We start from the raw sequence: 55,004 nt of genomic DNA, 5'->3' as shown, positions 1-55,004 counted from the left end.
ATGTTCGACGGCTCCTCCATCGCAGGTTGGAAAAGCATCGAAGCCTCCGACATGAAGCTGATGCCCGACGTCAGCACCGCCTATGTCGACCCCTTCTATGCCGAAACCACGATCTGCCTGCACTGCTCCATCGTTGAGCCCGACACCGGCGAAAGCTATGAACGTGACCCCCGCGGCACTGCTGAGAAGGCCGAAGCCTATCTGCGTTCCTCGGGCATTGGCGACAACGCCTACTTTGGTCCCGAGGCTGAGTTCTTCCTCTTTGACAACGTCAAATTCTCGAACGAAGTCAACAAGGTATCCTACGAAGTTGACGCATCCGACGGCTCGTGGAACACCGACACCGACTATGAGATGGGCAACATGGGCCACCGCCCGGGCCTCAAAGGCGGCTACTTCCCGGTCAACCCGGTGGACGAAGCGCAAGACCTGCGCGCCGAGATGCTCTCGACCATGAAGCGCCTTGGCATGAAGGTCGACAAGCACCACCACGAGGTTGCCTCCTGCCAGCACGAGCTGGGTCTGATCTTTGGTGAGCTGACCAAACAGGCGGATGAAATCCAGAAGTACAAATATGTGATCCACAACGTGGCCCACGCCTATGGCAAGTCGGCGACTTTCATGCCCAAGCCGGTCTTTGGCGACAACGGGTCGGGCATGCATGTGAACATGTCGATCTGGAAAGACGGCAAGCCGCTGTTTGCAGGCGACAAATACGCCGACCTCAGCCAAGAAGCACTGTGGTTCATCGGCGGCATTCTGGCCCACGCCAAATCGCTCAACGCCTTCACCAACCCGACGACCAACAGCTACAAGCGTCTGATCCCGGGTTTCGAAGCGCCCGTTCTGCGCGCCTACTCCGCGCGTAACCGTTCGGGCTGCGTGCGTATCCCGTGGACCGAAAGCCCCAAAGCCAAGCGCGTTGAGGCCCGCTTCCCCGATCCGGCGGCGAACCCCTATCTGGCATTCTCCGCCCTACTGATGGCCGGCCTTGACGGCATCAAGAACAAGATCGACCCGGGCGAGGCGATGGACAAGAACCTCTATGACCTGCCCGCGGAAGAGCTGGCGGACATCCCGACAGTGGCCGGTTCGCTGCGCGAGGCGCTGGACGAGCTGTCCAACGACATGGACTATCTGCTGGCCGGTGACGTGTTCACCCGCGACCAGATCGAAGGCTATATCGGGTTGAAGATGGAAGAGGTTCTGAAGTTCGAACAGACCCCGCACCCCGTTGAATTCGGCATGTACTACAGCTGCTGACGCGACGTTCGTCCCCACGGGACGGTGAGAGAAATTCGAAAGGGCGCGGTTCATTCCGCGCCCTTTTGCATGGCACCCCGCGGAACAGAGCCTGCCCTACCGCGTTGGCTTGGCAGAGCAGCAAGAAAAGGGGTGCGCATCATGGCCGAGGATTCAACGGCGCTGACGGATGTTGTCGATGAGTTGAAAGACGCGTCCAAGGGGAAAGACACCGTTGAAGTTGGCCAGTTGATCAACGCGCTTGACCAACGCGGCTATGGCCCCGCCCTTGCCGTGCTGCCGCTGATGGAGCTTACCCCCCTTGGCGGCATCCCCGGCTTTCCCACTGCGCTGGCCATTCTGGTGGGGCTCCTCGCCCTGCGGATGCTGCTGGGGTATGAGCATTTCTGGGCCCCCAACTGGCTGCGCAAGCGCACATTGGATACCGACAAGGTGCTGAAATCCGTCGAATGGCTGCGGCCCGTCTCGCAATGGATCGACGACAAGCTACAGGCCCGGCTGTCGCGCATCGCAGGCGCCACCGGTCAAAAGGTTGCCTGTGTCGTCATCCTTTGCCTGTGCTTTGCCGTTCCCCCGCTTGAGGTTGTACCCTTCGCCACCTCCGCGCCGATGATCGTGATTTCCATCTTCGGGCTGGCGCTGCTCTATCGCGACGGTCTGCTGATGCTGCTGGGCTTTGTCGGCGCCGGGATCGCGGCTTTTGCAGGTGCCTCCTATTTTCTGGGCGGCTGACCGCCCCGCGCCGCATCATTGCCACAAAAGGGCCATAGCGCCCAAGCAATCTTAACCACGACCCTGCAGAGGAAACGGATAAGATGGCGATTTCCACGACGACATTTAATGAACGGCTGCTGCGCATCGAACAGCGCGCCAAACGCGCCGACAACAAACACCGCCGCGCCAAGCGTAGCCGCAAAGGGCTGATGTTTATGGTTACAGTCGGCTTGCTATTCGGCGGGGCGAGCTTTGCTCAGGACAGCGCACCACAGGTCAACGTCTGGGCGGGCACCGCCATGGAATATATCCGCGCCCTTCTGCCACGCTGACGGCCAAAGATTTCTCTTTCCTTTGCCAACCTAGTTGAACCGTTGCTTATATGGGCTAACCTTTGCTCGGCACACAGACGCAGAGGGTCAATCTCATGTTCAAAACACTTTTCATCACCACCGCGGCCATCTGCACCTTCATGGCCGCGCCGACTTTGGCCGCGCAATGCGGCAATACGGCCAATGGCTTTGAGGCATGGAAAGGCGCTTTCGCCCAGGAGGCCCGCGCCGCAGGCGTCGGCCAGCGTGGCTTGGACGCATTGGCAAGCGCGCGCTACGCCAATGGCACCATCGCCGCCGACCGGAACCAGAAATCCTTCAAATACTCCCTGTCCAAATTCATGCAGGTGCGCGGCGCGGATACGATCGTAGCCCAAGGCCGCAAACGCAAAGCGCGCAACGCCGGGCTCTATAACGCGCTTGAGCAGCGCTATGGCGTGCCTGCCGGTGTCTTGCTGGCGATCCACGGGATGGAGACGGGCTTTGGCGGTTTCATGGGCAATAGCGCTGTCGTCTCGGCCATCACCACGCTGGCCTATGACTGCCGCCGCTCCGACTTTTTCGTGCCCCATGCCATTGGCGCGCTGAAACTGGTCGACCGAGGGGCCATCACCTCTAACACCCAAGGCGCGAAACATGGTGAGTTAGGTCACACGCAATTCCTGCCCGGCAACGCGCTGCGCTATGGCGTTGACGGCAATGGCGACGGGCGGGTCGACTTCTACAATCAGGTCGACGCGCTGGCCTCCACCGCCAATTTCCTGCGCCAGAAAGGCTGGCAGCCGGGGGCGGGCTATCAAGAGGGTCAGCCGAACTTCCGCGTCATTCAGGCGTGGAACGCGGCAGGGGTCTATCAAAAGGCTATCGCCATCATGGCCAGCCGCATCGACGGCTAATAACCCACTTAAACTATGTTAAACGGCGGCGCGTCCCAATCGGGGCGCGCCGCTTGCGTTTGTGGCCTCGGCGGGCTTCTGAGTCCGTTTAATTCCTACAGGCCAAAGGGTTCCCAGCATTCTTTTGCCCCGGCGGGGGAACCGCCCGCGGCGTCAGTCGTTGGACTGTAGATAAGATAATTGCTGCAGACGAATGGAGGGACCCATGCACGGAATTTTCTACCTCATCGGCCTGATCGTGGTCGTTCTCGCGATCCTGAATCTCGTATTTTAAAGGAGGTCACCATGCCCGACAACAACACCACACAGACCCAAAGCGCTGCCGCTAAAGAGCAGGCGACCGCTGCAAAAGACAAAGCTGCCGCCGCCGCGAGCAACGCCGCTGAATCCGCCAAGGCGCAGGCCCGCGACGTGGCCGACACCGTATCCGCCGAAGCAACCAACTATGCCTACCAAGCGCGCGACACCGCCGCTGACGAGGTCAAAGGCGTGGCCTCTGCCCTCCGCACCGCGGCTGATGAGCTGCGCAGCGGCTCCCCGCAGGAGCGCAGCTTTAGCCAGCTGGCCGATGGTCTCGCCGATGTCTCTGACAGCATGCGCGACAAGGACTTGGGCGAAATGATGGGCGACCTGAACGGTTTCGCCAAGCGCAACCCGCTGGTCTTCCTCGGTGGCGCTGCCCTTTTGGGCTTCGTGGCAACCCGTTTCGCCAAAGCCTCCAGCGATCGGCCTCAGGGCGGCTACGGCGGCACCGGCGTCGAATATGACGACGACGACCGCATCGACCGTCCGATGACCGGCACGCCTCCCACCGGTGCTGCCAGCACCGTGCCCGGCCGCACCGCCGCTCAGCCGACAACTCAGCCTGCCGCGCCCAATGTCGTTACAGGAGATAAAGTATGACCACCGAAAGCAACAAATCCGCCGGGAGCCTGCTGACCGAAGCCCTCTCCCACGTCAGTTCGCTGATGCGCAAAGAGGTCGATCTGGCCCGCGCCGAAGTGAATGAGAACCTGAAACATGCGGGCGTGGCCATTGGCCTGATCGTCGGCGCCGTGGTTGTGGCCCTCACCGCCCTGAACGTGCTGAGCGCCGCCCTCGTGGCTGCCCTGACCGAAGCTGGCATCGCCGCTGGTTGGTCCGCCGTGATCGTCGGCGTTCTTCTGGCCATCGTCGCCTATGTGATGATCCAGAAGGGCACCAATGATCTGAAACTCAGCAGCCTTGCGCCCACCCGCACCGCCAAAAACGTCAAGCGTGACGCAGAGACCATGAAGGAGGTCTACGATGACAAATGACTCCAGAAACCCCGAAGAAATTGAACGCGAAATCGAGCGGGAGCGTGCTGGTCTGGCCGATACGCTGGACGATCTGCAAGACCGCTTTTCGGTCGAAGGTATCGCGCGTCAGTTTTCTGACCAGTTCCGCGAGCATGGCGGCGACTGGGGTCGCTCCATCTCTGACGCGGCCAAGCGCAACCCGGTCGCATTGGCGCTGACAGGTGCGGGCCTTGCGTGGATGATGTTCGGCAGCGGCAACAGCCGTAACCGCCGGGGCTACGAAGGTCTGGACCGCGACCGCGCACATCCCGTGCCGGTGCCGGTGACCAATACCGAAAACCGCCCCGCCGTGCGCGACGCGCGCCGTTCCTCTGCCCCCGCGAGCGCCTATGCCACCAGCTATGGCTCCGAACGTGGCGCGGCTGATGATGTGCCCGCATGGGCCCGTGACGTGCATCACGACGACGATGATAGCCGTGGTTTGGGTGATCGTGCCCGCTCTGCCGCAGGCAGCGTGAAGGGGGCCGCAGGCTCCGCTGCGAGCGGTGTCTCCGGTGCCGCAGGCTCTGCCGCTGGCAGCGTCAAGGGCGCTGCAAGCTCGGCTGCCGGGCGTGCCCGCTCCGCCGGTTCCTCGGTCGCCAGTGGCGCCCGCTATGCCCGTGACCGCGCGTCCTATGGCACGCGTTCCGCCGTGGACAGCATCCGCAGTACCGCCAGCGGCGCGGCCCATAGCGTACGCGACAGCGCCAATGCCGCCAATGAGCGTGCCCATGCCCTGCGCGACCGTCTGTCGGAAGGCACCGAAAACATGACCGCCGAAGCGCGTGAGCGTATCGTGATGGCCCGTGCCCGCGCCGTGGATGCGTGGAACGCCAGCGGCCGCTATGCCCGTCAGGGCGGTGAGCGTGCCTCGGACATGTTCGAAGAGCATCCGATGGTCGCCGGTGCGCTGGCCCTCGCCGTGGGTGCCGCAATCGGCGCCGCCCTGCCCCGCAGCCGCACCGAAGACGCCTATATGGGCGAGCACAGCGATGCGCTCTTTAACGAAGCCGAGCGTATTTACGCGGAAGAGCGTGACAAGCTGGGCAAGGTCGCCAAAGCCGCGACGGATGAGGCAGGCAAGGTCTTGAAAGAGACCAAAGACAATGCCGATGCCGCCGCCGACGAAGAGACCGCCGCCGATGCCGCCGTGAAAAAGGCAAAGGAAAGCGGTCAGCGCGTTGCAGATGCCGCCAAAAGCGAAGCCGATAAGCAAAAGCTCGGCGACGTGAAGAGCTAAACCAAGCCACGCCCGCTCCCGACCTCGGGGGCGGGCATATTTTACGATACGAATTAAACGTCAAAGGACCAGATATGGCGCGCGGACGGAAAGCGGAAACGCCGATGGAGATACCGGCCCCCGGATGGAAAGACATCCTGTTGCGGGTCAAGGATGAGATCGCCGCCGATCATGTGTCGCTTGTCGCCGCTGGTGTCGCCTTTTACGCGCTGCTGGCGATTTTCCCTGCCGTGACCGCCTTGATGGCCCTCGCCGGATTGGTGATGGAGCCCGCTCAGGTCACCGCGCAGCTTGAATCCCTGACCAACCTCATTCCCGAAGAAGCCGCCAATATCATCCTCGGCCAAGCCGTCGCCGTGACCGGGTCGGAAGAGACTGGTCTGGGCTGGGCCTTCTTGATCGGTCTGGCCCTCGCGCTCTACTCCGCGTCCAAAGGCGTGGGCAGTCTGATGGAAGGTCTGAACGTCGCCTATGACGAGGATGAGACCCGCGGTTTCGTCTCCAAACTGATCTGGACGCTTGGCCTCACCCTCATGTTGATCGGCGTGCTGCTTTTGGGTCTTGCAGCCACGCTGGCCGTGCCTGCTGTGGTCGCCTTTCTCGCCCTGCCCGATTGGGTCGAGACGCTGCTCACCTATGGCAGCTGGGTGCTGCTGGCCGCACTTACTGCACTCGCATTGGCCGTGCTCTACCGCTACGGCCCCGCCCGCGACGATGCGGAGTGGAAATGGCTCACCCCCGGCTCCGTCATCGCCTGCATCTTGTGGATCGTCGCCTCCATCGGGTTTTCGATCTACGTCAGCAACTTCGGCAGCTACAATGAAAGTTTCGGCAGCATGGCCGGGGCGATCATCCTGCTGATGTGGCTTTGGATCTCAGCCTTCATCGTGCTTCTGGGGGCTGAGTTCAATTCCGAGATGGAGGCCCAGACCCGTAAGGACAGCACCACCGGCCCCGATGAGCCAATGGGCCAACGCGACGCGGTCAAGGCTGATAAGCTGGGCCGCGCGAAGGGCAAATAGGAGAGTTCTCATGGCACCGCGCGCACTTTGGAAAGGTCAACTTCGCCTCTCGCTGGTGTCGATCCCGGTCGAGATATTCTCGGCCACCAAGACCAGTTCCAAGGTCTCCTTCCGGCAAATTCACAAACCCTCGGGCAAGCGGGTCCGCTATGAGAAATCCGTGCCCGGCATCGGCCCGGTCAAGGCCGAGGATATCGTCAAAGGCTATGAGGTCGGCAGCGACGAATATATCCTGCTCGACCCCGATGAAGTGGATGAGATCAAGCTAGAGACGAAAAAGACCTTTGAGTTGGTGCACTTCGTCGATGCCTGCGAAATCTCTCCGCTCTATTTCGACAAACCCTATTACATCACCGCTTCCGACGATCTGGCGCAGGATGCCTACCGCGTGGTGCGCGACGCGCTGCGCCAATCCGGCAAGGTTGGTCTGGGTCAAGTCACCATGCGCGGCAAGGAATATCTGGCCTGCGTCAAACCCTGCGGCGACGGGCTGTTGATGGAAACGCTGCACTACGCTGATGAACTGCGCGAGGCGGATCAGATTTTCACCGATATCGAGGACGACAAGACCGATAAGGAATTGCTCGATGTCGCGACTTCGCTCATCGACAAGAAAACTGCGCCCTTCGACGCCTCCGCCTATACCGACAAATACGCCGAAGCGATGCAAAAGCTGTTGGATGCGAAGGTGAAAAATAAGAAGACCCCGCGCGTGCAGACCGGGGATGACAGCGCCGCCGAGGGCGAGAATGTGATCGACCTGATGGGCGCGCTGAAAGAGAGCCTGAAAGAAGCAGGCGGCGGGAAATCCAGCGCCAAGAAGAAGGCGCCGCGTAAGAAAGCCTCGTGATGGCCAAATCCCCCGACAGGCTCGCCAGCTACAACGCCAAACGCGATTTCGAGGCAACCGCCGAACCCCGTGGTCAGATCGGCAGCGGTGCGGGGCAAAGCTTTGTCGTTCAGAAACACGATGCCACCCGCCTGCACTATGATTTTCGCCTTGAATGGGAGGGGGTGCTGCTGAGTTGGGCCGTCACCAAAGGCCCCTCCCCCGACCCGTCGGAAAAACGCCTTGCCGTACGGACCGAGGACCATCCGCTCGACTACGGCGGCTTTGAGGGGACGATCCCCAAGGGGCAATATGGCGGCGGTACGGTCATGCTTTGGGACCGGGGCACATGGATGCCGCAGGGCGATGTGGCCAAGGGGCTGGAAGACGGCAAGCTCAAGTTCACGTTGCAAGGCCAGCACATGCAGGGCGGCTGGACGCTGGTGCGGATGCGGGGCCGGGAAAAGCGTGAAAACTGGCTGCTGATCAAAGAGCGTGACGATTATGCCCGTGATCTCCCCGATGGGCTGACCAAAGGCACCGCCCGGTCGATCACCACGGGCCGCACCATGGCCGAGATCGCCAAAGACGCCCCCGCCAAAAAGGTCGCTGACCCACGCCCCAAGCGCAAAGGCAAGAACCCCGCTTTCGTCAAACCCCAGCTTGCCACCCTCGTCGCCGACGCGCCCGAGGGGGACGGCTGGATGCATGAGACGAAGTTCGACGGCTATCGCTGTCTGGTGTCCCTGGGCAAGAACGGCACGCGGCTTTTCACCCGCTCCGGCAAGGATTGGACCGATAAGTTCGGCGCGCTTGGGGCCGCCTTCGATCCGCTACCTTGCGACCGGGCGCTCTTGGACGGAGAGGTCATGGCGGCCAAGATCAACGGCTCGGCCTTCTCTTCGCTGCAAAACGCGCTGAAAGAGGGGCATCCGCTGGTCTTTTACGCCTTCGATCTGCTGTCGCTCGACGGTGAGGATTTTCGCGACGCGCCGCAGATGGACCGCCGTGCGCGTCTGGCGCAGTTGCTATCCGGCGTGCCCGCAGGCGGGCCGCTGCGGCTGAGCGAGCATGTCATCGGCCATGGTCCCGAAGTCTTCGACCGCGCCTGCAAAGCCGGAGCTGAGGGGATCATCTCCAAACGCGTTGACGCGCCCTATACTGGCAGGCGCAGCAAAAGCTGGCTCAAGGTCAAATGCACCCGGCGGCAGGAATTCATCATCATCGGCTATTCCCCCTCCGACAAAAAGGGCCGGGCCTTTGCCTCGCTCCTGCTGGGCAGCCATGAGGGCGGCGAAATACGCTACAAGGGCCGCGTCGGCACGGGGTTCTCTGAGGAGGGCATGGCCGACCTCGCCCGCGCCATGACCGCCCGCAAGACCCCGCCCGCGAGCGATGTGCCAACGGAGGTGGGGCGCGATGCCAAATGGGTCCGCGCCGATCTGGTGGCCGAGGTCGATTTTGCCGAGTTTACCGCCGATGGCGTGATCCGGCACGGCAGTTTTCTGGGCCTGCGCGAGGATAAGGACGCGGGCAGCGTGACCTTGGAGGAACCGCAAGAGGAGCCTAAAATGGATAGCGACAGCAAGATCGGCGGCGTGCAGATCAGCAACGCCGACCGCAGAGTCTTCCCCGATGCGGGCTGCACCAAAGGTGATGTGGCACGGCATTACGAACGTGTCGGGGCGCGGATGATCGACCTCATGGGCCACCGCCCGCTGTCACTCTTTCGCTGCCCTTCGGGGATTGACGGGCAATGTTTCTTTCAAAAACACGACAGCGGCGGGATGCCCGACGCGCTGTCGCGCGTCTCGATCGAGGAAAGCGATGGCGACGCGGCGGATTACCTCTATGCCACGCGCCCCGAAAGCCTGATCGCGGCAGCGCAGATGGGCAGTTTGGAATATCACATCTGGGGCGCGCGGGTGGATCGGCTGAACCGCCCCGACCGGCTGGTCTTTGACCTCGACCCCGATGAAGGGTTGGACTGGGCCGATGTTCGCGCGGCAGCGTTTGAGCTGCGCGATGCGCTGGCGGCCCTCGGCCTGCAATCGGGGGCCATTGTCACCGGCGGCGAGGGCGTGCATGTCTGGCTGGCCCTGCGCCGCACGCGCGGTTGGGAGACGGTCAAACTTTTCGCCAAGACCTTTGCGCATGTCATGGCCGCGCAAGACCCCGACCGCTATGTCGCGACCATGTCCAAGGCCAAGCGCAAGGGCCGGATTTTCATCGACTGGCTGCGCAATGAACGCGGTGCCACGGCCATCGCGCCCTACTCCCTTCGCGCGCGTCCCGGTGCGCCGGTTGCCGTGCCGGTGACTTGGGAGGAATTAGAGGCGCTCGACAGCGCGAATGGCTTCCACATAGGCGATATGGCCGCGCGGCTGGATCAGCCCTGCCCGGCGCTGGCGGTGCAGGAGGATCTGCAATCGCTGACCGATGGGGTGATCGATAAGTTGCAGGAATGGTCTGAAACGTGAGGCAAGATTGGCCGCGAGGGTGCGCGGCCAATTTCGTTTCACTGCCCGAGCGCTTGGCCCAGATCGGCACCAAGGTCTTCGACATCCTCGATCCCGACCGACAGGCGCAACAGCCCTTCGGGGATCCCGGTATGCGGCTCGATCGTGTGGCGATGCTCGACAAGGCTTTCCACCCCGCCGAGCGAGGTCGCGCGGTGGAACAGCTGCAACCGCCCCGCCGCTTTCAACGCCGCCTCGGCCCCGCCTTTGACGACAAAGGACAAGAGCCCGCCATAGCCCCCGCGCATCTGCTGCGCGGCCAGCGCATGGCCGGGGTGGTCCGGCAGGCCGGGGTACATAACCTGTTCCACCTGCGGATGATCCGACAGGAACTCGGCTAAGGCCATGGCATTGCGTGACATTTCGCGCATCCTGAGCGGCAGGGTCCGCATCCCACGCGCAAGCAGCCACGCCTCCATCGGGCCGATCACCGCGCCCGCCTCGTTCCGGTCATCGCGGATCATCTGCCAGCGCGGTGCTTCTGCGTCCTTGGTGGCCAGCGAACCTGCCAGAACGTCGGAATGGCCGTTGATCCCCTTGGTCGCCGAATGCATCACGATATCCGCGCCATGCTCCAACGGGTGGCTCAGCACCGGCGAGGCTGCTGTGCTGTCGACCACCAGCGTCGCGCCCACTTCATGCGCGGCGGCGGCGGCCCCTGCAATATCGGTGATCCGCAGCCATGGGTTCGAGGGCGTCTCGATCAGGCAGAGGTCAGGCTTTTCGGCGCGGCACAGGGCGGCAAAGGCATCAAGGTCGCTTGCCTCCACCTCATGCAGCGCGATCTGCCGCCGGGCGCAGAAATCGCGGATCCATTTCGTCGTGCCCCAGTAAATCTGGCTCTGCACCACCACGCTCGCCCCATTGGGCACGGTGCGAAAGACCGCCGCGATGGCCGCCATGCCCGAGGGGAAGATCAGCGTCTCGTCGGCCCCTTCGAGCGCGTTGAGCAGACGCTCCGCCACGCGGGTGTTTTCGTTATGCGAGCGCAGATAGACGTTGTCAGGATTGACCAGATCGTAATTCTCGTCCCGCAGATAGGTGGTGGCGAATTGCACCGGCGGCACCACCCCGCCTGACGCGGGATCGACGGCGCCCGCGGCTTGGGCCGCGATGGTGGCAGGGTGCAGGTTCGGTTTGGGGGGCTGGGCCAAGATATGTCTCCGACAGGGGTTTTGCACAAGTCGTATACAAAGCAACAACCGGGGGCAAATGCGATCACGCGCAGTGCTTTCGCGTCACGCTTGGGTGAGCGCGCGGCCCCGGCCCTTGATCCGCCCGCTAGAGATGTCACCTTTAGGCCAAGCAAATTGGAGAGCCTCATGGCAATCGAACGCATCACTTTTCCCGGCCCGGGCGGCACGGAACTCTCCGCACGGTTGGACATGCCGGAGGGGCCGCATTTAGCGACCGCGCTTTTCGCGCATTGTTTCACCTGCGGCAAAGACATCCCCGCCGCGCGGCGCATCGCGGGTCGTTTGGCGGCGATGGGGATTGCGGTGCTGCGCCTTGACTTCACCGGGCTGGGGCATTCAGAGGGCGATTTCGAAGAGACGTCGTTCTCGTCCAACGTCGATGATCTGCTCGCCGCTTGCCGCTATCTGTCGGGCCGTGACATGGCCCCCGCCCTTTTGATCGGCCATTCACTGGGCGGCGCGGCGGTTCTAAAAGCCGCCGCACAACTGCCCCATGTCAGCGCCGTCGCCACGCTCGGCGCGCCTTTCGATCCGGCCCATGTGACCCATAACTTTGCCGAGAGCCTGCCCGAGATTTCGGAAAATGGGAGCGCCGAGGTCAATCTCGGCGGGCGGCCCTTTACCATCAGTCAGGGGTTCATCGACGATCTGCAGGGGGCCACGCTCGCCCCCGATATCGCTGGGCTGAAAGCCGCGCTGCTGGTGATGCACGCGCCGCGCGATGAGATCGTCAGCATCGACAACGCCGGACAGATTTTCATGGCCGCGAAACACCCCAAAAGCTTCGTGACCCTCGACGACGCCGACCACCTGATCACCCGCCCACGCGATGCCGAATATGCGGCAGAGATCATCGCCACATGGGCGGATCGCTACATGTCGTTGAAATCCCCCGCCCCGCCCCCCGGCGCGCCCGAAGGCATCGTGCGCGTTACCGAAGCGGATGCCGATGGGTTCTTGCAAGATGTGAACGCAGGCCCGCATCACCACGCGCTGGCGGATGAGCCGCGGGCCTATGGCGGCACCAACCGCGGCATGTCGCCCTATGGGTTTTTGTCTGCCGGATTGGGGGCTTGCACCTCGATGACCATCCGCATGTATGCCCGGCGCAAGGGCTGGCCGCTCGACGGCGTGAGCGTGGATGTCTGCCACGACAAAGTGCACGCGCAGGACGCATGCACCGGCGCGGCAGAGAAGATCGACATTTGGCGGCGGCGTATCCGGCTGGAGGGGAAATTGAGCGAGGAGCAGCGGCAGCGGTTGTTGGAGATCGCGGATAAATGCCCGGTGCATCGGACGCTGGAGCGGAGTTCGACGGTGGTGACCGAACTGCTTTAGCTACAACAGGTTTACCATCCCGTCCCAGAATCAAGCCGCAGGCGCCGAGCCATCGTCACCCTCCCCCCTCAGACTTGTCCTTAACCCCAAGTCAGTCTATGCCGCCCTTGACCCATCCCCTGTCCTAAAAAGGTGCGCGCATGATCCCCCGCTACTCCCGTCCCGATATGGTTGCCGTCTGGTCGCCGGAAACGAAATTCCGCATCTGGTTCGAGATCGAGGCCCATGCCTGCGACGCCATGGCCGATCTGGGCACCATCCCGCGCGAAAACGCCGACGCCGTGTGGAAAGCCAAAGACGTCGAGTTCGACGTGGCCCGCATCGACGAGATCGAAGCCGTGACCAAACATGACGTCATCGCCTTCCTCACCCATCTGGCCGAACATGTCGGCAGCGATGAGGCGCGTTTCGTGCATCAGGGGATGACCTCCTCCGACGTGCTCGACACTTGTTTCAACGTGCAACTGACCCGTGCCGCCGACCTGCTGCTCGACGGTATGGACAAGCTGCTCGCCGCGCTGAAGAAACGCGCGCTTGAGCATAAAGACACCGTGCGCGTGGGCCGCAGCCACGGCATCCACGCAGAACCCACCACCATGGGCCTCACCTTTGCCCGTTTCTATGCCGAGATGGACCGCAACCGCGCCCGCCTCGTCGCCGCGCGTGAGGAGATTGCCACCGGTGCGATCTCGGGCGCTGTCGGCACTTTCGCCAATATCGACCCGCGCGTCGAAGAGCATGTCTGTGAGAAATTGGGCCTCAACCCCGAGCCGATCTCGACCCAAGTCATCCCGCGCGACCGTCATGCGATGTTCTTTGCCACGCTCGGCGTCATCGCCAGCAGCATCGAAAACGTCGCGATCGAGATTCGCCATATGCAGCGTACCGAGGTGCTGGAAGGGGCGGAATTCTTCTCCATGGGGCAAAAAGGCTCCTCGGCCATGCCGCATAAGAAGAACCCGGTGTTGACCGAGAACCTGACTGGGCTTGCCCGCCTCGTGCGCATGTCGGTGATCCCGGCGATGGAAAACGTGGCGCTTTGGCACGAGCGCGACATCTCGCATTCCTCTGTCGAGCGCGGTATCGGGCCCGATGCCACCGTGACGCTGGACTTCGCCCTGCACCGTCTGGCGGGCGTCGTCGACAAGATGCTAATCTTCCCTGACAACATGCTGGAGAACATGAACAAATTCCCCGGCCTTGTGATGAGCCAGCGGGTGCTTCTGGCCCTGACCCAAGCGGGGGTGAGCCGTGAGGATGCCTATTCCATGGTGCAGCGCAACGCGCTGAAGGTCTGGGAAGAACGTCTCGATTTCCGCGAATTGCTGCTGGCCGATGAAGAGGTCGTCGCAGCCTTGGGCGAAGACGGCATCAATGAGAAGTTCGACATGGGCTACCACACCAAACATGTCGACACGATCTTCAAACGCGTCTTCGGCGCGTAAGGCGTTCCTCCTATTGCTTTGAGATTGGCGCGGGTGGGTGTACCCTATCCGCGCCTGTCAAAGGAGCAAACGACATGAAACTCGCACTGACACTCGGCGCCCTCATGGCGCTCACGGCCCCCTCCCTCGCCCTCGCCTCGGGCTGCGTCCATGACAAACAGGTCATGACCTGCGCGGAGGGTATGAAACTCGACATCAGCAGCGGCACCTGCGTGCCGGACGCCACCGCCTGAGTTTTCCACCGGCGGCAAAGTACAATGCCCCCTGCCCGGGCCTCTGACGGCTGACCCCGGCCTATGCCGCCCGGCATGGCTTGTTGCGCGCGTCGGCGCAGGCTATGTCAGGAAAAGTTTAACAGCCTGTCAGAGCCCATGTCGGACCCAGCCACCAAAGCCAAAAAGCCCTATCCCTTCGGTCGCCGGGCCCGGCATTACCTAAGCAACCTGCTGATCGTCGGCATCATCCGCACGGCTTTGGCCCTGCCCTATAAGACGCGGGTCGGCTTTGTCGGCGGATTGGTGCAGCATATTCTGGCCCCGCTCGCGGGCTACCGCCGCCGTGCGCTGGACAATCTTGAGCATGTCTGGCCCGAGATGCCGCTTGCCCGGCGTGAGGAAATCGCGACCCGCTGCCTCAACAATCTCGGGCGGTCTTTCATCGAAAATTACTCCGCCGAGGACTTTCCCAAACGCATGGCCGAGATCGCCCCACAGGGGCCGGGCATGGCGGCGCTGGAAGAGGCCAACCGCACGGGCCAGCCGGTGATCCTCGTGACCGGGCATTACGGCAATTACGAAGCGGCGCGGGCCTCCCTCGTGGCGCGGGGCTATGACATCGGCGGGCTCTACCGCAAGATGAAGAACCCCTATTTCAACGCACATTACGTCAAGACGCTCGAAGCTTTCGGCGGGCCGGTGTTCCCCCAAGGGCGGCGCGGCACGGCGGGGTTCGTGCGGCATCTGAAACAGGGCGGGCGGCTGGTGCTGCTGTTCGACCAACATGTCATCCGCGCGCCGATCCTCGACTTTATCGGCAAGCCTGCCCGCACCGCCATCTCGGCGGCGGAATTGGCGCTGCGCTATGACGCGTTGCTGATCCCCTTTTACGGCATTCGTCAGGACGATGGCGTCAGCTTTGACGTGGTGCTCGAAGCGCCGGTGCCGCATAGCGATCCGATGACCATGACGCAGGCGCTGAACGACAGTCTGACCGCGCAGGTCACCAAGACGCCGGAACAGTGGTTCTGGGTGCACCGCCGCTGGCGGCCCCACGAAACCTAAAGGCGCGCCTTACTTAGCTCGCGCGGCGGCGAGGATCGCCCCCGGCCCGCCCTGCTCTTTGCGTTGAACGATGACCACGACGGGCAGATCGCCCTCGGCCTCGGCACGCAGTGACAGCGGCGCCGCCCCGTCCCAGTCCGCCAAGACCTGCCAGCCCTGCACCACGTTGCTGTGCTCCATGACATGGCCCGCGTTTTCCCCACGGGTGACCTTGGTCCGCTCCATCGGGGAATAGCGCAGCATGTGGACCTGCATCGGCCCCACGCCTTTGGCCAAAGGGTCTGCCGTGATCTCAACCGCTGCACCGGACCGCGCGACCGTCAGGGCCACCTGCGGCGCGGCCTCTGCATGACGTTCGACCGCGTCCATCAGTTTCATCGGTTTCGCGCCGACGATATCGGTCTGCCCCTGCACGATCAGCTCAGGCGTATAGACGCTGCGCCGCCCGCCGACAGCGGCATAGCCGCGCTGGCGCTCGGCATGGGCCGGATCGCCAAAGGGATCCTCCCAGCCGATGTAATCCCAGTAATCCACATGCAGGGCGAGCGCGATGATATCCTCCCGTTCGGCCAATTCGGCGAGCATCGCATCAGCATCGGGGCAAGAGGAACAGCCCTGAGAGGTAAAGAGTTCAACCACCACAGGCTGCTCCTGCTGAGCCTGCGAGGGCGCGGCCAGCAGCGAAAATGCGGCAAGGACGGGAAAAATCAGGGGCTTCATAAAATTCCAGACGGATCAATATCGCGGTGATGGCTTTGGTCTAACGGCTGGGAGGGTAAAATACCAATCAACCTTTGTTGAAACGGCCGTTAGCGCCCACAGCCATATCCCGAGCATGATGCCCCCTTTAAAGTCGGTACACAATGGTATACAAAATCGCGCGAAACCGCCCGATAACAGTTGAACCGCCGCGCCCGTAGTGGCATTGAGACGGCAATCTAGCCACCCATCAGACCCCGAAGGGAGCCCGCCATGACAATCCAAGTCGGTCACGACAGTGCCAAGACACGGAAAACCCTCTCCGTTGGCAGCCAGAACGTCGCCTATTACTCCATCCCCGCCGCCGAAGCGGCTGGTCTGGGCGACTTCTCCAAACTGCCAGCGGCGTTGAAAGTCGTTCTGGAAAACATGCTGCGTTTTGAAGACGGCAAGACCGTCACGCAGGACGACATCAAGGCTTTCGCCGAATGGGCAACCAAGGGCGGCAAGAACCCCCGCGAGATCGCCTATCGCCCCGCCCGCGTTCTGATGCAGGACTTCACCGGTGTGCCGGCCGTGGTGGACCTCGCCGCGATGCGCGACGGTCTGGTGGCGCTTGGTGGCGACGCGGACAAGATCAACCCGCTGAACCCCGTTGACCTCGTCATCGACCACTCGGTCATGATCGACGAATTCGGCAACCCGCGTGCCTTCCAGATGAACGTGGACCGCGAATATGAGCGCAACATCGAGCGCTATACCTTCCTCAAGTGGGGTCAGAAGGCGTTTAACAACTTCCGCGTTGTGCCCCCCGGCACCGGCATCTGCCACCAGGTGAACCTTGAGTACCTCAGCCAGACCGTCTGGACCGACAAGGACCAGAATGGCGAAGAAGTGGCCTACCCCGATACGCTCGTCGGCACCGACAGCCACACCACCATGGTCAACGGCGCTGCCGTTCTGGGCTGGGGCGTTGGCGGGATCGAGGCCGAGGCCGCGATGCTGGGCCAGCCGATCTCCATGCTGATCCCCGAGGTCGTGGGCTTTGAGCTGACTGGCCGCATGATGGAAGGCACCACCGGCACGGACCTCGTGCTGAAAGTCGTGGAAATGCTGCGCGAGAAGGGCGTGGTCGGCAAGTTCGTGGAATTCTACGGTGACGGCCTTGACCACCTGCCGCTGGCGGACCGTGCGACCATCGCCAACATGGCACCCGAATACGGCGCGACCTGTGGCTTCTTCCCGATCGACGACGAGACCCTGCGCTATCTGACCAACACTGGCCGCGACAAGGATCGCGTGGCGCTGGTCAAAGCCTATGCGCAGGAAAACGGCATGTGGCGCGATGCGGATTACGCGCCGGTCTACACCGACACCCTGTCCCTCGACATGGGCACCATCGTGCCCGCGATCTCGGGCCCCAAGCGTCCGCAGGACTACATCGCACTCGACAAGGCGCACACCGCTTTCGCCGAATACGTCAAAGGCATCCGCGAAGGCAAAGACACCTCCGCGAACTCCGAGATTCGTTGGGAAGGCGAAGGCGGCCAGCCCGAGCCGCAGGAAATCCCCGGTGACGAGGGCCACCACAACCGCGGCTATGTGATGACCGACGACGGCCATTACCAGCTGCATGACGGCTCCATCGTGATCGCCTCGATCACGTCCTGCACCAACACGTCGAACCCCTATGTGATGATCGGCGCGGGCCTCGTGGCACGCAAAGCGCGTGAACTGGGTCTGACCCGCAAGCCTTGGGTCAAGACATCGCTGGCGCCGGGTTCGCAGGTCGTGTCGCATTACCTTGAGGCCGCGGGCCTGCAAGACGATCTGGACGCCATCGGCTTCAACCTCGTCGGTTACGGCTGCACCACCTGCATCGGCAACTCCGGCCCGCTGGAAGCGCCGATCAGCAAGGCGATCAACGACTATGACCTGATCGGCACCTCCGTGCTTTCGGGCAACCGTAACTTCGAGGGCCGCATCAGCCCCGACGTGCGCGCCAACTACCTTGCCTCCCCGCCCCTCGTGGTGGCCTATGCGCTGGTGGGTGACATGAACCACGACCTGACGAACAGCCCGCTGGGTCAGGACAAGAACGGCAACGACGTCTACCTGAAAGACATCTGGCCCTCGACGCAGGAAGTCGCCGAACTGGTCGAACAGACCGTGACGCGCGAAGCCTTCCAAGAGAAATACGCCGATGTCTTCAAGGGCGACGAGAAGTGGCAGGCGGTCGAGACCACCGACAGCAAGACCTACGATTGGCCGCCGCAGTCGACCTATGTTCAGAACCCGCCCTACTTCCAAGGCATGTCGCCTGAGCCGGGCACGATCTCCAACATCGAAGGCGCGAAAGTGCTGGCGGTGCTGGGTGACATGATCACCACCGACCACATCTCGCCCGCTGGCTCCTTCAAGGAAACCACGCCTGCGGGTCAGTATCTGACCGAGCGTCAGGTGCCGGTGCGGGAGTTTAACTCCTACGGTTCGCGTCGCGGTAACCACGAAGTCATGATGCGCGGCACCTTCGCCAACATCCGCATCAAGAACGAGATGCTGGATGGCGTCGAAGGCGGCTACACCAAGGGCCCCGATGGCGCGCAGACGTCGATCTTCGATGCCGCCATGGCGCATCAGGAGAACGGCACCCCGCTGGTGATCTTCGGCGGCGAACAGTACGGCGCGGGCTCCTCGCGCGACTGGGCTGCGAAGGGCACCGCCCTTTTGGGTGTGAAGGCCGTGATCGCCGAGAGCTTTGAGCGTATCCACCGCTCCAACCTCGTTGGCATGGGCGTCATCCCGTTTGAGTTCACCGGCGGCGACACCCGCAAATCGCTGGGCCTGACCGGGGATGAGACCGTCTCCATCGAAGGGCTGGACACGATCAAGCCGCTGCAGGAAGTGCCCTGCAAGATCACCATGGCGGATGGCAGCACCAAGGACATCACCCTGAAGTGCCGCATCGATACCGCGATCGAGATCGAATACATCGAGCACGGCGGCGTGCTGCACTACGTGCTGCGCAATCTGGCGAAATCGGCCTAAACGCCCATCGCCAATGCCAAACAATTCCAAGGAGCGGCCCCCGTGGGCCGCTCCTTTTCTTTGCCCCAACGCCCTAGGCGGGAACCTGCCGCCTCATCACGGGTTGCCTTCGTAAGACGATTGTTTTCGAGGAAGGCACAGCAATGTTAGCAGGTTACGCGCTAGGCGCTTTGGGCGCGGTGATCCTTGTTATTGTCCTGCTGGATTTTCTTTATACCGCTATTGGCGCGGCCCCTGTGGCCCCCCTGTCGGAACGGGTCGCGCGGGCAGCCTTCTTCCTCTTTTCCAAGGTGATGCCAAAGGGAGATACGCGCCATCGCCTCTCAGGTCCGGTGGTGATGACGGCCATCGCGGCGACGTGGATCCTGCTCGTCTCTCTCGGATGGACCTTGGTGTTTCAACTCAGCCGCTACGCGGTGGTGATGTCTGACAGCACGCAGCCTGCGGGTTTCATCCGCGATTCCGCCTTTGTCGGCCATCTGCTTTCCACCCTCGGGGGCGGGCCGCTGCAAACGCAAGGCGCCTTCTGGCAGGTGATGTCGGTGCTCGTCGGGGTCAACGGTATGGTAATCCTGACCCTCTCGGTCAGCTTCGTGCTGTCGACCACCACCACCGTCGCCGAGGCGCGCGGGCTGTTAAGCAAGGCGTCGATGTTCGCGGCGGACAGTGACGAGATGAATACGATCATCCTGCCCGCCCTCGCCGATCTGGTGTCGAACCTCAACGCGATGCAATTCGCGCTTTACTACAGCGCTGAACATCCCGCCCGCCGGGTGCCGGCAGGCATGGTGGAACTGGCCGAGCGGGTCGCCCCCTACCCCGAACAGATGCGCCGCCTGCGTATCGCGCTTGAGCCGCTGCCCGGTTTCACCGCGCCCGAGGGCCGCTTGGACCAATTGACCAACCCCCAGTTTATCGACCGCCTGCGCGAATGGGCGCGGCCCTATTCCCTCTGACCCCAAGGAACAGAAGACCGGGAATTCCCGTTGATCCCGAAGCACCTCGTGAAAGGAGATACCATGCGCCCGAAAATCACCGTTCTGTTCTACTCCACTTATGGGACCAACCACGCCATCGCTGAGCAAGCCGCCCGCGCCGCTGAAGAGGCAGGCGCCGAGGTCCGCCTGCGCCGCTGCGCCGAGACCGCCCCGCAGGCCGTCGTCGATGGGCAAGATACTTGGCGCGCGCAGTTGGACAAGATGCAGGACATCCCCGAGGCCAAACCCGAGGACATGGAGTGGGCGGATGGCTATTTCATCTCTGCCCCCACCCGCTTTGGCGTCGCCGCCAGCCAGTTCCGCGCCTTCATCGACACGTTGGGGCCGCTCTGGCAGTCAGGGGCGCTTGCCAATAAGGCGATCACGGCGACCACCTCGGCCCAGAACCCGCACGGCGGGCAGGAGACGACGCTTCAGTCGATCTATGTCACTGCGATGCACTGGGGGGCGATCATCGTACCGCCGGGCTATGCCGATGGCATCAAATTCGAAGATGGCGGCAACCCCTACGGATACTCCTGCGAACCCGGTCCGCTGAGCGACACTGGCAAGAAATCCGTCACATATCAGGCGAAACGTTTGGTTGAATACGCCGCCAAGATCAGCGGGTGATCGCATCCCGCAGCGCCGGGAGGAACCGCTGTTCGTAATCACTGCCAACCAGCGGCCCGGCAAAGCGGAACAACACCGTGCCGTCCTCGTCGACGATGAAAGTCTCCGGCGGGGCGGTCACGCCCCAGTCGATTGCCACGCGCCCCTGCGGGTCGAAACCGACCCCGGCAAAGGGGCTCTCTTCGTCTTCAAGATAGGCGGTCGCGTTCTTCTCGGTATCCTTGAAATTGACGCCGATGATGTTCATCCCCTCGGCCTGCATCTCAAGCAGTTTGGGGTGTTCGGCACGGCAGGGCGGGCACCAGCTGGCCCAGAAGTTCACCAAGCTCACTTGCCCTCCTCGCAGCATGTCATCCGTGGCCTGCGGATAGCCGGGCAGCGTGTCTGCGGGCATGGCAGGCGCCTGTTGCCCCACCAGCGTCGAGGGCAGCCCCTCGGGATCATCGCGGTACATGCCAACGGCGGCCAGTGCGACGAAGGCGGCAAAGATCACCGGCGGCGCGATCATCATGGGCGAGAGTTTAGCCACGGCGTCCGGCCTCCTGCTCTGTCTCTTCCAAAGCCCGGTGGGCCGCCCGGCCGCGCCAAAGGGTCAAGCCGATCAGCGCCGCCAGCAGCAGCAGAGATACGGCATAGGCCGAGAGCACCTCGCCCGCGTATTTTCCAAGATCCGGCATCACGCCCCCCTGTTCATCCGCGCCCTGAGCGCTGCCGTACGGCGCAAGCGAATTTCGGTGCCCGTGCGGTAGACCACCAACGCCAGAAACAGCAGACCAAAGCCCAGCATCGCCAGCACAAGCGGGTAAAAGAAAACATCTGCCACACTGCGGTTGCCCGTCGCCACGGGGATCGAGGTGCCTTGATGCAACCCTTGGTTCCAGAACTGCACCGCATAGCGCGACAGCACCGCAAAGACGGAGCCGACAAGGCAGAGAACCGAAGTGAGATCGGCAGCGGTGTCCGGATCCTCCACCGCCTGCCACAGCGCGATGTAGCCGAGATAGAAAAGGAAGAGGATCAGGAAGGACGTGAGCCGCGGATCCCACGCCCACCATGTGCCCCACATCGGCTGGCCCCAAATCGCGCCCGTCACCAGCGCAATCAGCGTCATCACCAGCCCTACGGGGGCCGCAGCCTTGGCCGCCAGCGCGCTGACGTGATGGCGGCGGATCAGCCAGATGAGCGAGGCCACGAGCATCATGAACCACGCATTGATCGCCATCAGGGCGGCGGGCACATGCAGGTAGATGATCTTGACCGTGCTGCCTTGCCGCGCGTCATCAGGCGTGCCGAAAAAACCCCAAAGCAGGCCAACGCTCACGAAAGCCGCCGCCAGCACCCAAAGCGCAGGCTGCACGCGCTGCGAAAGTGCGAGGAATTTGACTGGGTTTGCGTATTGCCAAAGGGACATGCAGACTACCTATCGCGCGGTTGGGTGGTGCTCAATGCACGATTTGTTGGGGTCATCGCAACCCCATCCGTAGCACGGCGGCTGCGGCAAATGGCATCAAGGCCACCACGGCCAACGTCAGCCCCGCCAGCATCAAAAGCGGCGTCGTGGCCTCCAAGCCCGCCGCCCCGCGCCGGGCGACTTCGGCCCCGAAAATCAGCGTCGGGATATAGAGCGGCAGCACCAGCAGCGACAGCAGCAACCCGCCGCGTTTGATTCCCACCGTCAGCGCCGCGCCGAACATGCCGATCACCGACAGCGCCGGCGTGCCAAGCGCCAGCGAGACCAGCAGCCACAGATGCCCCGGGGCCGCGAGTTGCAGCATCACGCCCAAAAAGGGCGCCGCCAGCACCAGCGGCAGCCCCGTGGTCAGCCAATGCGCCAAAGCCTTGATCGCCAGCGCCCCCTCCAACGGCAGCGGAGCGGTCAACAGCAGTTCCAGTGAGCCATCTTCGAGGTCGAGCGCCAGCAGCCGGTCGAGCGACAAAAGGCAGGCAAGCAGCGCCCCAAGCCAGAGAACACCGGGCGCAATCGCGCGCAGCAGCGTGGCCTCTGGCCCGACGCTGAAGGGCACCAGCATCGTCACGATCAGAAAGAACGCCAAACCAAGGCCAAAGCCCCCGCCCGCCCGGAGCGCTAAACGCAGGTCTCGCAGCAGCAACGCCTTCATAGGAAGGCCGCATCGCTTGCGCCAAGATCGGCATCGGGGGCCGCGCGGTAGGCGCTGATGTCGAGCATCCGCGCCTCAACCCCCAGATCGATATGCGTGGCCATGAGGGCCGATCCACCCGCCGCCAAATGCTCGCGCAGGACAGCACCGAACAGCGCCACCGCATCCGCGTCGAGCGAGACCGTCGGCTCATCCAAGACCCAGATCGGCCGCCCCGTCACCAAGAGCCGCGCCAAGCCCAAACGGCGCTTTTGCCCGGCGGAGAGCGTCGCAGCCAAACGGTCAGCCAAAGGGCGCAACGCATAGCCATCAAGTGCTGCGGAAATGTCAGTGTTGCCAAAGACCTGCGCCCAAAAGCTCAGGTTCTCGCGCACGGTCAGCATGGATTTCAGCCCATCCGCATGGGCGGCATAGGCGACACGGTCCTCCGCCCCCTCAATCTGCCCTGTGAGCGGCGCTTGCAGCCCGGCGATACAGCGCAGCAGCGTCGTCTTCCCGGCCCCGTTCGGGCCGCGCAGCACCAAAGCCTCCCCCGCCGCCAGCGCGAAGGACAGGCCCAAAAGCACGGGCACCCCGCCGCGTGCGACGCTAAGGTTACTGACTTGCACTGGCCGCGCCGCTCCGCCCTTAGACCGGCAAGAGGGCCAGCGCGATGCGCCGCCCCTCGCTCAGCAGAATGTTGTAGGTGCGGCAGGCAGCGGGAGAGGACATGACCTCGACCCCCAGCCCGGCCTCTTCCAAGGTCTCACGCAGGTCATCGGGGATATGCGCCACCTCCGACCCGGTGCCGAGAAAGACCACGTCGACCTTGCCTGCCAGCGCCAGCACCGGCGCGGGATCGGCCAGTCCGCCCCAGCCGGTGATGCCCTCCGGGCCGATCACCTGCGCGCCCTCCACGACCTCGCCATCGATGCGGAAGAAGCCGGGGCCGTAGCCGTCGATCGGTTTGGCGTCGGTATAGGTGATCTCGTTCAATCGCATGTTACGTCCCTCACAGGCTCAGATATTCCACAGCGGCAGGCCGAGGATAGCCGATGCGGCGATGACGATATAGGCCACCGTGCGAAAAAGCCGCTCTCGCTTTGGGTCAAATAGCCGCGCCCCGATGATATTGGCGATGACATTGGGCACCCCGGCCAAGAGGCCCAGCCACAGCACCGGCCAGACCACCTGCCCCGTCGCCGCGAGCATGGCAAAGAGCATCAGGTCGAGCCCCAGAAGATAGAGCAAGAAATTCGCCCGGATCACCGCAGCGGGCCTGCGGCTTGCCATATAGAGCAGGATCACCGGCGGCCCGGCGATGCCCGCAAAACCGGTCATAAAGCCACCCAGAGCGCCGGTGGCCGTCACCAGCTTCCCGCCAAGCGGCCCGTGATAGCGCCAGCCCGCAAGCAGCAGCGCCAGAAGCCCCAGCACCACGCCCGAGACGATCCAACCGAACCCTTCGGGCGAGATCAGCGACAGCCCCCAGAGCCCCAGTGGCATCCCGATCAGCACGCCGAGCAGCAGCCGCCCCACTTCGCGGGGCGCGCCCTCGCGCAGGGCATCGGGGAGGTTTGGCAGGGGGCCGATCAATTCGGCAGCGGTGAGAAACAGAATCGCTTCAACCGGAGAGAGGACAGAGGCCGCGACGGGCATGATGATCATGGCAGAGCCGAAACCGGCAAAGCCGCGCACCAGCCCCGCCACGATCACGGCCAGCGCAAGCCATACCACCCCGGGGGTGGCGATGGCCTGCGCCAGCAGGTCAGGCATCAATATTGGCGAATTGCGTGCCCGCGCCCGCGTCGGGCTTGGACCAGTCGCGCTTCACGCCAAGGTAGAGCACCACGTTCTTGGCCACATAGACCGAGGAATAGGTGCCCACGATCACGCCCCATGTGATGGCAAAGACGAAGGCCCGGATCACATCGCCGCCCAAGATCAGCAGCGCGATGAGAGCGAGCAAGGTGGTGCCCGAGGTCATCAGCGTACGGCTCAGCGTCTCGTTCACACTGAGGTTCATCACGTCGCGCAGGGGCCGCTTTTTGTATTTGCGCAGATTCTCCCGCAGGCGGTCAAAGATCACCACGGTGTCGTTGATCGAATAGCCGATGATCGTCAGGATCGCCGCCACGACCGGCAGGTCGAAACGGATCTGCAGGAGCGAGAACAACCCGATGGTCAGCACCACGTCGTGGAACAGCGCCACCACCGCGCCGACCGAGAACTGCCATTCGAACCGCAGCCAGATGTAGATCAGGATCGCCGCCAGCGCCCCGCCCACGGCAAGGAAAGCGGTCTGGATCAACTCGCCCGAGACTTTGGGGCCCACGGATTCGACAGAGGTGAACTTGATATCGGGGGCGACGCCTTGCAGTGCCGCTTCGATGGTTTCGATCGTGTCGGTGGTCGCCGCCTGCTGCCCTTCTTGGGCCTGCACGCGGATCATCGCCACATGGCGGTCTGCGCCGAAACCGGGGTCAAAGACCTCGGAAATCGTGACGTCGCCCAATTCAAGCGGCGCGAGCGCATCGCGGTATTCGCCCACGTCGACGGCTTGGGTGCTTTCGGTCCGCAGCGTGGTGCCGCCGCGGAAGTCGATGCCAAAGTTCAGCCCCATCACGCCCCAAGCGATCAGGGACAGGACCATCAACACCACGGAGGCGCCGAAGGTGATCTTGGCATAGCCGAAGAAATCGAAGTTCGTGTTGTCGGGTACCAGCTTCAGTCGCATGTCAAACCTCGATTGTCTTGGGACGGCGGCGTTCAAACCAGATCACCACCAGCAAACGGGTGACGAAGAAGGCGGTGAAGACCGATGTGACGATGCCCAGCCCCAGCGTCACGGCAAAACCGCGGACCGGGCCAGAGCCGAGAGCGAAGAGGATGACCGCCACGATGAAAGTGGTGATATTGGCATCCAGAATGGCGCTGAGCGCACGCTCATACCCCAGTGAGATCGCCCGCGCGGCACCCTTGGCGTTGCGCTGCTCCTCGCGGATACGCTCGAAAATCAACACATTGGCGTCAACCGCCATGCCGACTGTCAGCACGATCCCGGCGATGCCGGGCAACGTCAGCGTGGCTCCGATCAGGCTCAATAGGCCAAAGATCAGCCCGACGTTGATGATCAGCGCGATATTGGCGAAGAAGCCGAACAGCCCGTAGGACGCCCACATGAAGAACAGGACAGCGACAAAGGCGACCACGGTCGCGATCTTGCCCGCGTCGATGCTGTCTTGGCCCAGTTCCGGCCCGATGGTGCGCTCTTCGACAAAGCTCAGACCGGCAGGCAGCGCACCTGCGCGCAGCAGCACGGCAAGGTTGGTGCTTTCCTCGACCGAGAAGCGTCCGGTGATGATGCCCGACCCGCCGGGAATATGGCTTTGAATGGTGGGCGCGCTGATGACTTCGTTGTCGAGCACGATGGCGAAGGGAGAGCCGATGTTCTCAGCCGTGTAATCGCCGAACTTGCGTGCGCCGGAGGTGTCAAAACGGAAGGACACGGCAGGCGCGCCGTTCTGGTCAAAGCTCGGCTGCGCGTCGACGAGTTGTTCGCCGGTGACAACGGGGGCGGTCTCGATCGTGTAGAAGACGCCCTCTTCGTCGGCGGCAGGCAGGATCGCGTTGCCGATGCCGGGGTTGTCGTTTTCGTTCGAGCCACGATTGACCACCGGATTGAAGGTCAGCTGCGCCGTGGTGCCGATGATGGCTTTCAACTCGGCCGCCGAACCGATGCCCGGCACTTGGATCAGAATGCGGTCCGCACCCTGACGCTGGATCGTCGGCTCACGGGTGCCGACTTCGTCAATGCGGCGGCGCACGATTTCGAGGCTCTGCTGCATGGTGCGTTCGTCGGTCGCCTGTTTCTCGGCATCCGACAGGGTGATGGTGATGATGCCATCGGCCCCGCTCACGTCGATGTCGCTGCCGCCTGCGCCGGTCACGGTGGTGACGGGGCGGGCCAGATCACGGGTGATTTGCAGCGCTTCGGCCATTTTCGACGGATCGTTCAGACGGACCCGCAACTCCCCCGCTGGCGCCTCTTGCCGGCGAACCGGGGTCAGGCTGCGCAGGGCGTCGCGCACCTCGGGCCATTGTGCTTCCATGCGCGAGGCATAGACATCGGCCAATTGCACTTCGGCCAGCAGATGCGCACCGCCGCGCAAATCGAGGCCGAGGTTCACCAGCCCCGAGGGCATCCAATCAGGCCAAAGCGCGCGCTGCGCTTCCAGTTCGGGCGTACTGCCCTGAACCTCGATGGCCGCAACGGCGTCATTGTGCTTTTCGACAGGAGCGTAAAAGGCATTGGGAAGCGCCAGCCAAAGCCCTGCCAAACAGGTCAGGACAATGACAATCCGCTTCCACAGATCAATCTGTAGCATAGTTCCGCCTTTGGGTTGCGGCCTCGGGGTAGGGTTTATTTCGCCGGTTCGGTCTTGGAGACCACGGTGGCGATGGTGGCCTGCACCACGCGAATTTTCACGCCTTCGGCGATTTCCACCTCAAGCTCGCCATCATCTTTGACCTTGGAGACCTTGCCGATGATGCCGCCTTGGGTCACGACCTGATCGCCCCGGCGCAGACCGGCCACCATGGCCTGATGTTCCTTCGCCTTCTTCTGCTGCGGGCGGATGAGCAGAAAATACATGATCGCGAAGATCAGGATCAGCGGCACGAATTGCTGGATGCCTTCCATGGGGGTCGTCCTTTTCGATGGGTATTGGGCCACAAAATGGGCCTTGAGAATTTGGCCAGAACCTATGCGCGGTGGCAGCGGGGTGCAAGGTGGAAAGCCGATGCCGCCTGCCCGCCCGCGCGGGGCCAATCGCCGCATGGTTGCGGCCCCTACCCCCGCACCGCACATTAAGGCATAAGGCAGCAAAACCGACTCACCCGATCTTGAGGACAAACCCATGCACGACATCCGCGCCATCCGCGACAATCCCGAGGCTTTTGACGCCGCTCTCGCCCGCCGGGGCGAGGCTGCGATGTCGCAGGCGGTGCTGTCCCTCGATGCCGCGCGCCGCGCCAAGATCGCCGCCGCCGAGACCGCCAAGGCCGAGCAGAACAAGGCCAGCAAGGAAGTCGGTGCCGCCAAGGGTCGGGGCGACGAGGCCGAGTTCGAGCGTCTGCGCGCGCTGGTCAGCGACAAGAAGGCCGAAGTCGCCGCGATGAACGCCGAGGCGCAGGAGTTGGACGCGAAGCTGACCGACATGCTCGCCCGCATCCCCAACAACCCCGCCGAGGACGTGCCTCAAGGCGATGATGAGAACGACAATGTCGAGGTGAAGAACTGGGGCGAGAAGCCCGCCTTCGACTTCAAACCGGTCGAGCATTACGAGATTAAAGGCGTCAAACCCGGCATGGATTTCGAGACCGCGGCGAAGACTTCGGGCGCGCGTTTCGTCATGCTGAAAGGTGCCGTGGCGCGGGTGCACCGCGCGCTGGCGCAGTTCATGATCGACACTCATGTGGATGAAAATGGGCTGACCGAGGTAAACTCCCCCGTGCTGGTGCGCGACGAGGCGATGTATGGCACCGACAAACTGCCGAAGTTCGGCGAGGACAGCTATCAGACGACGGATGGCTGGTGGCTGGTGCCGACCTCCGAAGTGCCGCTGACCTATTCGGTGGGCGGCGACACGCTAGAGCAAAGCGCCCTGCCGATCCGTCTCACCGCCCATACCCTCTGCTTCCGTTCCGAGGCCGGAAGCGCGGGCCGCGACACCGCCGGGATGCTGCGCCAACACCAGTTCGAAAAGGTCGAGATGGTTTCGATCACCCACCCGGATGAGAGCGACGCCGAACAGCAGCGCATGGTGACCTGCGCCGAAGGCATCCTCGAAAAGCTCGGCGTGCCCTACCGCACGGTGATCCTCTGCACCGGCGACATGGGCTTCGGCGCGCGGCGGACCTATGACATCGAAGCCTGGGTGCCGGGGCAGGATTGCTACCGCGAGATCTCCTCGGTCTCGACCACCGGCGATTTTCAGGCGCGGCGCATGAACGCGCGGTTCAAGCCCGAAGGCGGTGGCAAGCCGCAGTTCGTGCATACGCTGAATGGCTCGGGGCTGGCGGTTGGGCGTTGCCTGATCGCGGTGCTGGAAAATGGCCAGCAGGCGGATGGCTCTGTGAAGCTGCCCGAAGCGCTTGCGCCCTATCTGGGGGGCAAGACGACCCTCACGGCGGAAGGTGTGCTCGCCTAAGGGTGAGCCACCGCTAGGCCCGATCCGCGCCGAAGGGGGCGGGCCATCGCCTGCCCGCCCCGCCCCGCCGGGGAGCGTGCGAGATTATGGGGGGGCGCACCTTTGGTGCGACTGGATAGGCGCTGGCCCTTGGTTGCCGTGGCGCGCGGGCGCTCTAGGATTAGCTGTAACGCAACAGCTAATCCCGCGAGGCCGACCTTGCCCAAATCCTCCCGCACCCTGATCGCCGTGCTTGCCCTCCTGCTCAGCATCGCCTTCGCGATCTCACCCTTTTTCGTTCCCAGCTTTTCGGGCTTTGATCCGAACCAATTTCCCATTCCCCAAGACAACCCGCCCGCGCAGCCTGCGGGCTATGCCTTTTCCATCTGGGGGGTGATTTACCTGTGGCTGATCGCGGGCCTTGGCTATGGCCTGCTGCGCGCGCCGCGGGATGGGCAGTGGCATGACATGCGCGTGCCGCTCTGCCTGTCGCTCGCCGTGGGGACCACATGGCTCGCCGTGGCCACCATGAGCCCGGTCTGGGCCGCGATACTGATCTGGATCATGCTGATCACCGCCCTCATCGCCCTATTCCTTGCTCCGGTCGAAGACCCGCTCTGGGCCGCCGCGCCGGTGGGGCTCTACGCAGGCTGGCTCTCTGCCGCTTCCTGCGTGTCGCTGGCGCTGCTGGCCGCAGGATACGGCTATTTGGAAGAGCAGACAGCAGCGGTGGTCTTTGTCGGGCTGGCGATTGCAATCGGCGCCATCGTCCAGACCGCTCTGGGGCGGACACCGACCTATGGCATCGCGGTGATCTGGGGGCTGGTGGGCGTGGTCGTGACCAATTGGGGCGAGGCGCCCTTGGTCGCCTATCTGGCGCTCGGGGGCAGCGTCATCGTGGCGCTGCCCACCGTCAGGGCATTCCGGCGCGGCTGAGCGCGCTTAGTCCTTGCGGCGACCGTCGGTGTGCTTGCGCAGCTTCGATGGCGCCGCTTTCTTGCGGTTCTTATAGGGGTTGGCGTCGGACTGGCCGCGCATCCACAGACGGATCGGCGTGCCGGGCATGTCGAAATCCAACCGCAACCCATTGACCAGATAGCGCGTGTAGCTGTCCGGCACCTTGTCGGGATGGCTGCACATCACCACGAAGCCCGGCGGACGGGTCTTGGCTTGGGTCATATAGCGCAGCTTGATGCGCTTGCCCTGCGGCGCGGGAGGCGGATGCGCCTCCATCATGCCCGAGAGCCAGCGGTTGAGCTGCGCGGTGGTCACCCGGCGGTTCCAGACCTCATAGGCGCGCATGATCGCGGCCTGAAGCCGGTCGAGGCCCCTGCCCGTCTTGGCCGACACGGTGATCAGCGGCGCACCGCGCAACTGCGGCAAGAGCCGCTCGAAGCTTTCTTTGAGATCGCGCAGTTTCTCCTGCCGGTTCTCTTCGATGTCCCATTTGTTCACGGCGACGACCACGGCACGGCCCTCACGCTCGGCCAGATCGGCGATGCGCAGGTCTTGCTGCTCGAACGGGATTTCGGCGTCGAGCAGAAGCACCACAACCTCGGCGAATTTCACCGCGCGCAGACCGTCGCTAACGCTGAGTTTTTCCAGCTTCTCCTGAACCTTGGCCTTCTTGCGCATCCCGGCAGTGTCGAAAATACGCATCGGCACCGGCTCACCATTCGGCCCGGCCCATTCGGTGGTCAGCGAGATCGCATCGCGGGTGATCCCAGCCTCTGGCCCGGTCAGTAGACGGTCCTCACCCAGAATCTGGTTGATCAGCGTCGACTTGCCCGCATTGGGGCGGCCCACCACGGCGACCTGCAGCGGCTTGGCGCGGGTCGGCATCGGCAAGGATTCGGCTTCGAGATCGGCGTCATCCTCAGGCAGGTCCACATCCGTCTCGGGCGCGTCTTGGGTGGCACGTTCAGCATATTCATCCGCCAGCGGCATCAGGGCGGTGTAAAGATCGGTCAGCCCCTCGCCATGCTCGGCGGACATGCGAATGGGCTCGCCCAGACCCAGCGAATAGGCCTCGATCATTCCGGCGTCGGCGGCCTTGCCCTCCCCCTTGTTGCCGGCAAGAATCACATGGGCGGATTTTTTCCGCAGGATCTCGGCAAAGACCATGTCAGAGGGGGTTACGCCCACGCGGGCGTCGATCATGAAGAGACAGACATCAGCCATGTCTACCGCACGTTCGGTCAGGCGGCGCATCCGGCCTTGCAGGCTGTCGTCGGTGACCTCTTCCAGCCCCGCCGTGTCGATCACGGTAAAGCGCAGGTCGGCCAATTTGGCCGCGCCTTCGCGCAGGTCGCGGGTCACGCCGGGCTGGTCATCGACCAGCGCAAGGCGTTTGCCGACAAGGCGGTTGAACAGCGTGGATTTACCGACATTGGGACGGCCCACGATGGCAAGGGTAAAGGACATAATTCAGGCTCCGGGCCCCGGTTGGGCCAGTTCAGACACGCGCCTTAGCCTATTTGCGGCCTAACGGAAAGCGTGCAATTGCCCCTTGGTGGAGACGACATATAGCGTGCCGCCCGCCACGACGGGGGCGGTTGTCGCCCCGCCGGGGATTTGGGTGGTGCCGGTCAGCCCGCCGCTCACGGGGTCAAAGCTGCGCAGCACCCCGTCGTTCGAGGCCACGATCACGCGCCCCCCGGCGATGATCGGGCCGTAGTGGGCCACCACTTCGGATTGCTTCTTGGGCTTGTCCTTGACGAAATTCGGCAGCGGCGTGCCCCAGATGCGGCGACCCGTGCTGGCGTCGAGTCGGACCAGTTCGTTCAGGTCCGTCACCGCAAAGACAGAATCGCCCGCAGGCCAGACCGGACCAATCGCCCCGTCGCGCGCGACCCATTTGCGGTCGCCGCTGTTGACATCCAGCGCGGCCAGACGGCCCGAATGGTTGCCCACATAGACGGTCCCGTTCGAGACCACAGGCGCACTTGTCACATCGCCCACAAAGCTCAGCGCGCGGCCCGGACGTTTGCCCAGAACAGAGGTCGACCACCGCTCAAGCCCGCCTTGGCGGAACAGCCCCTGCACCTCGCCAGAGCCGAAGGCGAAGATCGCCAGATCGCTGGTGACGGCGGGCGCAGGCGCGCCCAAAACGTTGCTAAGGCTGGTGACCGCACCGGTTTGCCACTGAATGCGGCCAGTAGCCTTGTCTAGCGCCCAGCCGGTATCGTCGCCCGCCGTGAGATAGACCAGATCGCCCGAGACGGTCGGCGTGCCCGAACCGGTGGCGTCAAGGTCTTGGGTCCAGCGCACGCCGCCCGTCGTCACGTCGAGCGCGGCCAAAATGCCAAAGCCCACGGAGACATAGAGCGTTTCCCCATCCACGGCGAGGCCGCCACCGGTGGCTTGGCCTTCGCGGTCGGATGCGGGGGTGAGGTCACGGGTCCAGAGCGTTTGGCCCGAGGTCGAGGTCGCTGTGACCTGCGCCCCGGCGTCGAGCGTGAAGACACGCCCGCCCGCCACCACCGGATCGGCGGTGATACGTTGTTTGCGGCTGTCGCCCGCGCCGATATCGGCACTCCAGACCGGCTGTAACGCGGTGCGCAGCGCGGGATGGCTGATGCGGGTCGCGGCGGTACCGATGCTATGGGTCCAGTTGGCGTTGTTCACCGTGCCGCCCAGAGCGATGGCGCGGCTGGTATTCTCTGGCACGGGGCCAGTGGCGGCGTCGAAGGCAGGGTCTTGCACGCCGGGGTTTTGCAGCACCGCGCGCACGTCTTCGCGTTTGCCCGGCAGATAAGTCTGCTCATCCGCGCAGGCCGTCAGCAACAGCGCGGCACCAATGGCCCCCGCCACGCCCAGACCCCGCAGACCCGCTTGCCCGGGTTCGGTTTCGCGATGCTTCGTCATGGACCTGCTCACTTTCTGTCTTTCCTCAACCTTCACGCCCCCGCCATTTTTGGCGGGTGGATATGTGTCAGTCACCCGTTGCTTCGGGGATCTCCAGCGCGGCCTCTGCGGCGGCGCTCTCGTCACCCGGTTCTTCACCCAAGGCCACAATCACCTGAAGGGCGCGTTGTTGCAAGTCCGGGGTGGTTTCCGCATCGGAGAGAATGGACTGGTAGCGCGCCACGGCCTTGTCGATCTCACCCTCTTGGATGTCGATCAGCGCCAGTTGCTCTTCGGCCAGCAGGCGCAGCGGGGCACCCGGCTGGGCCAGCGCTTCGAGCGCCTGACGCCGCTCGGCCACGGGTACCGATTGGCCCTGAAGGGTCACGATCTTGAACTGCGCCAAGGCCCGGTAGATCGGCGCGAGGTCACCGTCGAGCGCCACGGCATCAAGCTGCTCCACAGCGGCATCGGTCTCACCCGCTTCGGCCAGCGCATCGGCGCGCATGAAGTTCAGCACGGCGCGGGCCCCGGGGCCATCGGCCTCGATCGGGGCGAGCGCTTCGGCGCGGGCATTGCTGGCATCCGCTTCGAGCGCGGCAAGCATCGCATCCCCCAGAGCTTCGGCCTCGGCCCGCTCCTGTGCTTTGCTGTATTCGTTCCACGCGGCGCCGCCGACGATGGCCACCACGGCCAGCACGGCGATCCAACCATAGCGGCGCAGGTAGCCGTATAGCCGGTCGCGGCGGACCTCTTCGTTCACTTCGTCAATAAAACTGTCGGTATCGCTCATCGCGCCCTGCCCCCGGCCTGATTTTGCCCCTCTTACCGCGCGTGGCCAGCCAAGCCAAGACCCAGCGAACCGCAGCGCCTTTTCGCCGACCGCTTGGCCCGGGGGCGCGTCACGCTAGGTCAGGGGCAGAATGCAGCGAAAGGAGACGATAATGAAAGCGATTTCACTGGCAGCAGGTGTCGTGATGGCGGCCATGCCCGCATTGGCGCAGGATTTGGTGGCCAAGGTCTCACCCCATGACGTGCCCACGACGATGGACCGACTGGAAAGCGCGGTCGAGGCAGCAGGGGCCGAGGTCTTTGCCCGGGTCGATCATGCCGCCGGGGCCGAAAAGGCCGAGATGGAATTGCGCCCGACGCAGCTTTTGATCTTTGGCAACCCAAAGCTCGGCACCCCCGCGATGCAGGATGCCCAGACCGCCGGGCTGGACCTGCCGATGCGGGTGCTGGTCTACGCCGATGGCGAGGGGGCCGTGCATGTGACCTATGCCGCGCCTGAAACGCTGGTCACCGCCCACGGCCTGCCCGAAGAGGCGGAATATCTCACCAAGATGACCAAGGCGCTGGACAATCTCACCGCCAAGGCGATCGGCGAGGAATAACGCCCCCTCCCCGCCCCGGCCTTTTAGGGTTTGGGCGGGGTGTTCTGCGCCTTGATCAGGTTTTCCAGATCGGTCAGCCGCGACATGACCTCATCGCGGTAGGTGTTGGTCTGCTCGTTGCTTTCCTCATGATGCGCGTCTTGCATCGAGTTCACGATCAGGCCGACCAAAAGGTTCACCACCGCGAAGGTGGTGACCATGATAAAGGGCACGAAGAACATCCAGGCATAGGGATAGACCTCCATCACCGGGCGCACGATGCCCATGGACCACGACTCGAGCGTCATGATCTGGAACAGCGAATAGCCCGACTGGCCCAGCGTGCCGAACCACTGCGGAAAATCCGCGCCAAAGAGTTTGGTGGCCATGACGGAGGCGATGTAGAAGATCACCCCCATCAGCAAAAAGACCGAGCCCATGCCGGGCAGCGCGTTGACCAGCCCCTCGACCACGCGGCGCAGCGAGGGCGCGACCGAGACGACGCGCAAGAGCCGCAGGATGCGCAGGGCCCGCAGAACGCTGAGCCCTTGGGTGGCCGGGATCAGCGAGATGGCGACGATGACGAAGTCAAAGATGCTCCACCCGCGTTTGAAGAAATCAAGCCCGCGCCCGAAAAGCTTGATCGCAATTTCGATGACGAAAATGGCGAGACAGATACGGTCCAGCAGCAGGATCAGCGGCCCAACCTGCCCCATCACCTCCTCCGAGGTCTCAAGCCCCAAGATCACGGCGTTAAAGAGAATGACGCCCAGAATGAAATTCTGGAACGAAGGGCGGTCGGCCAGCCGGGCGGCGCGGGCGCGCAGCGAGGTCTGCGAGGGGGTCGAAAGATCGGTCATGGCGGTAGATATCATGCGCCGCCCCGCACAGTGCAAGAGCAGATCGCCCGCAAATGCACCCCTCGGCGGCAATGCCCCGCCTTGCCTGCCGAAACAGAAGGCGGGGCCAGCTTCTCCGTCTACTCTTCTTCCGCCTGCTGGCGCTGCCAAAGCTGGGCATAGCGCCCACCTTGGGCGAGCAGCACCTCATGGCTGCCCTGTTCGATGATCTCGCCCTTCTCCAACACGACGATGCGGTCGGCCTCGGCGATGGTCGAGAGGCGGTGGGCGATGGTCAGCACCGTGCGCCCTTGGCCCGCGCGGCGCAGCGCGTCTTGGATCTCATGCTCCGTCTCGCTGTCGAGCGCGCTTGTGGCCTCATCCAACAGCAGGATCGGCGGATCTTTCAGCAGGGTCCGCGCGATGCCCACGCGCTGTTTCTCGCCGCCCGACAGTTTCAGGCCCCGCTCGCCCACCGTGGTCTTATACCCCTGCGGCAGCGCCATGATGAAATCATGGATCTGTGCTGCGCGCGCGGCGTCTTCGACCTCTTCCTGCGTCGCCCCATCGCGGCCATAGGCGATGTTGTAACCAATGGTGTCGTTGAACAGCACCGTATCCTGCGGCACCACGCCAATCGCCATATGCAGCGAATGCTGGGTCACGTCGCGCACGTCCTGCCCGTCGATCTTGAGCGCCCCGCCCGCGACATCGTAGAAGCGGAACAACAGCCGCCCGATGGTGGACTTGCCCGAGCCGGTCGAGCCGACGATCGCCACCGTCTCTCCGGGGCGCGCCTCAAGCGAGATGCCTTTGAGGATTTCGCGGTCGGTGTCATAGGCAAAGCGCACGTTCTCAAGCGTCACATGGCCGCCCGTCACCTTGAGGGCCGGCGCGTTTGGCTTGTCGTCAATCTCGGCCGGTTGTTCGAGCAGGCCGAACATCTGCCCCATATCCACCAGCGCCTGACGAATCTCACGGTAAACGGTGCCGAGGAAGTTCAGTGGCACGGTCAGTTGGATCATGTAGGAGTTCACCATGACGAAGTCGCCGACGCTCAGCTCGCCGCTTTGCACGCCCATCGCCGCCATGACCATGACGCCCACGAGCCCCGCAGTGATGATCAGGGCTTGGCCGAAGTTCAGGAAGGCGAGCGAATAGTTCGTCTTGATCGCCGCGTTCTCATAATCGGCCATCGCCGCGTCATAGCGCGCGGCCTCGCGCCCCTCTGCGCCAAAGTATTTAACCGTTTCATAGTTCAGCAGGCTATCGATTGCCTTTTGGTTGGCGTCGGTGTCGCTGTCGTTCATCTGCCGCCGCAGGCGCACGCGCCATTCAGTGACGGCGAAGGTGAACCAGACGTAGACCGCGATGGTCACGGTCACGACCGCCAGATACCAAATATCGAAAAGCACGGCGAGGATCACACCGACGAGGATCAGCTCAAGGATCAGCGGCCCGATGGAGAAGAGCAGGAAGCGCAGCAGAAAGTCGACGCCTTTGACCCCTCGCTCGATGATCCGGCTGAGGCCCCCGGTCTTGCGGGTGATGTGATAGCGCATCGACAGTTTGTGGATGTGCTGGAAGGCCTCAAGCGCCAGCATCCGTAGGGCGCGCTGCCCGACGCGAGCAAACACCGCATCGCGGACCTGTTGAAAGCCTACGCCCATCAGCCGCGCCATGCCGTAAGCCACGGTCAGACCAATCGCGCCAAGCGCCAGCATCGGCGCCCCCTCGCCCGCCAGCGCATCCACCGCGTCGCGGTAGAAGAACGGCGTGGCGACGATGATTAGCTTCGACACCAGCAACGCCAGCATGGCCAGAACCACCCGGCGTTTCACCCATGGCATATCCTTGGGCCAGAGGTAGGGCGCGACCTTGCGCAGCACCAGAAAGCCCGACTGACGCTCGGCGGCGTCGATCATCTCGGCCTCTGTGGGGATGCGTTCGGGCTTGGGCGTCTTGCGGTCGCGCCGCCGCGCGGCGTTAGATTGGTCTGTATCGGCTGGCATGGGAATTCCTGAAGTGATTACAGGCTACATAGGCCCCATGGCCTTGGGTTGCCAGTACCGGGCGGCGCACAGCCGCTCTGCGCGCTGCGAATGCCGCCCCGGTTTTGGCCGCTCAGATCACTCCGATGCCGGGTCTTCGGGCAGGTCGAAAACCTGTCCGGGATAGATCAGATCGGGGTCGCGGATATTGGCGCTATTGGCCTCGAACACCTTCACATAGAGCAAAGGATCGCCGTAGCGCGTGCGCGAGATCGCCCAGAGCGTATCGCCCTTTTGCACCGTCACCGCGCTGAGCGGGCCGGTCAGCCCCTCGGTGGCGGCGGCCAGCACCTCGGGAGATTCGCGTTTGAAGGGGGTCTCTACCCGGCTGGTCACATCGCCGCCGCGGGAAAGCTCATCAACGCGCAGGGTATAAACACCCTGATCAACATCGGGCAGATCGCCGCGCCAGCGGCCCTCTTGATCGACCGGCAGGCTGATCACCGCGTTGTTGTTCAGATAGACGCGCACTTCGCGGGTGTCCGGCTGGGCACGGCCCGCCAGTTGCACATCGCCCTGATCGGAGTAACCGATGGTGTCGAGCGCCACATTGGTCATCACCTGCGGCGGCGCGGTGTCGAGCCGTTCGACCCCTTCGGGGGTGGATTTCAACACCGGCGCGGGCGCGGGCGGCTTCGCCGGTGCGGCGATGGTGTCGGGCTCCTCCGCAAGGGCGGGGGTTGTGGTCTCGGGCGCCGATGGGCTGCGGTCGGCGAGGTTCGGGGCCTCGGTCACGGCGGCGGGCGGTGTTTGCGCGAGCGTGGTGTCGCTTTCGACGTTTCCCGTCTCTGCCAGTGGTGTGGCTTGAGATGGCGCCTCACCGTCAGCGTTTGGCGCGGCGGTCTCGCCCTCTTCGGTGCCGGTTTCCGCCGACGGCGTTGCTTGAGAAGGCGTGGCGCTGGTCTCTGCCCCCTGATCGGCGGGACCGTCTTGTGGCGACGGCGCGGCGTTCACATCTTTAGCCGTACCCGTTCCCGCCATCGGTGTGGTTTGGGCCGGAGCGGAGCTAGTATCCTCGCTCTGCTCGGCGGCATCGTCCTGCTCCACCGTCGCGACACTCACGTCTTCGGCGCTGGCTGTTCCTGCCATCGGCGTGGCTTGGGACGGCGCGGTGTTGCTATCCGCGCTCTGCCCGGCGGCACCGTCTTGATCCAACGCCGCCGCGTTGTCGTCCTCCGCGGTGCCTTTTCCCGCCATCGGCATCGCTTGAGAAGGTTGCTCCGACGTTCTGCTCTCTACGTCAGCGGTCCCGGTATCGGAGAGCGGGGTGGTCTGAGCGGGGGCGGAGGCGACTTCCTCTTCGGCGATAGCCGGGTTTTGCTCTGTCGATGCGGTGTTTTCGTCCGGGCTGGCCTCGTCTTGCGTCGACTGTCCTCGGTGCGCCTCTACGTCTTGCACGTCCGCATTGTCGGTCGCGGCGCGCTCCGCCTCGGCTGTGGCCGTGCCGGCCAGAGGGGTCGCCTGCCCCGGCTGCGCAGCGGCTGGGTTTTGACCCGTAGCTGTCGCGCTCTGCTCTTCGGCGTCGTTTGTAGTTGCCGGAATCGGCTCTTCCATCGTGGTCTCAGAGATTTCAGGCTCTGTCGCCTCGTCCGGCTCTGTGGCCCCCTCCTCAACCGACGCGACCGGGGTTTCCTCCGGCGCGATATCGGCCTCGGCCAACTGCACGGGCGCTGCGCGAGGGGTGAGAATAATCTCCTCTTCCGAAGCAAGCTCCGCCGCGCCGTCCTGGCCCAAAAGCGTCAGCACATGGCCCTTGCCATCGGGCGGGATCATGGCAAGGGTCGCGAATTTCCCGGCCCCATCGGCGGTGGCGCGGGCCACCTCTTCGCCATCCTTCAACACGGCCACGGTGCTGCCGGGCGCCGCGCGGCCCGCGATCACCGTCATCCCGTCGCTTTCGCGGCGCACTTCGTCAAAGGCCGGGGCCTGCGGCACCGCCTCGGGCTCCGTCGCCGCATCACCCTCGGGGCCGACCGAGACACCTTTCACCGCATCTGGCACCAGCGTGGCATTCACAGGGGTGGCATCGCGTTCGGGGAGCACGGCCACCGTTTCGGGGGCCGCCTCCTCCGGCGCGCCGCGCTTGCTGCCGATCCAAGCGCCAAGCGCCAGCACCGCCGCCGCAAAGGCGCCCGCCGCCATCGCCCCCATGCCGCCAAACCGGCCAAATCCCTTGAACATTCTCTACTTCCCCTGTGGTTGAGCCTTTTTAGCAAGCAGGCTAACAGGGGTCAAAAGCGCAGACGATCCGCGCAGAATTTTCCTAATCAACAGGACGCTTTACCATGCAACATTCTGTCTGTGTCTATTGCGGCTCCCGCCCCGGCGACGACGAAGCCTTCATCCAAGACGCCGAAACATTGGGCCGCGGTCTGGCCGAGGCCGGGCTGCGGCTGGTCTATGGCGCGGGCGATGTCGGGCTGATGGGCAGCGTTGCGCGCGCCGCCCAAACGGCAGGGGGCGACACCTTCGGCGTGATCCCTGCGCATCTCGTGGCATGGGAAGTCGGCAAGACCGATCTGACCCGCTATATCGTGACCGAAACGATGCATGAGCGTAAAAAAGTGATGTTCATGAACTGCGATGCCGTGGCGGTTCTGCCCGGCGGCGCGGGGTCATTGGACGAGCTGTTCGAGGTGCTGACATGGCGCCAGTTGGGCCTGCATGAGAAACCCATTTTCCTTGTGAACACAAATGGATACTGGGATCCTTTCATGTCGCTCATGAACCATGTCGTGACCCATGGCTTTGCCGATGCGACGCTGCTGGATTACGTCACCGTGGTGCCGGATGCCGAGGCCGCTCTCAGCGCTCTGCGCCGCGCTTTGTCCTGACGGAAGGTGCTGACGGAATAGACCGCCAGCGCGCACCAGATCAGCACAAAGGCCTGCACATGCCAGCCCGTGAACGGTTCGCGAAACAGGACCACGGCGCAGAAAAACTGCAAGGTCGGGTTGATGTAGCTCAGCAATCCGGCCGTCGCCATCGACAATCGCCGCGCCGCGTAGCTGAACAGGATCAGCGGCGTCGCGGTGATCGGCCCGGCGAGTATCAGCAGCGCCGTATCGCGGAAGGAGGCCCCGAAGGCCCCCGCCCCATTGTCACCCGTTTGCCACAGCACGAGCACCGCAAGGGGCGACAACAGCAGCACCTCAGCGGTGACAGAGACGACCGGCCCCACCGCCAACCGCTTTTTCGCCAGCCCATAAAGCCCAAAAGACGCCGCCAGCGCCATCGCGAGCCAAGGCGCGGTGCCCAAGCCATAGGTGAGCAGCGAGACCGCGACTGTCACCAACCCGACCGCGCAAAGCTGTACGGGGCTCAGTCGCTCGGCAAAGACAAGACGGCCCAGCAGGACGGAGACCAGCGGGAAGATGTAATAGCCCAAGGCCGCCTCCGTCGCCTGCCCGCTCTGAACCGCCCAGATGAAAAGATACCAATTCGTCGCAATCACCAGCGCCGCGAAAGCAAGCAGCCCAAAAGCCCGCGGCCCGGCCATCGCGTCAAGGATCGCGCGCAAACGCCGCTGCACTGCCAGCACGATCACGAAGAACACGAGCGACCAGAGGGTGCGATGGGCCAGCACCTCGGCGGCGGGCACATGCGACAGCAATTTGTAGAAGATAGACGACAGCCCCCAGATACAGCAGGCCGCGATCATGGCGGCGAAACCCTTGGTGGTGTCGGTCATGGGAAATCCTTGGCGCGGTAGACTGCTTCCTTGTGAAGGCAATCAATTCCCGCGCCAAGGGAAAACTCAGGTTTGGGCCAATTCCCCGGCCACGATCTTTTCGATCTCGTCGATGGGGTGGTTGGTCAGGGTCTTGGGGATTTCCCCTACCACCTTGCTCTGCACCTCTTTGTGGAGGTCATCGCGCAGGTCGCCCAGTACTGCCGGAGGGGCCACCAAGACGATCCGATCAAAGCGGCCCTTATGGGCCAGCTTGTAAAGGATGTCGGACAAGTCCTTGGCAAATCGCTCTTTTTCCAGCTCATGCCAATCCGTGTCGTCAAAGGCAGAGCGGTGCCCGCTCGGACCATCGCTCATCCGACCGGGGCGATTGGCGGCTTGCTCCCGCGCCGGTGGGTTCTCCTGCTCTTCCTTGCGCACGACTTGAAGATAGGGGTCTTCGCCATCGGTGTGGTTTTGCAGGAAAAGGGCCTTTTCGCCATCCGCGATCAGCACCCATGTGTCTTGGCTGAGTTTGGTCATGAAGGCTCTCCATGGTTGCGTTTGTCTTCGCCGGTGACGCGGGTCACGCCGTCTTCGCCCTTTTCGGCGCGGCGCATGGCGTCTTGGGTGCCAACGTCCTTTTGCAGATCACCCCCGGCGCGGCCACCTTGGTCTGGCGTCTCGGTATCGGAGAGGAATTTTTCGGTCTCCTTGCTACCGTCGTTGGATCGCTTCCGCTCGGCCATGTTGTCCTCCTTTTTTTACGTGAAGTCTCAGGAGAAAAACATCCGCGAAGGGTCTTGGGTTCCAACGAAAAAACCCCGCAGCAGGCTGCGGGGTTTCTGTCTTGTTCGGGCTGGCCGTAAGGCCGCGCCGCCATATCACAGACGCTAGGCGACGTTGTCCCAGTTCACCCAGCCTGCGGCGTAGCCGTGGGCGTCGGTGACTGGGAGAGCGCCACACGCATCAGGCGCGAGCGGCTCTCGCATGCGCCCCGCTAGATCACATGCGCGACGCGACGTTGTCCCAGTTCACAAGGTTGTCGAGGAAGTTCGACAGGTAGTCGGGACGCGCGTTGCGGAAGTCGATGTAGTAGGAGTGCTCCCACACGTCACAGCCGAGCAGCGCAGTCTGGTCGAAGCAGAGCGGGTTCACGCCGTTCTCGGTCTTGGTGACCTTCAGGCTGCCGTCTTTGTCTTTCACCAGCCATGCCCAGCCGGAGCCGAACTGGCCTGCGCCCGCGGCCTTGAACTCATCCTTGAACTTGTCGACGGAACCAAAACTCTCGGTAATCGCCTTTTCCAGCTCACCGGGCATTTTGTTGTCTTCGGGGCTCATCATTTCCCAGAACTGGTTGTGGTTCCACAGCTGAGAGATGTTGTTGAAGATGCCGGACTGGGCCACGGCGTTCGGGTCGTAAGTGCCCTTGATGATCTCTTCGAGGGTCTTGCCCTCCCACTCGGTGCCCTCAATCGCCTTGTTGCCGTTGGTGACATAGGCGTTGTGGTGCTTGTCGTGGTGGTATTCCAGCGTTTCCTTGGACATGCCCTTGGATGCAAGCGCGTCGTGGGCATAGGGGAGATCGGGAAGTTCAAAAGCCATTTCTGGGCCTCCTCGTTTGGAAATTTCGCTGCGGCCACTTGATGTTGATCAAGCGGCAACGTCAAGGTCAACGTCTGCAAATCACATCCGTTCCGAGAGAAATAGTCAGTTTTTCTCTCGACTTAGGCCGTTTGGAAATGGCCGACCGCGCTGCCGGGCTGGGCCGCCACGCAAAGCTGGTCGAACATATACTGCGCGACCGAGCGAAAGCAGATCACCTCAAAGGCGCCATCGTCGCGCAGCCAAAAGGCGGCGGGCACCTGCCCCATCCGCGTGCGGCGGAACATGCCGGGGGTGAATTGATCTGGGGCGAGGTCGACGGGGGCGAGCTTGGCCAGCACCTCCCGCGCATGGGGGCCTTCGACACGAAACGCCGCCCGCGCGCCGGAGACATCCATGGCGGTGGTATGGGTATCCTCGAAGGCCGCATGCAGCCGCGCCAGCACCTCGGGCACCTGCGCGTGGGGGCAGAAGAGCAGCAATTCATCGGGCGACATCCAAGCTGCCCCGGCATCCCCGGCGAAGCGGCATTGCCCCCGCTCGGGGCGCTCCACCCCGGTGAGTTTCTTAGTCACCTTGCGCAGATAGGGCGCATCAAGATCGCCGCGGATCGTAATCATGCCCATGGGTGCCACTTCGGAAATCACAGCGATACCAGCGTCATAGCGGCCGTTCTTCAATGCGCTTACGGGTTCAGACATTCTGTTTCTCCCCCTTGGGATCATAAAACACCGGATCAACGATCCGCGCCTCATAGGTCTTGCCATCGGTGCCGGGGAAGGTCAGCACCTCGCCCATCCGGTCCGGTCCATGCAGCACCAGCCCCATGGCGATGCCCCGGTCCAGCGTCGGCGAATGATAGGAGGAGGTCACCCGCCCCTGCATCACCTTCTGGCCGTTCTCATTCTCACCTTCGCCAAGCGCATAGGCCCCATCCGGCAGGGTGCTGCCATCGGTCGTCTCAAGCCCCACCAGTTTCCAGCGGGTCGGATCCTGCATATGGCTGCGCCGTTGCGCGCGTTTACCAAGGTAGTCGTCCTTCTTTTTCGAGATCGCCCAGTTCAGGCCAAGGTCTTGGGGGATCACCGTGCCGTCAGTCTCATCCCCGATCATGATGAAGCCCTTTTCGGCGCGCAGGATGTGCAGACATTCCGTGCCATAGGGCATCACGCCCAAGTCATGCCCGGCGATCAGCAGCGCGTCCCAAAAGGCTTGCCCCTGCCCCGCCTCAACCGCGATCTCATAGCTCAGCTCGCCAGAGAAAGAGATGCGGAAGACACGGACCTTGAAGCCGCCCAATTCGCCCTCGGTCCATTCCATGAAGCCAAGCGCCTCGCGGCTCAGGTCCATCCCGCCGAGTTTCTCCAGACATTTGCGGGCATTGGGCCCGACCACGGCCACCTGCGCGTAATGTTCGGTGGCGTTGACCACATGCACTTTCCAATCCCACCACTCGGTCTGGAGCCATTCCTCCATATGGGCATGGATGCTGTCGGCCCCGCCGGTGGTCGTGTGGCAGAGGAAGGTCTGCTCATCCAGACGCGCCACGACGCCATCGTCGATAAGGAAACCGTTTTCGTTGCACATCAGCCCATAGCGGCATTTGCCGGGTTTCAGCGTCGACATCATATTGGTGTACATCATGTCGAGGAACCGCGCCGCATCCGGGCCGCGCACGATCAGCTTGCCAAGGGTCGAGGCATCCAGCAGGCCGAGGTTCTGGCGTGTGTTGGTCACCTCACGCATCACCGCGTCATGGGTGCTTTCGCCGTCTCGCGCATAGGCATAGGGCCGCCGCCACTGGCCGACCGGCTCCCAGACCGCGCCGTTGGCTTCGTGCCAGTCATGTAGCGGGGTGCGGCGGATCGGCTGGAAGGTATCGCCCCGCGCCGCCCCCGCAATCGCGCCCATCGAGATCGGATGGTAAGGCGGGCGGAAGGTGGTGGTGCCGACGTTGGGGATCTCTGCATCCAGCGCCCCGGCGAGCGTGGCCAGACCATTGATATTGCTCAGCTTCCCCTGATCCGTCGCCATGCCGAGCGTAGTATAGCGTTTGGCATGTTCGACCGAGACAAAGCCCTCTTGCGCGGCCAGACGCACATCTGAGACTTTCACGTCGTTCTGGTAATCGAGAAAGGTCTTCTCGCGCAGTTTGGCGCTGGCGCCCTGCGGCATTTGCCAGACCGGCATCATCGGCGCTTCCTCGCGCCGCGCCGCCGTGGGTGCCGCCAGATCGCGCGGCAGTTTGAAGCCGAGCGACGTTGCCACCCCATCGGCAGCAGCATGGGCGTCATGCAGCACGTCGTCGAGGGCAAAGACCCCTGCCGCTGCCCCGGCGGGCGTCACGAAACCATGGCTGTCTGCCCCGGTGGGCGGGTGGTCCTGATCTGGGCGGAAACAGGCTTTTGCATCGTCCCACGTCAGCTTGCCACCGCAGTGCGACCACAGATGCACCACCGGCGACCAGCCGCCCGACATGGCCACCGCATCGCAGGCGATCTCTTCCAACACGGCCCCTTCGCCTGCCTGCGAACAGACGGCCACACCGGTCACCCGCTTGCCCCCCTGAACCGAGGATACCGCATGGCCAATGACCACCCGAATGCCAAGCGCGCGGGCCTGTGCGACCAATTCGCTGTCTTGCGGCAGGACGCGGGCATCCAGCACGGCGGGCACGTCAAGCCCCGCCTGTTTCAGCGCAATCGCCGTGAGATAGGCGTTGTCGTTATTCGTCACCACCACGGTGCGGTCACCGGGTGAGACCCCGTAATTCGCCACATAGTCGCGCATGGCCGAGGCCAGCATCACGCCCGGCACGTCATTGCCCGCAAAACTCAGCGGCCGCTCGATCGCGCCTGTGGCGGTGATCACATGGGCCGCCCGCACGCGCCAAAGCCGATGACGTGGGCCTGCGCTCTGGGGCGCATGATCCCGCAGCCGTTCATAGCCCAACACATAGCCGTGATCATAAACCCCCGCCCCCATGGTCCGGTCGCGCAGGTCCACATTCTCCATACCGCGCAGCCGGTCGAGCGTTTGCGCGATCCAATCCTCCACCGGCGCATCGTCGACCGTGCCACCGTCAACCGGCGCCCGCCCGCCCCAATGGGCCGACTGCTCCATCACGATGACACGCGCACCGCTCAGGCCCGCGGCCAAGGCGGCCTGAAGCCCCGCGACACCGCCGCCGATGACCAGCACATCGCAGAAGGCGTGGAAGTGTTCATAGGTGTCGGGATCTGCCGCCTTGGGCGCTTTGCCCAGACCAGCGGAATGGCGAATGATCGGCTCATAGAGATGCTTCCACAGCGGACGCGGATGCATGAACATCTTATAGTAGAAGCCCGCCGGCAGAAAGCGGCTGAGGTGTTTGTTGATCGCGCCCACGTCGAACTCAAGGCTCGGCCAGTGGTTCTGGCTTTCCGCGGCCAACCCCTCGTAAAGCTCGGTCGTGGTGACGCGGGCATTGGGCTCGAAATGCCCCTCTTGGCCAAGACCGACCAGACCGTTGGGCTCTTCGGGGCCGGAGGTCACGATGCCGCGCGGGCGGTGGTATTTGAACGAACGCCCGACCAGCACCTGATCATTGGCCAACAGCGCCGAGGCCAGCGTGTCGCCCTCATAGCCGCGCATTTGCTTGCTGTTGAAGGTAAAGCTCAGCGGTTTGCTTTTGTTCAGCAGGCGGCCGCCTGTGGCCAGTCTTGTGCTCATCGTGGAAAACCTTGGGGGCTGAGGATGGGGTGAATACCGGGGCGAGAAACGAGGTCGGGGGCTAGCTGGCGCGCTGCCACTGCCAATCGGGATGGCGTTTGCGGATCGCCTCAAGGATGTGATCCGGCGGGGCGAGGGTCTGCGCGGGATAGCTGCCAAAGACTTCGAGCGTGGCGGTATCGCGGGCCATGTGGAACCACTTGCCGCAGCCATAGACATGTCGCCAACGCTCAAGATGCACGCCCTTGGGGTTCTCACGCATGAAGAGGTAGCGCTCGAAATCCTCTTCGGAGCCGCCGGGGCCGATACGTTTCAAATGCGCCTCCCCGCCGCCGTGAAACTCTGTCTCTTCGGCGGTGACATGGCAGCAAGGACAGGTGAGGATCAGCATGGGCGGGCTCCTGCGCGGGTAGAGAACGGCAAAACGCCGCCCCGGCGCGACGGCGCGGAGCGGCGTGAATCGTGAAAAGGCGACGCTGCGCGCGTGGCCGAGGGGGTTTTACTCAGTCGGGGTTGCGGCCTCATCGACGGCATCCGCCGTGCCTTCGGCCGCGCCCTCAATGGTCTCGCCAGTGCTTTCGGCAGCACCTTCGATGTTGACGTTGACGTCATTCGCGCCATCAAGGTCACCCCCCGCGAAGAGGAAATAGGCCAGCAAAGCCACCACGACGACGACCGCGCCCACGATGAAGGCAAGGCCGCTGTTGCCGCCACGATCCGTTGTGGTCGTGGTTGTCGTGGTGTTGGTATGATCGACGTGATCCGTGCGGTTGTGATCCGGGGTTGCCATTGTTCAGCTCCGTTATATTCAATGTCTGAACGGGTAACCCCGGGCCGGGCACTGGCGTTCCCCCCCGTGCTGAGCAGCGGCGAATTGTGGCCGATCCACAACATCAATGCGCCACCCCGGCAGCAACGGATTCGTCGATAAAACGCCCTTCGGCGAAACGCTCAAGCCCGAAGGCGTCGGTCAGGGGCGAATGCCCCTTGGCCATCAACTCCGCAAAGCCCCAGCCCGAGCCGGGGATCGCCTTGAAGCCGCCCGTGCCCCAGCCGCCATTGATAAACACCCCCTCCACCGGGGTCTTGCTGAGGATGGGAGAGCGGTCGCCGGTGACATCCACGATGCCGCCCCATTGCCGCAGCATCTTGAGCCGCGAGATCATCGGGAAGGTCTCGACCAGCGCGCGCACCGTCTCTTCGATATGGTGAAAGCTGCCGCGTTGGGTGTAGTTGTTATGCCCGTCCGTGCCGCCGCCGATGACCATCTCGCCCTTGTCAGACTGGCTCATGTAGCCGTGCACCGTGTTGGCCATGACGACGACATCCATACAGGGCTTGACCGGCTCCGAGACCAGCGCCTGCAAGGCCACGCTTTCGATCGGCAGACGAAAGCCCGCCATATTCGCCAGCTGGCCCGAATGCCCGGCCACGACGATCCCCAGCTTGTCGCAGTCGATATCGCCGCGTGTGGTGCTGACGCCGGTCACCTTGCCGCCCGTCTGGCGCACGCCGGTGACCTCGCATTTCTGGATGATGTCCATGCCCATATCCGAGCAGGCCCGCGCATAGCCCCAAGCCACCGCATCATGCCGCGCGGTGCCGCCGCGGGCCTGCCAAAGCCCGCCCAGCACCGGGTAGCGCGGCCCGTCGATGTTGATGATCGGCACCAGTTGTTTGACCCGGTCCGGCCCGATGAATTCGGTCTGTACGCCTTGCAGGGCGTTGGCATGAGCGGTACGTTTGTAGCCGCGCACCTCATGCTCGGTCTGTGCCAGCATGATAACGCCGCGTGGGCTGAACATAACGTTGTAGTTCAGGTCTTGGCTCATTGTCTCATAAAGACTGCGCGCCTTTTCGTAGATCGCAGCCGAGGGGTCTTGCAGGTAGTTCGAGCGGATGATCGTCGTGTTGCGCCCGGTGTTGCCACCGCCGAGCCAGCCCTTTTCCAGCACCGCGACATTGGTGATGCCGAAGTTCTTGCCCAGATAATACGCCGTCGCCAGCCCATGCCCGCCCGCGCCCACGATGATCACGTCATAGCGCTTTTTCGGCTGCGCATCCCGCCATGCGCGGGTCCAGCCCGTATGATGGCGCATCGCCTCTCGGGCCACTGCGAAAACGGAGTATTTCTTCATCACGTCACTTCCCGGCAAGGATTCGGGCCGCGCGGGCGGCTGTGCTCAGTTCTGAGCCTAGGAGCAGATATGCGAAATGACCACCACGGCATTTGGACGCGGTTTTGCGACATGCGGCGCGATTGGTGAAAAATGCCGCAGGGCACGCGGCATTTGCGGGCTTTTGTCGGGGCCGGTCAAAGGTTAGGTAGAGGCCATGATATTCTGGTTTCTCTCTGGCGCGATGGCGCTTGTCGTGGGCGGTCTTCTGGCGCGGGCCGCTTGGCGCGGCGCGGATACGCCCCTGCCCGCTCAGGCGGACTATGATCTGAAGGTCTACCGCGACCAGTTGGATGAGGTTGAGCGCGACGTGGCGCGCGGCATTGTCCCCGAGGCCGACGCCGCCCGCATCCGGACCGAGATTTCGCGCCGGATCCTCGCGGCCGATGCCGCCCGCGATGGTGGCCCGCACACCGCCGCGCGCCCCGCGCCCTTCGTGCTGATCGCCGGGGTCGTGGCCTTGGGCGCCGGGTCTCTGGCGCTTTATTGGCATCTGGGGCAGCCCGGCTATGGCGATCTGGCCCTCGCTGACCGCATCGCCTTTGCCGAGGATATGCGCCGCAACCGTCCCAGCCAGCAAAGCGCGGTGGAAAGCCTGCCCCCCAGCCCCGCCACCGAAGGGCTGAGCGCCGATTACCTCGCCCTGATGCAACAGCTGCGCGCCACGGTCAAAGACCGGCCCGAAGACCTGCAAGGGCAAACCCTTCTGGCGCAGAACGAAGCCCGGATCGGCAATTTCCCCGCCGCTGCCGAGGCGCAGGCCAATGTGTTGCGTCTCAAAGGGGCCGACCGCAGCGCCAAGGATATCGCGGATTATGCCGAACTCTTGGTGCTGGCAGCGGGCGGCTATGTCTCGCCCGAGGCGGAAACCGCCCTGCGCGAGGTGTTGAACCGCGATGAGCAGGATGGCCGGGCGCGCTATTACCTCGGCCTGATGATGGTGCAGACCGGACGGCCCGATGTGGGCTTTCGCATATGGGATGCGCTGCTGCGGCGCGGGCCTGTCGATGCCCCCTGGATCGAGCCGATCCGCGCGCAGATCGCTCAGGTCGCCGCACTTGCCGGGGTGAATTACGAGATGCCGCAGTTTGGCACTGGCAACCCCGCGCGCGGCCCTTCGGCCGAAGACATCGAAGCCGCCTCTGAGATGAGCGCGGATGACCGGATGGAGATGATCGGCGGCATGGTCGCAGGGCTGTCGGACCGTCTCGCCAGCGAAGGTGGCCCGCCGCAGGACTGGGCGCGGCTGATCACATCGCTGGGGGTCTTGGGCGATACCGATCAGGCCCGAGCGGTCTATGATAACGCGCTTGAGGTCTTCTCGGGCGACAATGCGGCGCTGGACATGATCCGCAGCGCCGGGGAACGCGCAGGGGTGGCAGGATGATTTACGACGAAACCGCAGATTTCATCGCCGCCCTGCCCCCGATGCAGGCGCTGATCGGGCTGGACTTGGGTGAGAAAACCATCGGCGTGGCCGTGAGCGATAGTTTCCAATCCGTCGCCACCCCGCTGGAAACCGTGCGGCGCAAGAAGTTCGGCGTCGATGCCGCCCGGCTGACCGAGATCATCGCCGAACGCCGCATCGGCGGGCTGGTTCTGGGGCTGCCGCGCAATATGGATGGCACCGAGGGGCCGCGCTGCCAGTCGACCCGCGCCTTCGCGCGCAACTTCGACCGGCTCAGCCCGCTGCCGATCACCTATTGGGACGAGCGCCTGTCGACCGTGGCCGCCGAACGCGCGCTTCTTGAGGCCGACACCACCCGCAAACGCCGCGCCGAGGTCATCGACCATGTGGCGGCGGGCTATATCCTGCAGGGGCTTCTGGACCGTTTGCAGGTGATGCGCCGTGACTAAGAAGGTCTGGCAACGTGATGAGGTCGAAAGCCCCTGCATCAACATCTGCGTGGTGCATCCCGAAAGCCGTCTCTGCACCGGCTGTCTGCGTTCGATCGACGAGATTGGCCGCTGGTCCGCGATGAGCGCCGAGGAACGCCGCGCTATCATGGCGGAACTGCCCTCACGCGAAAGCGCCCATGCGAAACGGCGCGGGGGCCGGGCGGCGCGACTGGCCCGGCGGCGCGACTAAGGCGGGCTTAGGCGGGCTCAGGCCCCGCGGCGCTGGACGATCTGGTTCAGGAAAATAAGGGCCGCTTCGCCGTGGGTGACATCCTGATGCCCCATCGGGGCCGCGTTGTAGTTGGCGGCAGGCACAGCGGCGCGGGCGAAGGTCAGGCTGGTCTCACGGGTGAACATCCCATCGAAACGAAACGCCCGGCGGCCCCGGCGTGCAGGTTTCCAATAGGCGAGGTCGCTGCCCTGCCCTTTGAGGATGATCGCTTTGGTCCCGCTTCGGCGCATCTCGTCACGTCCCTTGGTTCGGATGATTCTGCGTTTGTTATGGCATTTAGCCCGCAGTTTGTGTCGAGATTGCGGCAATTCAGTGAACATTGTCCGAAATTGGGCAGAAAGAGCCGCATTCCGGCAGGAGTAAGGTCAAAACCGGGTCGTCTCAGCCCCAAAGCGCCTTTCTGAGCATGTTCAGCGCCACCAGCACGAGGAAGACGGCAAAGACCCGCCGCAGCGGTTTGGGGTCCATCGCATGGGCCAGCCGCACGCCCCAAGGCGCGGTGATCAGCGTCATCGCCACGACGATCCCAAAGGCTGCGAGGTTGACCGCGCCGAGGGTCAGCGGCGGGCGGCTCTGCCCGATATCGACAAACAGAAAGGCAATCACCGAAGGCACAGCGATCAAGAGGCCAAAGCCCGCCGCTGTGGCCACGGACTTGTGAATGGGCCGGCCGTGCAATGTCATCAGCGGCACGCCAAAGCTGCCGCCGCCGATCCCCATGAGCACCGACAGAAAGCCCACCATCGGCGACAGGAGCGCGCGTTTGAGGCCGCGCGGCATGGTCTCCCCCAAGCGCCACTCGCTGCGCCCAAAGCCGAGGTACAGGCCCACGCAAAGCGCCAGCCCGCCAAAGATCACCTGTAGCGTCTGGGTCCGCAATTGCGACACCAGCAGCACGCCCAGAATGGCCCCGAGCATGATCCCCGGTGCCCAAGTGCGCAGTATTTCCCAATCCACCGCGCCCTTCTTGTTGTGCGCATGCACCGAACGCGCCGAAGTGACGATGATCGTCGCCAGAGAGGTCGCAAGGCAAATCTGCATCAACTGCGGCCCGCCATAGCCCAGCGATTGCAGAACATAAAAGAACGCCGGGACCAAGACGATGCCCCCGCCGACGCCCAAAAGCCCGGCCAAAATCCCGGCCAAACCGCCGATCAGGGCGAGCAGCACCAGCATCGGCAATAGATCGTTCAATTCTGGCATGAGCCCCTCCCCGGCTGTCGTTGGCTCTATCAAGCCGTTTCGCGCGAAGGGTTCAAGGCGATAACGCCGGGGTTGCACTTTGCCCAAGGCCAGTTAGGTTGCCCGCGACTGTGGGCCCCAAGCGCACCGACCGTTTGCCGCCTGCCCCATATGGCCCCGGCCATTCCATCCGAAAGGACATCTCGTGCTACGTTCAGCGCTCATTCTCGGGTTGCTGGGGCTGGTCGGCCCCTTCGCCATTGATATGTATCTGCCCGCCATGCCTGCCATCGCCGCCAGCTATGGCGCCTCTGAAACGGCGGTTCAGGCGACGATCACCGCCTATTTCATCGCCTTCGGGCTGGGGCAGCTTTTCTACGGCCCTTGGGCCGATCAGGCGGGGCGCAAACTGCCGATCATGGTCGGGCTCGCGCTGTTTCTGGTCGCCTCTTTCGGGGCGGCCTTCGCCCCGTCGATGGCGGCGCTGACCGGTTGGCGCGCCCTGCAAGGGCTGGGCGGCGCGGTGCTGATGGTGGTGCCCCGCGCGATCATCCGCGACCAATATACCGGGACACAGGCGACGCGCTTGATGGCGATGTTGATGCTGGTGATCTCGATCTCGCCCATGCTGGCCCCGCTGGCGGGCAGCGCGGTTCTGGCCTTGGCCGATTGGCGCGCGATCTTCCTAGCCCTTGGCGTGCTGGCGGTTGCCGCGCTGGCACTCACCGCCACCGCACAGCCTGAGACCTTGCCCGCAGAGCGCCGCGTTCGGATCAACCCGCGCAGCCTTTGGCGCGGGGCGAAAGTGCTGCTGAGCGATCCGATCTTCATGGGGCTGACCTTTATCGGCGGCTTCGCCATGGGCTCTTTCTTTGTCTTCATCGCCTTCGCGCCCTTCGTCTATACCGGGCAATACGGGCTGGGGCCGACGGGGTTCTCGCTGGCCTTCGCGGTCAACGCGGTGGGCTTCTTCTCGGCCTCGCAATTGGCGGGATGGCTGGGCGAACGCTGGGGCATGCGCAGCCTCGTCCGGCGCGGGGTCGCGGGCTTCGTGCTCTTCTCCGCCGCGATCTTTGTCACCGCGTTGGTTACCGAGCCGGAGCTCTATCTGGTGATGGCGGGTCTGTTCTGCGCCAATGCCTGCCTTGGCGTGGTGGTGCCGACGGTGATGGTCGTGGCGCTGGATGACCACGGCGATATCGCAGGGCTGGCCTCATCACTGGGCGGCACCTTGCAGATGGTGGCCGGGGGCCTCTCCATCGCGCTGGCAGGACCGTTCTTCGACGGCACCGTCGCGCCGATGTTGGGGGCCATCGCGGCCTGCGGTCTGGTGGCGGCCCTGCTCACGCTGGCGCTGCTGCGGCCCCGCCCTGTGGCTGAGCCCAGCGTCTGACCTTAACCCGCCGCGGCTATGTCCTGCGCCGCGGCGACTTCGGCCAAGGCCGTTTCGACCAGTTCCGGGCCCGCGCCGGGCTTATGCGCCCCTTCGGAAAGGATACGCCGCCACTGCCGCGCACCGGGCCGCCCGGCGAAAAGCCCCAGCATATGCCGGGTGATCTGCCCCAGCCGCCCGCCGCTTGCCAAATGGGCCTCGATATAGGGCAACATCCCCTGCACCGCCGCCTCCGCACTGCTGTCGCCGCCCTGCCCATAGATGCGCCGGTCTGCCGTGGCGAGGATATCCGCGGGCGCGTGGTAGGCGCTGCGCCCAACCATGACGCCATCGAGCCCCGCATCGAGAAAGGCTTCGGCCTGATCGAGCGAGGTGATCCCGCCATTGACCGAGATATGCAGGTTCGGGAACAGCCCCTTCATTCGACGGACGAGGTCATAATCCAGTGGCGGAATATCGCGGTTTTCTTTGGGGCTTAGCCCCTGCAACCACGCCTTGCGGGCATGGATCGTCACACGGGTGCAGCCCGCCGCCACGATCCGCGACAGGAACTCGGGCAGGATCTCTTCGGGGTTCTGATCGTCCACCCCGATGCGGCATTTCACCGTCACCTCGACATCGCAGGCCGCGCGCATCGCGTCGACGCAATCGGCCACCAGCCCCGGCTGCTGCATCAAGACGGCCCCGAATGCGCCCGATTGCACCCTGTCGGAGGGGCAGCCGCAATTAAGGTTGATCTCATCATAGCCCGCCGCGGCCCCCAACCGCGCCGCCTGCGCCAGCTCTTGCGGGTCCGACCCGCCCAGTTGCAATGCAACGGGATGTTCCGCAGGGTCGTAATCCAGCAGATGCAACGCGCCACCACGCACCAAGGCGGGGGCGGTCACCATCTCGGTGTAAAGCAGGGTCTCGCGGCTGAGCAGACGGTGGAGGTAGCGGCAGTGGCGGTCGGTCCAATCCATCATCGGTGCGACGCTTAGCCGTGCTGCTCTTTCAACATTATTTTTCAATAGCTTAACCTCATATCCGAATGAGCTTGATGTAGCACGCTTGGCGTGGATTTCCGGGGGTTTCCCCCGGTTTTCCGGGGTTTTCGATTCAGGATTGCTACCGTCTAGCACATCTGAACTGCCAGAACACCGCCACTTACTCCGCCCGTGTTCGCCCCGCGCGCCGCCTCCCTTGCTTCTCTGTCTGAACCAGGGAAGTCGGGAATCAAACCAAGGAGAATTTTTTCGCGGACGCGCCGACTTGCATTGTAGCGTTGTTGCAACTAACAATTTCGCGCAAAGCAAAAACAGATTTTTAATTACTACTTTCAGACCATTAGGCTCCGCCTATGTGTGGATCGCGCCTTACCGCGGCAGCGTTTCAAAACGTATAATTCGGAGCGTATTCTCCATGAGCAAGCTTACTCAAACCACGCATGTCGAGCTTCGGTCGCGCGTAAAAAAGGCCCTCAAGGATGTCGGGCTCGGGGTGGCATTTATCGGCTTCGCGCTCATGGGGCTTTTCAGGTCCGCCGCAAGGTTCAAAAGACACATTCCCAATTACTCTAACTTCTTAAAAGGATATTCCCATGAAACGGGCACTTCTGACGACTTTGGCCATGATGACCTCCTCTGCCGCATTGGCCGGCTCTTACTGCGAACTGGACGGGTCGGAGATGTTCAGCTGCACCTTTAACGGTGGCGCAAAGGCCGTTGAGGTTTGCGATGCCTTCTGGATGGACGGCGATATGGCCTCTTATGGCTTTTTCCAAACCAGCGGTGAACTCGAGAAGGAAATCATCGTCGACAAAGCCTCCCTGCTTTACAACGAGGGCACGGGCATGGGCACGATGATGAGCGAGTCGGTCACCTTCCAAACCGAAGACGGCTATGGCTACGAGGTATACTGGTGGGCCGAACGGGGCGACGCCGAGGTCGGCGGTGGCCTTACCGTTTATCAGGACGGCAGCGAGATTGCCGGCCTGTCCTGCGATGC

The 55,004-nt window shown here is 63.5% G+C and carries 56 protein-coding genes (2 of these 56 only partly in view); 26 read left to right on the top strand and 30 right to left on the bottom strand.

Annotated features, from left to right (window positions below; translation table 11 throughout):
- The 10 genes from glnA to ligD form a co-directional block, all read left to right on the top strand.
- On the top strand, positions 1-1,263 hold the 3' portion of the coding sequence (gene glnA / locus ACGYK4_RS04635; RefSeq protein ID WP_168613076.1) for a type I glutamate--ammonia ligase. It extends 144 nt beyond the left edge of the window; the window shows 1,263 of its 1,407 coding nt (coding positions 145-1,407); its start codon lies beyond the left edge, outside the window; its stop codon occupies positions 1,261-1,263.
- 141 nt (positions 1,264-1,404) lie between these two features.
- Positions 1,405-1,995: an exopolysaccharide biosynthesis protein gene (locus ACGYK4_RS04630; RefSeq protein ID WP_394432963.1), complete on the top strand. Its 591-nt coding sequence runs from the start codon at positions 1,405-1,407 to the stop codon at positions 1,993-1,995.
- Positions 1,996-2,078: 83 nt separating this feature from the next.
- Positions 2,079-2,309, top strand: coding sequence for a hypothetical protein (locus ACGYK4_RS04625; RefSeq protein WP_394432961.1), 231 nt, complete (start codon positions 2,079-2,081; stop codon positions 2,307-2,309).
- Positions 2,310-2,404: 95 nt separating this feature from the next.
- Complete coding sequence (locus tag ACGYK4_RS04620) at positions 2,405-3,205, top strand: lytic transglycosylase domain-containing protein (protein ID WP_394432959.1); 801 nt, start codon at positions 2,405-2,407, stop codon at positions 3,203-3,205.
- A gap of 285 nt (positions 3,206-3,490) precedes the next feature.
- Entirely contained in the window at positions 3,491-4,108 is a 618-nt protein-coding gene (locus tag ACGYK4_RS04615; protein ID WP_322329496.1) for a hypothetical protein, read from the top strand.
- The gene (locus ACGYK4_RS04610; RefSeq protein WP_394408835.1) at positions 4,105-4,503 is read left to right on the top strand and encodes a phage holin family protein; all 399 of its coding nucleotides are present in this window, start codon (positions 4,105-4,107) and stop codon (positions 4,501-4,503) included. The genes ACGYK4_RS04615 and ACGYK4_RS04610 overlap by 4 nt, the downstream gene beginning before the upstream one ends.
- A complete protein-coding gene (locus ACGYK4_RS04605) occupies positions 4,493-5,764 on the top strand; it encodes a DUF3618 domain-containing protein (protein WP_394455318.1) in 1,272 nt (423 codons plus the stop codon). Before ACGYK4_RS04610 ends, ACGYK4_RS04605 begins: the two co-directional genes overlap by 11 nt.
- Positions 5,765-5,838: 74 nt before the next feature.
- Positions 5,839-6,786 carry a YihY/virulence factor BrkB family protein gene (locus ACGYK4_RS04600; RefSeq protein WP_394413308.1) on the top strand — a complete coding sequence of 316 codons (948 nt, stop codon included), beginning with the start codon at positions 5,839-5,841 and terminating at the stop codon, positions 6,784-6,786.
- A gap of 10 nt (positions 6,787-6,796) precedes the next feature.
- Positions 6,797-7,636 carry a Ku protein gene (locus ACGYK4_RS04595; protein ID WP_394455317.1) on the top strand — a complete coding sequence of 280 codons (840 nt, stop codon included), beginning with the start codon at positions 6,797-6,799 and terminating at the stop codon, positions 7,634-7,636.
- On the top strand, positions 7,636-10,095 hold the full coding sequence (ligD, locus tag ACGYK4_RS04590) for a DNA ligase D (RefSeq protein WP_394455316.1): 2,460 nt from the start codon (positions 7,636-7,638) through the stop codon (positions 10,093-10,095). The genes ACGYK4_RS04595 and ligD overlap by 1 nt, the downstream gene beginning before the upstream one ends.
- A gap of 38 nt (positions 10,096-10,133) precedes the next feature.
- Here ligD and ACGYK4_RS04585 read toward each other — a convergent pair whose 3' ends face one another.
- Positions 10,134-11,288: a trans-sulfuration enzyme family protein gene (locus ACGYK4_RS04585; protein ID WP_394432951.1), complete on the bottom strand. Its 1,155-nt coding sequence runs from the start codon at positions 11,286-11,288 to the stop codon at positions 10,134-10,136.
- 168 nt (positions 11,289-11,456) lie between these two features.
- On the opposite strand from ACGYK4_RS04585, the gene ACGYK4_RS04580 reads away from it, so the two are divergent.
- The 4 genes from ACGYK4_RS04580 (at position 11,457) to ACGYK4_RS04565 (ending at position 15,393) form a co-directional block, all read left to right on the top strand.
- A complete protein-coding gene (locus ACGYK4_RS04580; protein ID WP_394455315.1) occupies positions 11,457-12,668 on the top strand; it encodes an alpha/beta fold hydrolase in 1,212 nt (403 codons plus the stop codon).
- Between the two features lie 140 nt (positions 12,669-12,808).
- A complete protein-coding gene (gene purB, locus ACGYK4_RS04575; RefSeq protein WP_067266366.1) occupies positions 12,809-14,113 on the top strand; it encodes an adenylosuccinate lyase in 1,305 nt (434 codons plus the stop codon).
- A 74-nt stretch (positions 14,114-14,187) separates the two neighbouring features.
- The gene (locus ACGYK4_RS04570; protein ID WP_162931827.1) at positions 14,188-14,346 is read left to right on the top strand and encodes a hypothetical protein; all 159 of its coding nucleotides are present in this window, start codon (positions 14,188-14,190) and stop codon (positions 14,344-14,346) included.
- A 138-nt stretch (positions 14,347-14,484) separates the two neighbouring features.
- On the top strand, positions 14,485-15,393 hold the full coding sequence (locus ACGYK4_RS04565; RefSeq protein ID WP_271691647.1) for a lysophospholipid acyltransferase family protein: 909 nt from the start codon (positions 14,485-14,487) through the stop codon (positions 15,391-15,393).
- 9 nt (positions 15,394-15,402) lie between these two features.
- Here the strand turns inward: ACGYK4_RS04565 and ACGYK4_RS04560 are convergent, their stop codons facing one another.
- Positions 15,403-16,113, bottom strand: a complete 711-nt coding sequence (locus ACGYK4_RS04560) for a DUF1223 domain-containing protein (RefSeq protein WP_394455313.1) — start codon at positions 16,111-16,113, stop codon at positions 15,403-15,405.
- A gap of 252 nt (positions 16,114-16,365) precedes the next feature.
- Here ACGYK4_RS04560 and acnA point away from each other — a divergent pair, with 252 nt between their 5' ends.
- The 3 genes from acnA to ACGYK4_RS04545 all read left to right on the top strand — a co-directional run bounded on the left by acnA (position 16,366) and on the right by ACGYK4_RS04545 (position 20,750).
- Positions 16,366-19,140: an aconitate hydratase AcnA gene (gene acnA, locus ACGYK4_RS04555; RefSeq protein ID WP_394455311.1), complete on the top strand. Its 2,775-nt coding sequence runs from the start codon at positions 16,366-16,368 to the stop codon at positions 19,138-19,140.
- Positions 19,141-19,283: 143 nt separating this feature from the next.
- On the top strand, positions 19,284-20,096 hold the full coding sequence (locus tag ACGYK4_RS04550) for a hypothetical protein (protein WP_394455310.1): 813 nt from the start codon (positions 19,284-19,286) through the stop codon (positions 20,094-20,096).
- 63 nt (positions 20,097-20,159) lie between these two features.
- Positions 20,160-20,750: an NAD(P)H-dependent oxidoreductase gene (locus ACGYK4_RS04545; protein ID WP_394455309.1), complete on the top strand. Its 591-nt coding sequence runs from the start codon at positions 20,160-20,162 to the stop codon at positions 20,748-20,750.
- Here ACGYK4_RS04545 and ACGYK4_RS04540 read toward each other — a convergent pair.
- From ACGYK4_RS04540 to yajC, 10 genes are read right to left on the bottom strand one after another with little or no spacing between them, the layout of a single operon-like run.
- A complete protein-coding gene (locus ACGYK4_RS04540; RefSeq protein WP_394455769.1) occupies positions 20,740-21,258 on the bottom strand; it encodes a DsbE family thiol:disulfide interchange protein in 519 nt (172 codons plus the stop codon). The two genes, ACGYK4_RS04545 and ACGYK4_RS04540, sit on opposite strands and share 11 nt — an antisense overlap.
- 13 nt (positions 21,259-21,271) lie before the next feature.
- On the bottom strand, positions 21,272-21,427 hold the full coding sequence (gene ccmD, locus ACGYK4_RS04535; RefSeq protein ID WP_394455308.1) for a heme exporter protein CcmD: 156 nt from the start codon (positions 21,425-21,427) through the stop codon (positions 21,272-21,274).
- Positions 21,427-22,161, bottom strand: coding sequence for a heme ABC transporter permease CcmC (gene ccmC, locus ACGYK4_RS04530; protein WP_067266389.1), 735 nt, complete (start codon positions 22,159-22,161; stop codon positions 21,427-21,429). The genes ccmD and ccmC overlap by 1 nt, the downstream gene beginning before the upstream one ends.
- A 52-nt stretch (positions 22,162-22,213) precedes the next feature.
- Positions 22,214-22,870, bottom strand: a complete 657-nt coding sequence (ccmB, locus tag ACGYK4_RS04525) for a heme exporter protein CcmB (protein WP_394455306.1) — start codon at positions 22,868-22,870, stop codon at positions 22,214-22,216.
- Positions 22,867-23,478, bottom strand: coding sequence for a heme ABC exporter ATP-binding protein CcmA (ccmA, locus tag ACGYK4_RS04520; RefSeq protein WP_394455305.1), 612 nt, complete (start codon positions 23,476-23,478; stop codon positions 22,867-22,869). The genes ccmB and ccmA overlap by 4 nt, the downstream gene beginning before the upstream one ends.
- A gap of 19 nt (positions 23,479-23,497) precedes the next feature.
- Entirely contained in the window at positions 23,498-23,851 is a 354-nt protein-coding gene (locus ACGYK4_RS04515) for an Mth938-like domain-containing protein (RefSeq protein ID WP_067266397.1), read from the bottom strand.
- A gap of 18 nt (positions 23,852-23,869) precedes the next feature.
- Complete coding sequence (locus tag ACGYK4_RS04510) at positions 23,870-24,625, bottom strand: sulfite exporter TauE/SafE family protein (RefSeq protein WP_394455304.1); 756 nt, start codon at positions 24,623-24,625, stop codon at positions 23,870-23,872.
- Complete coding sequence (gene secF, locus ACGYK4_RS04505; protein WP_394455303.1) at positions 24,618-25,586, bottom strand: protein translocase subunit SecF; 969 nt, start codon at positions 25,584-25,586, stop codon at positions 24,618-24,620. The genes ACGYK4_RS04510 and secF overlap by 8 nt, the downstream gene beginning before the upstream one ends.
- Position 25,587: 1 nt before the next feature.
- On the bottom strand, positions 25,588-27,237 hold the full coding sequence (gene secD / locus ACGYK4_RS04500) for a protein translocase subunit SecD (RefSeq protein WP_394455302.1): 1,650 nt from the start codon (positions 27,235-27,237) through the stop codon (positions 25,588-25,590).
- Between the two features lie 35 nt (positions 27,238-27,272).
- On the bottom strand, positions 27,273-27,551 hold the full coding sequence (gene yajC, locus ACGYK4_RS04495) for a preprotein translocase subunit YajC (protein WP_067627241.1): 279 nt from the start codon (positions 27,549-27,551) through the stop codon (positions 27,273-27,275).
- Positions 27,552-27,768: 217 nt separating this feature from the next.
- On the opposite strand from yajC, the gene serS reads away from it, so the two are divergent.
- Together serS and ACGYK4_RS04485 are read left to right on the top strand one after the other, a co-directional pair.
- On the top strand, positions 27,769-29,061 hold the full coding sequence (gene serS / locus ACGYK4_RS04490; RefSeq protein WP_394455301.1) for a serine--tRNA ligase: 1,293 nt from the start codon (positions 27,769-27,771) through the stop codon (positions 29,059-29,061).
- A gap of 198 nt (positions 29,062-29,259) precedes the next feature.
- A complete protein-coding gene (locus tag ACGYK4_RS04485; RefSeq protein ID WP_394432921.1) occupies positions 29,260-29,976 on the top strand; it encodes a hypothetical protein in 717 nt (238 codons plus the stop codon).
- A gap of 6 nt (positions 29,977-29,982) precedes the next feature.
- Here ACGYK4_RS04485 and der read toward each other — a convergent pair whose 3' ends face one another.
- The 3 genes from der to ACGYK4_RS04470 all read right to left on the bottom strand — a co-directional run bounded on the left by der (position 29,983) and on the right by ACGYK4_RS04470 (position 33,679).
- Positions 29,983-31,464, bottom strand: a complete 1,482-nt coding sequence (gene der, locus ACGYK4_RS04480) for a ribosome biogenesis GTPase Der (protein ID WP_394400526.1) — start codon at positions 31,462-31,464, stop codon at positions 29,983-29,985.
- 60 nt (positions 31,465-31,524) lie between these two features.
- The gene (locus ACGYK4_RS04475) at positions 31,525-32,907 is read right to left on the bottom strand and encodes a PQQ-binding-like beta-propeller repeat protein (RefSeq protein WP_394455300.1); all 1,383 of its coding nucleotides are present in this window, start codon (positions 32,905-32,907) and stop codon (positions 31,525-31,527) included.
- A 67-nt stretch (positions 32,908-32,974) separates the two neighbouring features.
- Positions 32,975-33,679: a hypothetical protein gene (locus tag ACGYK4_RS04470; protein WP_394455298.1), complete on the bottom strand. Its 705-nt coding sequence runs from the start codon at positions 33,677-33,679 to the stop codon at positions 32,975-32,977.
- Between the two features lie 151 nt (positions 33,680-33,830).
- On the opposite strand from ACGYK4_RS04470, the gene ACGYK4_RS04465 reads away from it, so the two are divergent.
- Positions 33,831-34,280 carry a DUF302 domain-containing protein gene (locus ACGYK4_RS04465; RefSeq protein ID WP_394455297.1) on the top strand — a complete coding sequence of 150 codons (450 nt, stop codon included), beginning with the start codon at positions 33,831-33,833 and terminating at the stop codon, positions 34,278-34,280.
- A gap of 23 nt (positions 34,281-34,303) precedes the next feature.
- Here the strand turns inward: ACGYK4_RS04465 and ACGYK4_RS04460 are convergent, their stop codons facing one another.
- The 3 genes from ACGYK4_RS04460 to ACGYK4_RS04450 all read right to left on the bottom strand — a co-directional run bounded on the left by ACGYK4_RS04460 (position 34,304) and on the right by ACGYK4_RS04450 (position 39,330).
- Positions 34,304-35,134 carry an ion transporter gene (locus tag ACGYK4_RS04460; RefSeq protein ID WP_394455295.1) on the bottom strand — a complete coding sequence of 277 codons (831 nt, stop codon included), beginning with the start codon at positions 35,132-35,134 and terminating at the stop codon, positions 34,304-34,306.
- 104 nt (positions 35,135-35,238) lie between these two features.
- On the bottom strand, positions 35,239-37,110 hold the full coding sequence (locus ACGYK4_RS04455) for an ABCB family ABC transporter ATP-binding protein/permease (protein WP_394455294.1): 1,872 nt from the start codon (positions 37,108-37,110) through the stop codon (positions 35,239-35,241).
- Between the two features lie 117 nt (positions 37,111-37,227).
- Positions 37,228-39,330, bottom strand: a complete 2,103-nt coding sequence (locus ACGYK4_RS04450; protein WP_394455292.1) for a LysM peptidoglycan-binding domain-containing protein — start codon at positions 39,328-39,330, stop codon at positions 37,228-37,230.
- 104 nt (positions 39,331-39,434) lie between these two features.
- On the opposite strand from ACGYK4_RS04450, the gene ACGYK4_RS04445 reads away from it, so the two are divergent.
- A complete protein-coding gene (locus ACGYK4_RS04445) occupies positions 39,435-39,983 on the top strand; it encodes a TIGR00730 family Rossman fold protein (RefSeq protein WP_394449944.1) in 549 nt (182 codons plus the stop codon).
- Here the strand turns inward: ACGYK4_RS04445 and rarD are convergent.
- The 9 genes from rarD to ACGYK4_RS04400 form a co-directional block, all read right to left on the bottom strand.
- Positions 39,920-40,840 carry an EamA family transporter RarD gene (rarD, locus tag ACGYK4_RS04440; protein ID WP_394455290.1) on the bottom strand — a complete coding sequence of 307 codons (921 nt, stop codon included), beginning with the start codon at positions 40,838-40,840 and terminating at the stop codon, positions 39,920-39,922. The two genes, ACGYK4_RS04445 and rarD, sit on opposite strands and share 64 nt — an antisense overlap.
- Before the next feature lie 66 nt (positions 40,841-40,906).
- Complete coding sequence (locus ACGYK4_RS04435) at positions 40,907-41,362, bottom strand: host attachment family protein (protein ID WP_394455288.1); 456 nt, start codon at positions 41,360-41,362, stop codon at positions 40,907-40,909.
- Entirely contained in the window at positions 41,359-41,568 is a 210-nt protein-coding gene (locus tag ACGYK4_RS04430) for a hypothetical protein (protein WP_067266439.1), read from the bottom strand. Before ACGYK4_RS04430 ends, ACGYK4_RS04435 begins: the two co-directional genes overlap by 4 nt.
- Before the next feature lie 256 nt (positions 41,569-41,824).
- Complete coding sequence (locus ACGYK4_RS04425) at positions 41,825-42,424, bottom strand: superoxide dismutase (protein ID WP_271689654.1); 600 nt, start codon at positions 42,422-42,424, stop codon at positions 41,825-41,827.
- Positions 42,425-42,546: 122 nt separating this feature from the next.
- On the bottom strand, positions 42,547-43,125 hold the full coding sequence (locus ACGYK4_RS04420) for a sarcosine oxidase subunit gamma (protein ID WP_394455287.1): 579 nt from the start codon (positions 43,123-43,125) through the stop codon (positions 42,547-42,549).
- Complete coding sequence (locus ACGYK4_RS04415; RefSeq protein WP_394455285.1) at positions 43,118-46,135, bottom strand: sarcosine oxidase subunit alpha family protein; 3,018 nt, start codon at positions 46,133-46,135, stop codon at positions 43,118-43,120. Before ACGYK4_RS04415 ends, ACGYK4_RS04420 begins: the two co-directional genes overlap by 8 nt.
- A gap of 61 nt (positions 46,136-46,196) precedes the next feature.
- A complete protein-coding gene (locus ACGYK4_RS04410; RefSeq protein WP_209218644.1) occupies positions 46,197-46,526 on the bottom strand; it encodes a sarcosine oxidase subunit delta in 330 nt (109 codons plus the stop codon).
- Positions 46,527-46,634: 108 nt separating this feature from the next.
- On the bottom strand, positions 46,635-46,925 hold the full coding sequence (locus ACGYK4_RS04405; protein WP_209218643.1) for a hypothetical protein: 291 nt from the start codon (positions 46,923-46,925) through the stop codon (positions 46,635-46,637).
- A gap of 103 nt (positions 46,926-47,028) precedes the next feature.
- Positions 47,029-48,273, bottom strand: coding sequence for a sarcosine oxidase subunit beta family protein (locus tag ACGYK4_RS04400; RefSeq protein WP_322329468.1), 1,245 nt, complete (start codon positions 48,271-48,273; stop codon positions 47,029-47,031).
- A gap of 196 nt (positions 48,274-48,469) precedes the next feature.
- Here ACGYK4_RS04400 and ccmI point away from each other — a divergent pair, with 196 nt between their 5' ends.
- Genes ccmI through ACGYK4_RS04385 form a run of 3 tightly spaced genes read left to right on the top strand, consistent with a single transcriptional unit; the run spans position 48,470 to position 50,401 of the window.
- Entirely contained in the window at positions 48,470-49,699 is a 1,230-nt protein-coding gene (gene ccmI, locus ACGYK4_RS04395; protein WP_394455283.1) for a c-type cytochrome biogenesis protein CcmI, read from the top strand.
- Entirely contained in the window at positions 49,696-50,169 is a 474-nt protein-coding gene (ruvX, locus tag ACGYK4_RS04390; protein ID WP_067264722.1) for a Holliday junction resolvase RuvX, read from the top strand. The genes ccmI and ruvX overlap by 4 nt, the downstream gene beginning before the upstream one ends.
- Complete coding sequence (locus tag ACGYK4_RS04385; protein ID WP_067264719.1) at positions 50,162-50,401, top strand: DUF1289 domain-containing protein; 240 nt, start codon at positions 50,162-50,164, stop codon at positions 50,399-50,401. Before ruvX ends, ACGYK4_RS04385 begins: the two co-directional genes overlap by 8 nt.
- Positions 50,402-50,418: 17 nt before the next feature.
- On the opposite strand, the gene ACGYK4_RS04380 is transcribed toward ACGYK4_RS04385, so the two are convergent.
- A complete protein-coding gene (locus ACGYK4_RS04380; RefSeq protein WP_394455282.1) occupies positions 50,419-50,673 on the bottom strand; it encodes a hypothetical protein in 255 nt (84 codons plus the stop codon).
- Positions 50,674-50,824: 151 nt separating this feature from the next.
- A complete protein-coding gene (locus tag ACGYK4_RS04375; RefSeq protein WP_394455280.1) occupies positions 50,825-51,646 on the bottom strand; it encodes a sulfite exporter TauE/SafE family protein in 822 nt (273 codons plus the stop codon).
- A gap of 184 nt (positions 51,647-51,830) precedes the next feature.
- Here ACGYK4_RS04375 and ACGYK4_RS04370 point away from each other — a divergent pair, with 184 nt between their 5' ends.
- On the top strand, positions 51,831-53,018 hold the full coding sequence (locus ACGYK4_RS04370; RefSeq protein WP_394455279.1) for a multidrug effflux MFS transporter: 1,188 nt from the start codon (positions 51,831-51,833) through the stop codon (positions 53,016-53,018).
- A 2-nt stretch (positions 53,019-53,020) separates the two neighbouring features.
- Here the strand turns inward: ACGYK4_RS04370 and dusA are convergent, their stop codons facing one another.
- On the bottom strand, positions 53,021-54,028 hold the full coding sequence (dusA, locus tag ACGYK4_RS04365; protein ID WP_394455278.1) for a tRNA dihydrouridine(20/20a) synthase DusA: 1,008 nt from the start codon (positions 54,026-54,028) through the stop codon (positions 53,021-53,023).
- Between the two features lie 569 nt (positions 54,029-54,597).
- Between dusA and ACGYK4_RS04360 the strand changes: the two genes are divergently transcribed.
- Positions 54,598-55,004, top strand: the 5' portion of a protein-coding gene (locus tag ACGYK4_RS04360) for a hypothetical protein (protein WP_394455277.1). Its footprint extends 67 nt past the window's final position; 407 of the gene's 474 nt are visible here — the first part of the coding sequence; the start codon lies at positions 54,598-54,600; its stop codon lies off the right edge, out of view.

This window comes from Sulfitobacter sp. 1A13368 (assembly GCF_043557275.1).
GTDB classification, from domain to species: Bacteria; Pseudomonadota; Alphaproteobacteria; order Rhodobacterales; family Rhodobacteraceae; genus Sulfitobacter; species Sulfitobacter faviae.
Note: the sequence above shows the minus strand (reverse complement) of the source record. Positions and strands in the feature narration are given on the sequence as shown.

What these genes read in the sequence shown, in the direction of transcription:
- ACGYK4_RS04380 (WP_394455282.1), bottom strand. Translation starts at nt 50,673, where the DNA reads ATGCGCCGAAGCGGGACCAAAGCGATCATCCTCAAAGGGCAGGGCAGC.
- ACGYK4_RS04630 (WP_394432963.1), top strand. Translation starts at nt 1,405, where the DNA reads ATGGCCGAGGATTCAACGGCGCTGACGGATGTTGTCGATGAGTTGAAA.
- der (WP_394400526.1), bottom strand. Translation starts at nt 31,464, where the DNA reads ATGTCCTTTACCCTTGCCATCGTGGGCCGTCCCAATGTCGGTAAATCC.
- ccmB (WP_394455306.1), bottom strand. Translation starts at nt 22,870, where the DNA reads ATGAAGGCGTTGCTGCTGCGAGACCTGCGTTTAGCGCTCCGGGCGGGC.
- ACGYK4_RS04435 (WP_394455288.1), bottom strand. Translation starts at nt 41,362, where the DNA reads ATGACCAAACTCAGCCAAGACACATGGGTGCTGATCGCGGATGGCGAA.
- ACGYK4_RS04560 (WP_394455313.1), bottom strand. Translation starts at nt 16,113, where the DNA reads ATGAAGCCCCTGATTTTTCCCGTCCTTGCCGCATTTTCGCTGCTGGCC.
- ACGYK4_RS04625 (WP_394432961.1), top strand. Translation starts at nt 2,079, where the DNA reads ATGGCGATTTCCACGACGACATTTAATGAACGGCTGCTGCGCATCGAA.
- ACGYK4_RS04405 (WP_209218643.1), bottom strand. Translation starts at nt 46,925, where the DNA reads ATGGCAACCCCGGATCACAACCGCACGGATCACGTCGATCATACCAAC.
- secF (WP_394455303.1), bottom strand. Translation starts at nt 25,586, where the DNA reads ATGCGACTGAAGCTGGTACCCGACAACACGAACTTCGATTTCTTCGGC.
- acnA (WP_394455311.1), top strand. Translation starts at nt 16,366, where the DNA reads ATGACAATCCAAGTCGGTCACGACAGTGCCAAGACACGGAAAACCCTC.
- ACGYK4_RS04595 (WP_394455317.1), top strand. Translation starts at nt 6,797, where the DNA reads ATGGCACCGCGCGCACTTTGGAAAGGTCAACTTCGCCTCTCGCTGGTG.
- purB (WP_067266366.1), top strand. Translation starts at nt 12,809, where the DNA reads ATGATCCCCCGCTACTCCCGTCCCGATATGGTTGCCGTCTGGTCGCCG.
- ACGYK4_RS04475 (WP_394455300.1), bottom strand. Translation starts at nt 32,907, where the DNA reads ATGACGAAGCATCGCGAAACCGAACCCGGGCAAGCGGGTCTGCGGGGT.
- ACGYK4_RS04445 (WP_394449944.1), top strand. Translation starts at nt 39,435, where the DNA reads ATGCAACATTCTGTCTGTGTCTATTGCGGCTCCCGCCCCGGCGACGAC.
- ccmI (WP_394455283.1), top strand. Translation starts at nt 48,470, where the DNA reads ATGATATTCTGGTTTCTCTCTGGCGCGATGGCGCTTGTCGTGGGCGGT.
- ACGYK4_RS04450 (WP_394455292.1), bottom strand. Translation starts at nt 39,330, where the DNA reads ATGTTCAAGGGATTTGGCCGGTTTGGCGGCATGGGGGCGATGGCGGCG.
- ligD (WP_394455316.1), top strand. Translation starts at nt 7,636, where the DNA reads ATGGCCAAATCCCCCGACAGGCTCGCCAGCTACAACGCCAAACGCGAT.
- ACGYK4_RS04455 (WP_394455294.1), bottom strand. Translation starts at nt 37,110, where the DNA reads ATGCCAGCCGATACAGACCAATCTAACGCCGCGCGGCGGCGCGACCGC.
- ACGYK4_RS04565 (WP_271691647.1), top strand. Translation starts at nt 14,485, where the DNA reads ATGTCGGACCCAGCCACCAAAGCCAAAAAGCCCTATCCCTTCGGTCGC.
- ccmC (WP_067266389.1), bottom strand. Translation starts at nt 22,161, where the DNA reads ATGTCCCTTTGGCAATACGCAAACCCAGTCAAATTCCTCGCACTTTCG.
- secD (WP_394455302.1), bottom strand. Translation starts at nt 27,237, where the DNA reads ATGCTACAGATTGATCTGTGGAAGCGGATTGTCATTGTCCTGACCTGT.
- ruvX (WP_067264722.1), top strand. Translation starts at nt 49,696, where the DNA reads ATGATTTACGACGAAACCGCAGATTTCATCGCCGCCCTGCCCCCGATG.
- ACGYK4_RS04620 (WP_394432959.1), top strand. Translation starts at nt 2,405, where the DNA reads ATGTTCAAAACACTTTTCATCACCACCGCGGCCATCTGCACCTTCATG.
- ACGYK4_RS04600 (WP_394413308.1), top strand. Translation starts at nt 5,839, where the DNA reads ATGGCGCGCGGACGGAAAGCGGAAACGCCGATGGAGATACCGGCCCCC.
- ccmD (WP_394455308.1), bottom strand. Translation starts at nt 21,427, where the DNA reads ATGCCGGATCTTGGAAAATACGCGGGCGAGGTGCTCTCGGCCTATGCC.
- ACGYK4_RS04420 (WP_394455287.1), bottom strand. Translation starts at nt 43,125, where the DNA reads ATGTCTGAACCCGTAAGCGCATTGAAGAACGGCCGCTATGACGCTGGT.
- serS (WP_394455301.1), top strand. Translation starts at nt 27,769, where the DNA reads ATGCACGACATCCGCGCCATCCGCGACAATCCCGAGGCTTTTGACGCC.
- ACGYK4_RS04580 (WP_394455315.1), top strand. Translation starts at nt 11,457, where the DNA reads ATGGCAATCGAACGCATCACTTTTCCCGGCCCGGGCGGCACGGAACTC.
- rarD (WP_394455290.1), bottom strand. Translation starts at nt 40,840, where the DNA reads ATGACCGACACCACCAAGGGTTTCGCCGCCATGATCGCGGCCTGCTGT.
- ACGYK4_RS04570 (WP_162931827.1), top strand. Translation starts at nt 14,188, where the DNA reads ATGAAACTCGCACTGACACTCGGCGCCCTCATGGCGCTCACGGCCCCC.
- ACGYK4_RS04460 (WP_394455295.1), bottom strand. Translation starts at nt 35,134, where the DNA reads ATGATATCTACCGCCATGACCGATCTTTCGACCCCCTCGCAGACCTCG.
- ACGYK4_RS04610 (WP_394408835.1), top strand. Translation starts at nt 4,105, where the DNA reads ATGACCACCGAAAGCAACAAATCCGCCGGGAGCCTGCTGACCGAAGCC.
- yajC (WP_067627241.1), bottom strand. Translation starts at nt 27,551, where the DNA reads ATGGAAGGCATCCAGCAATTCGTGCCGCTGATCCTGATCTTCGCGATC.
- ACGYK4_RS04430 (WP_067266439.1), bottom strand. Translation starts at nt 41,568, where the DNA reads ATGGCCGAGCGGAAGCGATCCAACGACGGTAGCAAGGAGACCGAAAAA.
- ACGYK4_RS04415 (WP_394455285.1), bottom strand. Translation starts at nt 46,135, where the DNA reads ATGAGCACAAGACTGGCCACAGGCGGCCGCCTGCTGAACAAAAGCAAA.
- ACGYK4_RS04470 (WP_394455298.1), bottom strand. Translation starts at nt 33,679, where the DNA reads ATGAGCGATACCGACAGTTTTATTGACGAAGTGAACGAAGAGGTCCGC.
- ACGYK4_RS04410 (WP_209218644.1), bottom strand. Translation starts at nt 46,526, where the DNA reads ATGCTGATCCTCACCTGTCCTTGCTGCCATGTCACCGCCGAAGAGACA.
- ACGYK4_RS04465 (WP_394455297.1), top strand. Translation starts at nt 33,831, where the DNA reads ATGAAAGCGATTTCACTGGCAGCAGGTGTCGTGATGGCGGCCATGCCC.
- ACGYK4_RS04510 (WP_394455304.1), bottom strand. Translation starts at nt 24,625, where the DNA reads ATGCCTGACCTGCTGGCGCAGGCCATCGCCACCCCCGGGGTGGTATGG.
- ACGYK4_RS04515 (WP_067266397.1), bottom strand. Translation starts at nt 23,851, where the DNA reads ATGCGATTGAACGAGATCACCTATACCGACGCCAAACCGATCGACGGC.
- ACGYK4_RS04375 (WP_394455280.1), bottom strand. Translation starts at nt 51,646, where the DNA reads ATGCCAGAATTGAACGATCTATTGCCGATGCTGGTGCTGCTCGCCCTG.
- ACGYK4_RS04545 (WP_394455309.1), top strand. Translation starts at nt 20,160, where the DNA reads ATGCGCCCGAAAATCACCGTTCTGTTCTACTCCACTTATGGGACCAAC.
- ACGYK4_RS04615 (WP_322329496.1), top strand. Translation starts at nt 3,491, where the DNA reads ATGCCCGACAACAACACCACACAGACCCAAAGCGCTGCCGCTAAAGAG.
- ACGYK4_RS04400 (WP_322329468.1), bottom strand. Translation starts at nt 48,273, where the DNA reads ATGAAGAAATACTCCGTTTTCGCAGTGGCCCGAGAGGCGATGCGCCAT.
- ACGYK4_RS04540 (WP_394455769.1), bottom strand. Translation starts at nt 21,258, where the DNA reads ATGATCGCGCCGCCGGTGATCTTTGCCGCCTTCGTCGCACTGGCCGCC.
- ACGYK4_RS04550 (WP_394455310.1), top strand. Translation starts at nt 19,284, where the DNA reads ATGTTAGCAGGTTACGCGCTAGGCGCTTTGGGCGCGGTGATCCTTGTT.
- ACGYK4_RS04605 (WP_394455318.1), top strand. Translation starts at nt 4,493, where the DNA reads ATGACAAATGACTCCAGAAACCCCGAAGAAATTGAACGCGAAATCGAG.
- ACGYK4_RS04425 (WP_271689654.1), bottom strand. Translation starts at nt 42,424, where the DNA reads ATGGCTTTTGAACTTCCCGATCTCCCCTATGCCCACGACGCGCTTGCA.